Source organism: Variovorax defluvii (assembly GCF_039541515.1).
Taxonomy (GTDB): domain Bacteria; phylum Pseudomonadota; class Gammaproteobacteria; order Burkholderiales; family Burkholderiaceae_C; genus Variovorax; species Variovorax defluvii.
Window position 1 is genome coordinate 5,323 of the sequence record NZ_BAABGJ010000076.1, and the last position, 56,851, is coordinate 62,173.

The window sequence follows — 56,851 nt, forward strand, 5'->3', positions numbered from 1 at the left end:
TCAACCAGCAAGGCCAAAACAAAGCCCCGAACGCCAAGTCCAACCCACAACAAGAACAACGCCAAACCAAAGGCCGAGCGCCCCCTCCCAGAGGGAACAAGACACATGAAACACGCCCACCCATCTCCCTTCGGCGCCACCGTGCTCCCCTCCCCAGGTGGCGTCCACTTCGCCCTCTGGGCGCCCACCGCACCCCAGGTGGTGCTCGAGCATGGACCTACCCCCCACCCCATGCTGCGCAACGAAGAAGGCTGGCACCACCTCACCCTCCCCGAAGCGGCCCCCGGAGACCCCTACCGCTTCCGCCTCCCCGATGGTCTCCGGATCCCCGACCCCGCCTCCCGCTACAACCCCGACGACGTCCACGGCCCCAGCGTCGTCATCGACCCGCGCCAGTACGACTGGCAGCACGACACATGGCGCGGCCGCCCCTGGGAAGAAGCCGTCATCTACGAGCTGCACGTCGGCTGCTTCACCCCCGAAGGCACCTTCTCCGCCGCCGCAAAGCGACTCCAGGACCTCGCCAGCCTGGGCATCACGGCCATCGAACTCATGCCCCTCGCCGACTTCCCCGGCCAGCGCAACTGGGGCTACGACGGCGTCCTCCAATTCGCCCCCGACGCCAGCTACGGCACCCCCGACGACCTGAAGGCCCTGATCGACACCGCCCACGGCCTCGGCCTGATGGTGCTGATCGACGTCGTCTACAACCACTTCGGCCCGGAGGGCAACTACCTCCACGCCGCCTGCCCTCCCTTCTTCAATCCCGCTCACCAGACCCCCTGGGGCGCCGCCATCCACTACGACGGCGCCCAGGCACGCACCGTGCGCGACTTCTTCGTCCACAACGCGCTCTACTGGGTCGAGGAGTTCCGCTTCGACGGCCTGCGCATGGACGCCATCCACGCCATCCGCGACGACTCGCCCACACACATCGCCGTCGAGGTCTGCCACGCCCTGCGCGACGGCCCGGGCCGCGAGCGCCACGTCCACGTGGTGCTGGAGAACGACGCCAACCAGGCCTCCCTGCTCGCCCGCGACGCGCAGGGCCGGCCCGCCGCGGCCACGGCGCAGTGGAACGACGACCTGCACCACGCCGTCCACGTGCTGGCCACCGGCGAGACCGACGGCTACTACATCGACTACACCGACGACCCGGTCGCGCAGTTCGGCCGCGCACTGGCCCAGGGCTTCATCTACCAGGGCCAGCCCTCCCCCTTCCGCGCGGGCGAAGCGCGCGGCGAAGACGCCAGCCGGTTGCCGCTCGGCGCCTTCGTCTCCTACCTGCAGACCCACGACCAGGTCGGCAACCGCGCCTTCGGCGAGCGCATCCATGCGATCGGCGACATCGCCCTGGTGCGCGCCGCCTGGGCCTGCCTGCTGCTCTCGCCGCACGTGCCGATGCTCTTCATGGGCGACGAATTCGAGGCCTCCACGCCCTTCCTCTACTTCTGCGACTTCGGCCCCGAGCTCTCGCGCGCGGTCTCCGAAGGGCGGCGCGCCGAGTTCGGCCGCTTCAAGGCCTTTGCCGACGAGGCGGCGCGCGCACGCATTCCCGATCCCAATGCGGCATCCACCTTCGAAGCCTCGAAGCTGCGCTGGGACGAATGGGACGACCCGCTGCACGCGGCCTGGCGCGTCCAGGTCGGCGAGATGCTGGCGCTGCGCCAGCGCAGGCTGGCTCCGCTGCTGGCCGGCCAGCGTGGTGCCGGTCGCTTCGAGACCACTCGCGACGGCCTGCTGCGCGTCGAGTGGACACTCGCCGACACGACCCGCGGCGAGGACGGCGCGCGCCTGCACCTGCTGGCCCACTTCGGCGAGGGGCCGGTCGAAGGGATCGGCGCGCCGCCCGGCGAGGTGCTGTATGCCACCGCCGTCGATCGCGACGGCTCGCAGAACGGTCTGCTGCGGGCCGCCCGCGGCGGCGTGTTCGTGACGCTGCAGGAGCCCGGCCTTGCCTGACATCCTCTCCGACGCCGATGCCCAGACCATCGCCCGCCTGTGTGCCGACTACGGCATCGCGCTCGACTACCACGACATCTGGGGCCAGCACCAGCCGGTGCCGCGCGAAACCCTTTTGGCCCTGCTGGCCGAGTTCGGCCTGCCGGCGAAAGATGGGGCGCCCACCCCGCCTGCACTGCCGCCCGTGCTCGCCATCCGGGCCCTCGAGCCCGGCTGGGTGCTGCCGCTGCGCGTGCCGGCCGCGTGGCCCCGCCTGCACTGGCAGATCTGCGACGAGGCCGGCGCGCTGCAGCAGCAAGGCGAGATCGACGCCCACGCGCTGCCCGAGAACAGCCACTTCGAGCTTGCCGGCGAGCGCTGGTGCGAGCGCACGCCGCGCGTCGCGCTCCCCCTGGCAATGGGATACCACCGGCTGCGCATCGAGGGCCTGCCCGGCGAGACGCTGATCGTCAGCGCGCCCGAGCGCTGCTGGTGCCCCGCGGCCCTGGAAGACGGTGGCCGCGTCTGGGGCACGGCGGTGCAGCTCTATGCGCTGCGCTCGCGGCGCAACTGGGGCATGGGCGACTTCAGCGACCTGGTGCAGCTGGTGACGCAGATGGCCCGCCACGGCGCCGAGGTGATCGGGCTCAACCCGCTGCACGCCCTGTTCCCGCACAACCCGGCGCATGCGAGCCCGTACAGCCCCTCGTCGCGCCGCTGGCTCAACGTGCTCTACATCGACGTCGAGGCCGTGCCCGATTTCGCCGACTGCGAGGCCGCACAGCGGCTGGTGGGCTCGCCCGAGTTCCAGGGTCGGCTCGCCGCACTGCGCGAGTCGCCGCTGGTCGACCACGGCGGTGTGGCACAGGCCAAGTTCGAGGTGCTGGAACTGCTGTTCGCCCACTTCTGCGCGCAGCACCTGGAAGGCGAAGGCGGCGAAGGCAGCGCAAGGGTCCCCGACGATGCCGCCCGCGCCTTCCTGGGCTTCGTGGCCGAGGGCGGCGAGGCCCTGCGCGGCCATGCTCTCTTCGAGGCACTGCAGGCGCACTTCCATGCGGCCGATGCGCAGGTGTGGGGCTGGCCGGCCTGGCCCGAAGCCTACCGCGACCCCGCGAGCCCCGCCGTCGCGGCCTTCGCCCGCGAACACGCCGCGCGCGTGCGCTTCCACCAGTACCTGCAATGGCTGGCCCATGGGCAGCTCGCCCGCGCCGCCGCGCAGTGCAAGGCGCTGGGCCTGGGCATCGGCCTGTACCTGGACCTCGCGGTCTCCAGCGACCGCGGCGGCTCCGATGTCTGGACCGAGGGCGCGGGCTTCGCCGCCGACGCCAGCGTGGGCGCGCCGCCGGACGAGTTCAATCCCAGCGGCCAGGGCTGGGGCCTGCCGCCGTTGCGGCCGGACCGCCTGCGCAGCGCCGGCTACCGCTTCTTCATCGACACGCTGCGCGCCAACATGCGCCACGCCGGCGCGCTGCGCATCGACCACGTGATGGGGCTGATGCGGCTCTTCTGGATCCCCGCCGGCCGCACCGCGCGCGAGGGCGGCTACGTGCACTATCCGCTGCACGAGCTTCTGGCCATCGTTGCGCTGGAGAGCCAGCGCCATCGCTGCCTGGTGATCGGCGAGGACCTGGGCACCGTGGCGCCCGAAATGCGGGAGGCACTGGCCCGTGCGGGCGTTCTGTCCTACCGCCTGCTCTTTTTCGAGCGCGAGGGCGACGGGGGCTTCCGCCCCCCGGAGCACTATCCGGCCCAGGCACTGGCCGCCGTGGGCACGCACGACCTGCCGACCCTGGCCGGCTGGTGGCGCGGCGAAGACGTGGGACTGCGGCTGTCGCTCGGCCTCGTCGCCGACGCGGCGCAACTCGAGCGGCAGCTCATCGAGCGTTCGCGCCAGCGCCTGCAGCTGCTTTTTGCGCTGTACCACCAGGGGCTGCTCGACATGGACGAGATCGTCCGGGCGAACGCGGCGTCCCAGCTCTCGCCGGCCATCGTCGAGGCCGTGCATGCCTACCTCGCCGCCGGGCCCTCGGCGGTGATGATGGTCCAGCTGGAGGACGTGGCAGGCGCCGTGGAGCAGGTCAACATGCCCGGCACCACCCACGAGCAGCCCAACTGGCGCCGCAAGCTGCCGGTCGACCTGGAGGCGCTGGCCCAGGGCGAGGCCATGGCCGCACTCGGTCGCGCCCTCGCGCGACTGCGCCCGCATGCCCGCACCCGCCGCGCGCGCCGCGGCTCGTTGCAGGCGCGCGTGCCGCGCGCCACCTACCGGCTGCAGTTGCACCGCGACTTCACTTTCGACCATGCCATCCGCGTGCTGCCCTACCTGGCGCGCCTGGGCATCAGCCATGTGTACTGCTCGCCGATCCAGCGCGCCCGCGCCGGCAGCATGCACGGCTACGACGTGGTGGCGCACGACCAGTTCAATCCCGAGCTCGGCGGCCGCGAAGGCTACGAGCGCTTCGCGGCGGCGCTGCGCGCGCACGGCATGGGCCAGCTGCTGGACCTGGTGCCCAACCACATGGGCGTGATGGGCGATGACAACGCATGGTGGATGGACGTGCTGGAAAACGGGCCGGCCTCGCTCTTCGCCCAGCATTTCGACATCGACTGGCAGCCGCTCAATCCCGAGCTTGCCGGCAAGGTGCTGGTGCCGGTGCTGGGCGACCACTACGGCGACGCGCTCGAGCGCGGCGACCTGGCGCTGCACTTCGAGGCGGACCGCGGCAGCCTGGCCGTGCGTTACTTCGAGCACCGCTTTCCCATCGCACCGGAGAGCTACCCGCGCGTGCTCGCCGCGGCCAGCCTTCGGCTTGAAGACACGCAGCTCGCGGTGCAGCTCGCCGGGGCGGCCTCCGGCTTCGCGCGCCTGCAGGGCCGGGACGTGAGCGGAGAGGCCGAGCGTGCCGAACGCGCCCGCGACAAGGAACTGCTGAAGCACCAGCTGGCCCGGCTGGCCGGCCGCGAGCCTGCGGTGGCGCGCGTCATCGCCGCGCGCGTGGCGGAGCTCAACCTGCCGGGCGCCCGCGACGCGCTGCATGCACTGATCGAGGAGCAGTCCTGGCGCCTGGCCTACTGGCGCGTGGCGGCGGACGACATCAACTACCGCCGCTTCTTCGACATCAACACGCTGGCGGCGCTGCGCATGGAGCGCGAGGAGGTGTTCGAAGCCACCCAGTCCCTCGCGCTGGACCTGGCCGCGGCCGGGCTGGTGGACGGCCTGCGCATCGACCACCCCGACGGCCTGTACGACCCGGCGCAATACTTCCGCCGGCTGCAGGAAGGCTATGCCCGCCGCGCCGGCCTGCTGCTGGCGGATCACGACGAAGCCGAGCGGCCCGTGCGGCCGCTCTACGTGGTGGCCGAGAAAATCAAGGCCGAGGACGAGGAAGTACCGGAGGACTGGCACATCCACGGCACCACCGGCTACCGCTTCGCCAACGTGGCCAACGGCGTGCTCATCGACACCGGGGCCGGCGACAAGTTCGGCAAGATCTGGCGCAACTTCACCGGCGTGCGCGACAGCTTCCAGGCGCTGGCGCGGGCCGGCAAGCGCGACATCATGCGCAGCGCGCTGGCCTCGGAGCTCACCGTGCTGGCCACCGAGCTGCTGCGCATCGCGCGGGCCGACCGCCACACGCGCGACTACACCTTCAACGCCTTGCAGCGCGCGCTCGGCGAGGTGGCGGCCTGCCTGCCGGTGTACCGCACCTACATCCTCGAAGCGCCCTCGGCGCAGGACGAGCGCTTCATCGAATGGGCCGTGCGCGAAGCGCGGCGCGGCAGCCTGGAGGCCGACCGCACGATCTACGACTTCGTGCAGCAGACCCTGCTGGGCCGCGCCGTGCCCGGTGCCGGCGAGGCGCTGCAGCAGCGCGTGCTGCGCCTGGCGATCCGCTTCCAGCAGTTCAGCGCGCCGGTCACGGCCAAGGGCGTGGAGGACACCGCTTTCTACCGCTACTTCCCGCTCGCCTCGCTCAACGAAGTGGGCGGCGAGCCGGCCCACTTCGGCATGACGGTGGCGCAGTTCCACGAGGCCAGCGCCGACCGGGCGCTGCACTGGCCGCACACCATGCTCGCCACCTCCACGCATGACAACAAGCGCTCGGAGGACGTGCGCTGCCGCATCGACGTACTGTCCGAGATGCCCGCCACCTGGCGCCTGGCGCTGCGCCGCTGGCGCAACCTCTCGCGCGGCATCCGCCGCCGGCTCGAGGCGGAGGGCGGGCCGCCCGGCGCCCCCTCGAGCGCAGACGAATACCTGCTCTACCAGACCCTGCTGGGCACCCTGCCCGAGGGGCCCTTCGACGCCGCCGCGCGTGCACCCTATGCCGAACGCATCGTGCGCTACATGCAGAAGGCGGCACGCGAGGCCAAGGTCCACACCCGCTGGACCTACCCCGACGAGGCCTACGAGCAGGCACTCGAAGGTTTCGTGCGCGCCTTGCTGGGGCCGGGCGCCGACCCGCGCTTCCTCGACGACCTGCAGGCCCTGGGCCGCGCGCTCGCGTGGTACGGCGCGCTCAACAGCCTGTCGCTCACGATGCTCAAGTTCGCCTCGCCCGGCGTGCCCGACGTCTACCAGGGCAACGAGATGATGGACCTCAGCCTGGTGGACCCGGACAACCGCCGGCCGGTGGACTACGAGATGCGCGTGCGCCACCTGGACGAGCTGGAGGCGCTGGCCCGCGCGCCCGACCTGCCGGCGCGCCTGACCGACCTGCTGCGCACGGCCGGCGACGGGCGCATCAAGCTGTGGGTCGCCTGGCGCATGCTGTCGCTGCGGCGGGCGCAGGCCGACCTGTTCCGCGAAGGCGACTACCGCGGCCTGGCGGTGCAGGGCGCGAAGGCCGCGCACGTGGTGGCCTTCTCCCGCCGCCACCAGGGCCGTGTGCTGGTGCTGGCGGCCCCCAGGCTGCACAGCACACTGGCGCCGCAGCGCGAGCCGCCGGTGGGCGTGCATTGGGAGGACACGGTGCTGCGGGTGGACGGCGTGCCGGAGGGCACGCGCTTCGAGAACGCCCTCACGGGCGAGATCGTGGTGCTGCGCGAAGGCGTGATCCGCATAGCCGACGCCTTCGCGCACTTGCCCGGCGCCGCGCTGTGGGCGCTGGAGGCTGTGGCCGCCTGAGCCGTTGCGGCCCGGGCCGCGGGCGATCAGCGACCCTGGTTGAGGCGGCTCAGCCCCTGGTCGGTCAGCATGCAGCCACCGCGGCGGTCTTCCACCACCAGGCCGTTGGAGCGCAGGCGGCTGGAAACCTTGATCGTGTCGGTGGGGCGCTTCCTGGCGACAGCGTCCCGCAACGCTTCCAGCGTTCGCCACTGTTCATCGTTGAGCTGGATCTTCTTCATCGACGTTTCGTCCTCGCGGGCGTGAGTGTGTACCCGAAAAGGGCGAATCGCCTCCTTCATGAGTGCTCTTGTCAGCGACGGCGATTTAGGCTAGGAGAATTTGTCAGAATTTTCAGCATCGCCCGATGCGCATGAACGGGAGGCCGCCTACTCCGGCTGAAAGCTGATCGCCTTGAGGGGCCCCGCCTGTTCCTCGTACGCGGCTTTGGCATCGGCCACCCTCAGGGGATGGGGGTCCGTCTTCGTGGCGGACGCCTTTCGCGTCTTCGACTTGCCGCTTGACAACAGCGGGCGAGCAAGGACACACAAGCAAAAAAAAGCCGAGCATCGCCCGGCTTTTTCCTGGTGGCAGAGGCCGCCGATCAGATCGGCAGGCGATCGCCACGCGCGGCCGCCCTGGCCTGGATGCGCACGTTCGAGCGGTCGATACGCGAATCGACCCGGGTCACGCCCTGGCCGTAGCCTTCGGCATAGGGGTTCGCGCTGTGCGCCGCCGCCACGCCTTGCGAGCGAACGGCTGCACGATCCACCGAGTTCGCGACGCTGACCACGCCTTGTCCGGCGGCATCGCCGAACTGGTCGCCGCTGCGTGCGGCGATGGCGCCTTCGGAACGCACTTCCGCACGGCTCTGGATCGAGTGGACCTTGGCGACGCCGTCATAGGTTTCTGCATTCACGCCCGCCGCAGCGAGGATGGCGAGAGCGAAACCGGAGAGGAGCTTGGAGGTGGTGTTCATTTTGCGTTTCCTTCAGTGAGGTTGATCGGTGAGTGCGTGAGATGAAGTGTGCGCCGGCAGAGGGCGTTGCGGATGTGCGTTTTCGCACCTCGGCGTTCATCCGGTGGAAACAATGGAACGGCCTCCCCCTGGCGCGGCAAACGGGATCGCGCGCTTCGGCAGGAAGCGGTGATCAGCTGCGCGCGCCGCGCAACGCATCCGCCTCATTGACGAAAGCGTCCACGAGGCGCTGCGTCGGTACCGTCAGCGGCGAATCCGTGCGCAGGAAAAGATGGATCGTGGTGAGCGGCAAGGCATCGGCAATCGGCAACACCGCGAGGCCGGTGCGCGGGCCGTGGCTCTCGAAGAAGCGGCGCGGCATGAGCGCCACGGCATCCATCCGGGGCAGCACGGCCAGCAAGGTCGAAAAGGATGCGCACTCCAGCGTGATGCGCGGCGGCGGCAGACCGAGCCTCTCCATCTGAAGATGCGCGGGATCGCCCGGCCCTTGCACCGGCCCCGTGAGCACCCAGTTCGCGCCGGCGAGATCCGCGAGCTGCCGGCATTTCGCGAGCGGATGGCCCGCGCGGACCGCGATCACTTCGGGGCTGTCGATCAGCGCCCGTGCTTCGAGGTCACGGCCCAGCCCCGTCGCGGGCAGTGGCCCCAGTGCCAGGTCGAGTTCGCCCGAGCGCAGCTGCGCGAGCGCCGTCGGGTAGAGCGCATCGACCAGCCGCACGCGCACCTGCGGCCAGCGCGACTGGAATCGCGACACGGCCTGGGGCGCCAGCATCAGCGCCGCGGCGGGCGAGACGCCGACGGTGACGGTCGCCTGTGCGTGACGCGTGAGCCATTCGACTTCCTCGCGGGCGCGATCGATCTCGCGCACCACCGTGGCCGCGCGCGCGGCCAGCAGCTCGCCGGCGGGCGCCAACCGGACGCCCTTCGGACTCCGTATGACCAGCGTCGTGCCGAACTCTTCCTCCAGCTGCTTCAGCGCCTTGGTCAGCGCCGGCTGGGTCACGTTGAGCGTCTCCGCGCAGGCGCGCAAGCTGCCCGTGTGCGCGATGGTCAACAACAGGTGCAGATGCTGCAGGCGCATGGATGTTCACCGCGGGTCGAGTTGGCGGGGCGATAACCCATGGTAATCGACTTCACCCAAAACCATTGGATCGGGACGCTCGCGCTGCCTACCATGCCTCGAAGTTCCTGCCCCCCGAGGAGTGCCGCGTGAAGTCCCCCGTCAAGAACATCCTGTTCATCATGTGCGACCAGCTGAGAGCCGATCACCTTTCGTGCTTCGGCCATCCCAGGCTCCACACGCCGAACCTCGATGCGCTCGCCGCGCGGGGCGTGATCTTCGACCGCGCCTACGTCAACTCGCCGGTGTGCGGCCCGTCGCGCATGAGCTACTACACCGGCCGCTATGTCCACTCGCACGGCGCAAGCTGGAACTTCGTGCCGCTGAAGGCCGGCGAGATGACCCTCGGCGATCATCTGCGCCCGCTGGGCGTGCGTTCGGTGCTGGTCGGCAAGACGCACATGCGCGCGGATCTCGCGGGGATGTCGCGACTGGGCATCGACCCCCGGTCGCAGATCGGCGAGCGCATCGCGCAGTGCGGCTTCGATGCCTACGAGCGCGACGACGGCATCCATCCCTACTCCGGCCACGATCCCGACCCGGCCTACAACGACTACCTGCGCAGCCAGGGCTTCACCGGCGACAACCCCTGGGAGGCATGGGCCAACGCGACCGAGGACGAGGATGGCACGCTGCGCTCGGGGTGGTTCCTCAAGTACAGCAACCGCCCCGCGCGCATTCCGGACGAGCATTCCGAGACGCCCTACATCACCCGCCGCGCGATGGACTTCATCCGAGAGGCCGGGGAGCAGCCGTGGTGCCTGCACCTGTCGTACATCAAGCCGCACTGGCCCTACATCGTCCCCGAACCCTACGCGAGCATGTACGGGCCCGAGGACGCGTTGCCGATCGTGCGCAGCCAGGCCGAGCGCGAGAACGCACACCCGGTGTACCAGGCGATGATGGATCACCGGGTCTCGCGCACCTTCTCGCGCGACGGTGTGCGCGACGCCGTCATGCCCGGCTACATGGGCCTCATCAAGCAGATCGACGACCAGCTCGGCGTGCTGTTCGGCTTTCTCGAGGCGCGAGGGCTCATGTCGTCCACCATGATCGTCTTCACCTCGGACCATGGGGACTACCTCGGTGACCACTGGATGGGCGAGAAAGACCTGTTCCACGAGCCGGTCATCCGATGCCCGCTGATCGTCTACGACCCCGACCCGCGCGCCGACGCCACCCGCGGCACCCGCTGCGATGCGATGGTGGAAGCGGTCGACATCGCGCCGACCTTCCTCGACGTCTACGGCGGCGCGCCGGTGCCGCACGTGATGGACGGTCGCTCGCTGCGCCCGTTGCTGTTCGGCGAGACGCCGGCCGACTGGCGGTCGGCGGTGGTGTGCGAATACGACTTCTCGTTCCAGGAATCACGCATCGCGCTCGGCGCCCGGCCGCGCGAGGCGTGGATGCGCATGATCTTCGATGGCCGCTGGAAGTACGTGCTGTTCGAAAACTACCGTCCGATGCTGTTCGACCTCGCGGCCGATCCGCAGGAGTTCAGCGATCTCGGCGCGTCGGAACTGCCCGAGCATCGCGCGGCCATTGAACGCCTGCACGAGATGCTGTTCCGCTGGGCGCGCCAGCCGCGCCAGCGCGTCACCGTGCCCGATGGCGCGATCGAATCCATCGAGGTGCAGCCACGCATCACCGAGGGCGGCATCCTCATCGGCTATTGGGACGAGGACGACCTGGCGCAGGCGCGCCAGAAATTCAAACCCCGCTTCGCTTCCCACAACCCGCTGGTCGCATCGACGCTGGACCGGCTGACCACCCCCGAAGGAGTGCCCCACGATGCATGAAACGCCCGACATCACGCGCAAGAACGAGAGCCTCGACAGCGTGTCGTGGAACATCCTCGGCCAGGTCTACACCCCCAAGCAGATGAGCGACGACAGCTTCTCCTGGCACGCGATGTTCCCGGAAGAGAGCTTCGTGCCGCCGCACGTGCATCCGCACCAGGACGAATACATCTACGTGCTGGAAGGCCGCATCGACCTGATCCTCGACGGCAAGACCACGTGCGCCTCGGCGGGCGACCTGGTGCGCATGCCGCGCGGCATTCCGCATGCCTTCTTCAACAACTCCGGGGCGCCGGCCCATGCCTTGTTCTGGGCCGCGCCGGCAGGCAAACTGGTGGAGCTGTACCGCCGCATCCACAACATGTCGAGCCCCGCCGAAGTCGTCAAGGTCGCACGCGAATACGACGTGGTGTTCCTGCCGCCGGTGTCGTCGGCGGCACCCGTGCCGCTGCCGGCCACGGCCGCCGCATGAGGAACGGATCATGATCCGCCGCCGGCAATTGCTGCAATCGCTGGCCGCCGTCCCGGTGGCCGCCGCCCTGCCCTTTCCCGCAAGCGCGCAGAACTATCCCGACCGCGCGATCAGGATCATCGTGCCGCTGCCGCCCGGCAGCCCGCCGGACGTGCTCGCCCGGATCGTGGCCGATGGCCTGTCGCGTTCCTGGAAGCAGCCGGTCGTGGTCGAGAACCGCCCGGGCGCGACCGGGATGATCGGCCTGCAGGCGCTCGCGCGTTCAGCGCCCGACGGCTACACGATGGGCATCATCTTCCTCACGCACACCGTGCTGCCCCAATTGATGGGCCCGCTGCCCTACGACACTGCGAACGACCTTGCGCCTGTCGCCAATCTGGTGTGGCTCTACAACGTGCTGGTGGTGCCGGCCGATTCCCCGATTCAATCGCTCGGCGACTTCGTCCAGGGCGCCCGCGCGCAGCCGGACACGGTCAGCTTCGGATCGGGCGGCAACGGCTCGCCGGCCCACCTGGTCGGCGAATCCTTCGCGCGCGCCGCGAAGCTGCGCATGCTGCATGTGCCCTTCAAGGGGCCCGCGGAAGCGGTGACCGGCCTGCTGGGCCACCAGGTGTCCACCATGTTCGCGACGAGTTCGGTCGCGGCGCCGCTGGTGCGCGGCGGCAAGCTGCGCGCCCTGGCCGTTACCAGCCCACAGCGCCTGCCCGCGCTGCCCGACGTGCCGACGCTCGCGGAAGCCGGCATGCCGGGACTGGAACTGCGTGAGTGGGAAGGCCTGGTCGCGCCTGCAGGCACCCCCACGGCCATCGTTGAAAAATGGAACGCGGAGTTGTTCCGCCTCCTCGGAGCGCCCGAAGCGCGCGCCCGGCTCGCGGATCTGGGCATGACGGTCGCGGCACCGAACCCGCCCGAGGAGTTCGGCGGGCTGATCCGCAAGGAGCTGCAGTACTGGGGGCAGTTCGTCAGATCCGCCGGCATCCGGCCGGGCTAGTCACGGCTGCTTTCTCGACGGATGCACCTCGCTTCCACGCCGCCTGGATCACCAGCGGCTGTTGGTTCTCGGGAAGCAGCGAATCGTCTAGGAAATGCATCGATCACTCCTGAGTGGGTGGGGGGGCCGTCCTTCACGATGGATGACCCGGCGGCTCGGGTGAACCGCTGAAAGGAGCGACGATCGGGGAGGCGACGTTGTTCGCAGGAGCGCTGCAGCGTGGCAAATTCTCGCGCTGACGACAGGTACTGCTGCGCCTTGGATCGCATCGTGTGCCGGGCGACCCCACGGACTGCTCGGGCTGTGCCGTCTTTCCGCTGGCAGCGCCGGCGCGATGGCCTCCTCGCCTGCGGCGCGGAACAGGAGCAGGGGGGCTGTTACTCATTGCCAGCTTGGGCAGGTGGGCAGCCCGTTCCACCGAACCGAGACCGATCCACGCGAGGTCACCATGCAACCGCAGCACAGCCTGTCCAGAACGTTTGCTTCCCGATCCCTGACAACGTCGTACCGTCGTCAAGGCGGCGACGACAGCAAGCCGCCCGAGCTTCCAACCCATCCGGCGTTGCGTCGTCACGCCGAGATGCTCACCAGAAGCGTACCGGTGCACTTGACCGGCCGCGTCAACGACAAGGGACAGTTTGAGCTCGAACATCCCAAGGAGGGAATCGACCCGGCGCTCTGGTCAGCCGTGGGAATCTGCCTGGAAAAAGTAAGCAAGGGCGACACAGGGGCCGCGAAGCAATACCTGAAGGCCGTCAACGGCAGCATCAACCTGCTCATGCAACTGGGCTTGAACCCGCAAAAAGTAGCGCGGGTGCTGACAGAGTCCCCTGACATCGTGAGCGTCGTGCGGCTCAATGGCCCCAAGCGCTTCACGCTGACCGGCCTGCCCGGTGGCAAGCCGCAGATTGCATCGATCACCACCACGGTCATCGTCTACTTGGCGACAACGCTGGCCCAGGCGGATGAACCTGCGGCGTGCTGCAAACTCCTCGCGGCCTGTGGCACCAATGAGAAGCATCTGAAGGGCCTGGTGCTATCGGGGTACGCTGCGGCGCTCGAGTACTGGCCTGACTCGAAGAAGGACTCGCTATCCAAGAAGTTGGCGCAGGTCGGCCAGGACCTCCAGCGCACGCCCCCTGCCGCTTGGGGTCAACTGGTCAGCAGCCCTGCACTTACCCCGCCGATTCGGGCGCTTCTGTGGCCGCAGATGCCGGACGATGTGCATGCAAAGGGAGCGCGGGAGGCTGCCTTGAAGCTGCTGACCACGTGGGTGTCGGCATTGGATACAACCGAAGACGCAGCCAAGATCCTGTACGTCCACTTGAAGGAGGATGTCCATGCCATGTCGCGTTTGCTCGACATGGCACGTTTGCTCGCCGACGAATCCCTGGTGCTGGCCGACGAACACTTGAACGAGGCGTTCAGCGCCTCCAGAGAGCGCCTCGCAGCGGCATTGCCCCAGGTCGCACATGCCACTCTCTGGAGAGAGTGGAGTAACGACCCTCCAAGGGAGGATCTCCCCGGTTGGTGGACAGAGATTCCGAAAACCGGCGAAAAAGCCTTGCGCCCGCTTGCGCAATGCATGCGTATCGGCATCGTCCTGGGCAAGACCGAGTGGCTCGCGATGTGGATTCCCATGCTGGACGACATCGAGATGCACATGTGGAGCGAACCCATTGCTGAACTTGCAGCACTTTGCAATGACATCCAGGCCGGACTTTGGCAGGTGGGAGCGCATTTCCCCGATCTCGAAGTCGCAGCCATTCAGGTGACTTTGCACAGATTCAGCACCACACTGCGCGACGGTCTTGACGTATCTCGGCCGCCGGAAGCAATCCTCCCTCCGCGAAGCCTCGGCGTGCTGGACCGTCGCTGCAGATCTGCAGAAGCAACAAAAAAACTGGATGAACTCTACGAGGAACTCCAGACACTTTCTGTTGGGACACACAGCGAACTGGAGGCCCGGATACGGATACGCCTTCCAGGTCTGGGCAGTCTTCTTGGCGATGTCGAAGAGATAGACCAAGCCCGTCCTGTCGAAGAGATGGACCGAGCCCGGCAACGGCAGATTCTCAACTCGCTGCTGCGCAGCGTGGCCTGCCGCGACTTCCTGCGCTGGATGGCGAACGAAGCCGGCTACGACGTGGTGACGGACATGATGGTGTCGCTGCTGGGGCCCAACCTGCTCCTCGCGCCGGCCGAACTGCACACGATGCTGATGGCGCAACCCGACGACCTGCGGTTCGCCCTTTGCGTGGCACTGTGTCCTCTGGTGCCAACACTGGTGAGCGACAACTCGGCGCCGGCGCTTGCCGAGCTGCTGCTGAGGCAATGGTCATACCGTGCCGACGCACCCACACTGCTGTTCGAAGCTTGTACCGCTTCGACCATGTACACACTGCTGATGGCAGCCTCCGCCCGCGAGCATGTGCTGGATGGGTCGCCTCATCACCTGGAACGATGCATAGACCAATTTCTCGACGCTCACAAGGATGGCCCCAAGTCCAACCGCCGTTACCCCTTGGTCGTTCTCGCAGATTGCGCACTGAGGTGTCGCGCTTTGAATGCAAGTGTCTTCGAACATGCCATCGATGAACTTTCCAAGAAAGAGGACATTCCCTTTCGAGACGGCATCGAGAATGGCAACGCCGTTCTCGTATTCGAGACCCTGCACGGTCGCAAGACCGATCCATGGCTTCGCGTGAAATTCTCCATCCTCACGAACTCCTTCAAGGCAGATCAAGCGGTAGAGGCGGCGGCATACCTCCTCCGGACGTTTCAGGAGGAAGATCACAACGATCGCCTGCGAGCTGTGATCTTTCAGTCGAAGCTCAATCCCCTGCCAAGGACAAGCCTGGAGTACATGAGCAAAGACGACAGGGGTCAGTGGGAGACGGCGTTCGCCTCATGGTGCACGCTGCTGAGATTCGTCCTGAACGATGAGACTCACTTTCTGAAAGCCTGCAGGCTGATGCTTTCGGAACTCATCAATGCCCAGGCTTCCGCTTCGACAGTGTGTCAGGTATTGACGCTGCTCGAAAAGCAGATCGTGGTCGGCGGTTTGACTGGCTGGGCCGCAGCCACGGAGGACACGAGGGCCAAGTTCAATGTGGCCGTGAAGGATGCCAGGACACGCGAGATCAAGGGAAAGAAGAAGGCCGAGCTTCTACCGGAACTCGCTCATGCGCCCCTGCGCAGCAATGTGAAGTCGTTGACGGAAGTCGGTAACGACGAGGACGAACTTGTGAGTGCCATCAGTGATCTGGTTGATCACGGGCTACTCGCGAGTGATCTTCAGCTGGTGCTACTCAGAGGCGCCCGCCACGGTTTGCCGGCCGGCATTGCGCAGCCCAATCTGCTGAGGGCGCTAATGCTCAAAAAAGATCCGGGCGGCGCCCACCAGCGGCCTTTGCCTGAACTTCTGACTTGGCTGGGCCTGCAATGCTGCGCCTGGCCGGGCGCGGGCACGTTCGTCAGATTCCTTTCCACAACCTTTTCCAGCTGGACGCAGGAAGACCAGTGGTCGAACGTCGACGTGGAACAAGTGGCGGCCTTCATGTCGGGCGTGTTGCAATCGACTCTGGCCTACCTGGACGAAAAGCAGAAGAACATTCTCAAGATCGATGTGCCGGTCGCCACGCTCCTTCGCCTATCGAAGGAGCTGGTCTTCGAGCGCTTCGGGGAGAATCTCAGTTCTCCGCATGTCGAGCACTGCATGGCGTTACTGGAACTCTTGAGTCAGCGGGCTCGCGGTCAAGCTTGACTGGTTGAAGCCATGTCCGTATCTGCCATCTCCTCCTTCATCCACCAGTTCACCAGCACACGGGGCCTTGATCCCGCCAGCGAGGACGAGCAAGGGGTATGGACATTGCAGGTGGACGAAGACGTGCTGCTGAGCATGCGCGCCGGCCCGGACGAGGAGCAGATCACCGTCTTCTCCAGCCCAGGATATGTCGTCGGCAGGCCCTGCGGCGCTGAGGACTTCTTGCCCCTGCTCGGGCCAACACAAGATGCCCCGCAAGAGCGGAGCATTTCGCTTGTGGTCCCGGCAGACTGCAAATAGCCAGGTTTCCGGCAGAGGCCGCCGATCAGATCGGCAGGCGATCGCCACGCGCGGCCGCCCTGGCCTGGATGCGCACGTTCGAGCGGTCGATACGCGAATCGACCCGGGTCACGCCCTGGCCGTAGCCTTCGGCATAGGGGTTCGCGCTGTGCGCCGCCGCCACGCCTTGCGAGCGAACGGCTGCACGATCCACCGAGTTCGCGACGCTGACCACGCCTTGTCCGGCGGCATCGCCGAACTGGTCGCCGCTGCGTGCGGCGATGGCGCCTTCGGCACGCACTTCCGCACGGCTCTGGATCGAGTGGACCTTGGCGACGCCGTCATAGGTTTCTGCATTCACGCCCGCGGCAGCGAGGATGGCGAGAGCGAAACCGGAGAGAAGCTTGGAGGTGGTGTTCATTTTGCGTTTCCTTCAGTGAGGTTGATCGGTGAGTGCGTGAGATGAAGTGTGCGCCGGCAGAGGGCGTTGCGGATGTGCGTTTTCGCACTCCGGCGTTCATCTCGCGGAAACAATCCGGCCGCGCCGCGACGCCTCCGCCAACCGCTCCTCCCCCGCCTTGCGCTGCATGCCCTGCGCGGTTTGCACGACCACGGCCCGCAGGGACATGACCATCGGGTGCCCCTCCAGCTCCTTCAACGTGAAGAAGCTCACCGGCGGCAGGTTCCAGCTCAGGCGGTAGGGCAGCGCGGCCCAGTGCCCGGCCCGTTCCATCTCGGCCACCACGTCGCGCGCGAAGATGGTGATGGCGTTCGGCTCCGAGCGCAGCACCGTCTCCATGCTGCGGATCGAGGTCGTCTCCAGCATCGGGGTCGGCGGCTGCACGCCGGCACCGACGAAGACCGCGTTGTAGGTGCGGCGCATGGGCGTGTTGGGCGGCGGCAGGATCCAGTCGAGCTGCGCCAGGCGCGCCCAGTCCAGCGGCCCGCGCGAGAGGCGCCTGACGCTCTTGGCGGAAACGACCAGGCAGGGCTCCTGCTGGTAGATCGCCTCCTGCACCAGGCCCGTCGCATCGCCGTCGTAGGAACGTCCGATCGCGCAGTCGAGCTCTCGCGCCAACAGGGCGGCGACCAGCTCGTCGGTCGTGCCCTCGCGCGTCAGCACGGCCATGCGGGGGCGGCGGTCCAGCAGGTGGGCCAGCGCAGCCGACAGCAACTGTTGCGGCACCTGCTGCGTCAGCCCCACGCGCAGGCGCCCGCCGCGGCCCGCCTCCAGCGAGGTCAGCACGCGCGTGGTGGCCTCCAGTTCGGCGAGCCAGCGGCGCGCGTAGTGCAGCACCGCATCGCCCGCCGGCGTGGGCAGCAGGCCGCGGGGCGTGCGCTCGAAGAGAGTGCTGCCGAAGATGTCCTCCACCTCGCGCAGGGCCTTGGTGATGGCCGGCTGGCTCAAGCGCATTTCGGCGGCCACGCGGCCCAGCGTGCGGTGCCGGTCGATGGCCTGCACCAGCGAGAGCTGGCGCAGCTTGAGGCGGGTGAGCAGCGCGTGCTGCAGATCGGCGGCCGGGTCGCGTGCAGTCACCACGGTCATAACTCCTGGGTTATCGGGTCATCAAAATTTAACGCGTCGTGGTGAATCGCGCTGCCTAGACTTTCCCCATGCAAGAAGCCACCGCACCGGATTTCGCGCCGCTCATGGCCACGCTGCTGGACGCGCTCGCCGAGACGCGCAGCACGGAGGAAGCGCTGCACGAGGTGGACCGCCATCGGCGGCTGATCGTGCCCGACAGCATCTTCAGCATCCAGCAGAACGTGACGACCGCGAACGACCCGGAGGGGGAGATTCTTCTGCGCCGCTTCTATTCGTCCGAGGCGGCGCGCTACCCGGTCAACGGCATCAAGCGCAAGACGCCGGGCCCCTGGACCGCGTGCCTGTTCCTGCACGGCCGCGTCTTCGTCGGCGAGGGCGAGGAGGCGCTCGAGCGCCATTTCGACGACCACGCGCAGATGCGCCGGCAGGGGCTGCGCCGCGTGCTCAACGTGCCGATGCTGCAGGGCCCCCTGTGCTTCGCCACCTTCAACGTCTTCGGCACCCGCGCGCACTGGCTGCCGCAGGAAATCCTCGCCATCCGCTGGCTCGCGCTGGCCGCGGCGCGCTGGGTGCCCGTCCAACCCGGGCTGGCCTATCGCCTCGCCGGTGCGGACCGCGCCACTTCCATGGAGGCCTGAACATGCAAAGCAAAGTCCCGGTCGTGATCGTCGGCGGCGGCCCGGTGGGCCTGTCGATGGCGATCCTGCTGCAGCGCTTCGGCATCGACTTCGTGCTGCTCGAACGCAGCACGAGCACCACCGACCACCCGAAGGCGCGCGGCACCTACACGCGCACGATGGAGATCTTCCGCCAATGGGGGATCGACCAGCGCATGAAGCGCCATGCCCTGCCCGACGGCTCCGACTTCTTCGCCTTCTGCGAATCGATGACCGGCCACGAGTGGGGCCGCACCACGCCTGAGCCGAACCTGGGCCACTCGCCCTGCTGGAAGATCATCCAGTCGCAGGACACGGTGGAGATGGAGCTGCTGGACCATGCCCGCCGGAGCGAGGTCGGCCGCCTCCTCTTCGGCCACGAGTTCCTGCAGTACGACGAAGGGCCCGGCGGCATCGCGGTGACCGGCCGGCAGGTGGACAGCGGCGAAGCCATCACCTGGCACGCCCAGTACCTGATCGCCGCCGACGGCGCCACCAGCACGGTGCGCCGGCAGGCCGACATCGAGATGCGCGGGCCCGCCACCCTGGCCGTGATGGCCAACGAGTACTGGCAGGCCGACCTCTCGCACGTGCGCGATGCCGCCCTGTGCGCCGGTTGGCGCGTGTACGCGAAGGATTCGCCCTACCCCATCACCACGGTGCTCAACACCAACGGCAAGGACAAGTGGCTGAGCCTGCTCCCGGTGGGCCGCGAGGTGGACGAGCGCATCGGCGAGCGCACCGACGACGAGGTGGTGCGCCTGGCCCGCACGGTCGCGGGCGTGCCCGAGCTGGACGTGAAGGTGATCAACCGCTCCGTCTGGCGCATGAGCCGACAGGTGGCGGCCACCTTCCGCAAGGGGCGCGTGTTGCTGGTGGGCGACTCGGCGCACCGCTTCCCGCCCAACGGCGGCTACGGCATGAACTCCGGCATCCAGGACGCGCACAACCTGGCCTGGAAGCTGGCCTTCGTGCTCACCGGCCGCGCCGGCGCGCGCCTGCTCGACAGCTACGACCGCGAGCGTCGCCCGGTCGCCGAATCGAACGCCGACTTCAGCCTGCACAACGCGACCCGCTTCATCCAGTGCGACGAGGCGCTGCGCTCGGGCAACCGCGAGCGCATCGACTTCTGGATCCGTGACAGCGACAACCACATCCACAGCATCGGCCAGTCGCTGGGCTTCTGCTATGAAGACGGCGCGGTGATTCCCGACGGCACGGGCCGGCACATCCTGCGGCCGCGCTGGTACGAACCCACCGACCGGCCCGGCGCGCGCTTTCCGCACATCTGGCTGGACCTGGCGCGCCGCCACACCACGCTGGACTGGTTCGACCGCGAGTTCGTGCTGGTGGCGGGACCGAAGGCCGACGGCTGGATGGAGGCCGCACGCGCCGTCTCGGGCCGCCACGGTCGCGTGGTGCAGGCGCGCCAGCTGGAGGACTCGCACGAGAAGGACGGCCTGCTGCTCGGCCTGCGCGGCGCGGTGCTGGTGCGGCCGGACGGGCACGTGGCCTTCCGCATGCCGTGGACGCCGGCCGATCCGGCGGCCGAGCTGTCCGCGGTTCTTTCCACGTTGCTGGACGACTGATGCCATGCCCGTCGCCGCACTTCACCACTTCACGATTCGCTGCACGCCGCAGGAGCTGCCGCCGCTGGTCGACTTCTACACGCGCGTGCTGCGCCTCACCGTCGGTGCGCGCCCGCAGATCCCGGCGCCCGGCGCCTGGCTCTATGCCGAGGGCCAGCCCATCGTTCATCTCTATGCGCACCTCGACACGCCGGAGGCGGCGGTGCAGCCGGCCACGGGCCACGTCGACCATATCGCCTTCCGCTCACGCGGGCTGAAGGAGATGCGCGCGCACCTCCAGGCGCAGGGCGTGCCCTTCGCCGAGGCGCCGATTCCCGGTTGGGACATCCACCAGCTTTTTCTGAGCGACCCGCGCGGCCTGAAGATCGAGATGACGTTCTGGATGAACGAGGAAGAGGGAGGCATGCCATGACCGACTACGTCGAGGCCAACGGCCTGCGTATCGCTTTCGAGCGCGCAGGCCAGGGCCCGGCCCTCGTGCTGATGCACGGGGCGGAGGCCTCGCGCCAGATGTTCGCCGCGCTGGTGCCGCAGCTCGCCAGGCACTTCACCGTGATCGCCTACGACCAGCGCGACTGCGGCGAAACCGAGGGGCCGGAACGGCCTTCCACGCTGGCGGACCTGGCCAACGATGCGCACCTGCTGATCCGGGCGCTGGGCTTCAAGCGGGCGCACGTGTTCGGCTCCTCCTTCGGAGGCCGGGTCGCGCAAGCCCTGGCACTGCTGCATCCGCGGGTGATCGATCACCTGGTCCTGAGCAGCACCTGGCCGCTGCCGCGGCCCTACGAGGAGCTGTGCCCCGACGCGCGCTGCCTGGCCGCGCTGCGCGAGGGGCTGCCGGGGACGGCGGAGGAACTGGCCACCTGGTTCTTTCCCGAAGCGTTCCTGCAACAGCGGCCGGAGCTGCGGCGCGTGTTCGCCAACGCGCGACCGGCATCGGCCCGCGGGGCGCGCCGCGCCGCGACTGTGACGACCACGCTGGACAAGGGGGTGGCCGGCATCGTGGCACCGACCCTGGTGCTGGCCGGCGAGCTGGACCGCGTGGTGCCGCCCACGGTCACCCTGGCGATGGCGGGGCGCATCCGCGGCGCGGATGCGGTGCTGCTGCCCGCCATCGGCCACGCGACGGCGATGCAGGCGCCGGAGGTGCTGGCGCATCACATCGTCCGCTTTCTGAATCCTGCTGGAGGCAAGGCATGAACACGACACTCGCGGACCGGACGAGCGCCCGGCACGCCCACGCGAACACGCCTCCCGACGAGAAGGGAGCAAGGAGCGACTACATCCGCATCGAGGGGCTGTCCAAGACCTTCGGCGGCGGGCAGGACGGCGTGCTGGCACTCAGCGGCATCGACTGCAGCATCGCGCAGGGCAGCTTCGTCACCATCGTCGGGCCCAGCGGCTGCGGCAAGAGCACGCTGCTGCGCATCCTGGCCGGGCTGCTCGGCTACGAGACGGGCCGCGTGCTGCTCGACGGCCAGCCGATCCACGGCACGCGGCGCGACGTGGGCGTGGTGTTCCAGAGTTCGATCCTGCTGCCCTGGCGCACGATCCTCGACAACGTGATGCTGCCCGCCGAGGTCATCGGGCTGGACATGAAGAAGGCGCGCGAGCGCGCCATGCAACTGCTGCACATGGTCCGCCTCGACGGCTTCGAGCACAAGCTGCCGCGCCAGCTCAGCGGCGGCATGCAGCAGCGCGCCTCGATCGCGCGGGCCCTGCTGCACGACCCCAAGATCCTGCTGATGGACGAGCCCTTCGGCGCACTCGACGCGATGACGCGCGAACGCATGAACCTGGAGCTGCAGCGCATCTGGATGGAGAGCGGCAAGACCGTGGTGCTGATCACGCACTCCATCCCCGAGGCCGTGTTCCTGGGCGACCAGGTGTTCGTGATGACGCCCCGCCCGGGCACGCTGGAGCGCGTGCTGCCCATCGCGCTGCCGCGGCCGCGCACGATGGAGATGATGTCGCAGCCGGTCTTCGCCTCCGCCACCGCAGCGATCCGCGAGCGCTTCTCGCATGCCGCTTCGTTCGACTGAAAGGACCGCTGACATGACGACCGCCATGCTCAATACCGGCAACCGCGACACCACCGCGCCGCAGGACGACCACGCCCCGGTCACGAAGACACCGCGCAGGCGCCACGCCAACCCGCTGGCCTCCACCCGCGTGCAGTCCATCCTGCTGCTGGTCACGCTGCTCGGTTCATGGGAAGCCGCCGTGCGCCTCTTCAAGGTGCCCAGGCACCTGGTGCCGCCGGTCAGCGACATCGGCATCGCGCTCTGGCGCGGCCTGGCGACGGGGCCGATGGCGAAGGACGGCTTCTGGTACCACGGCGGCGTCACGCTGACGGAGATCGTGCTGGGCTTCGGCATCGGCAGCGCCATCGGCCTGGCCATCGGCATCGTGGTCTCGCAGATGCCGAAGCTGGAGGCGCTGCTCGAACCCTACGTCGCCGCGCTGCAAAGCGTGCCCAAGGTGGCGGTGGCGCCGATCATCGTGGTGTGGCTGGGATTCGGCATCGGCTCGAAGGTGATGATCATCTGCCTGCTCACCTTCTTCCCGGTGCTGGTGACCAGCATCGCCGGCTTCAAGGCGGTGGACCCGGACCGCATCGACCTGTTGCGCTCGCTCTCGGCCACGCCCTGGCAGATCTTCCGCAAGGCCAAGTTCCCGAGCGCCCTGCCCTACATCTTCGCCGGCCTGAACATGGCTGCCGCCTTCAGCGTGGTGGGCGCGGTGGTGGGCGAGTTCGTGGGCGCGCAGGCGGGGCTGGGCGTGCTGATCCTGCAGATGGAGGCGCAGGCCGACACCGGCGGCAGCTTCGCGGTGTGCGTGGTGCTGTCGGTCATCGGCATCCTGCTGACGGGCCTGCTGCGCCGCATACAGCGGCGGGTGCTGCACTGGATGCCGGCCGACAGCTCGCAGCGCACGGTGAACGTCTGAATCTCTTTCAACCAGGAGTGGACCATGTGGACTCGACGTGATTTCGGCCTGGGCCTCGGCGCCCTCGGCCTCGGCGGCGCCCTGCCGGCCCTGGCGCAGAAGCTGCGCGTGATGAAGGTGGCCAACACCGCGGCGGTGAACGACCCGCAGCAGTGCTTCGTCACCGCCGGGCAGCACCCCAGGCTCAACTTCTACAAGCCCGACGGCGTGGACGTGGAGTACGTCAACATGTCCAGCATGACCCAGGCCCTGCAGAGCCTGCGTGCGGGCCATGCGGACTTCGGGCCCGCCGTGCCGGGCATCCTGCTGCCGGCCATGGCCAAGGACCCGGCGCTGGACTTGGTGAGTGTCTACAAGTGGCTGCCGCGCAATGCCAACGTGATCGTGGTGAAGCCAGGCAGTGCCATCAAGTCCGCGGCAGACCTCGCGGGCAAGCGCATCGGCGTGCGCAGCCAGGGCGACAGCGGCATCGTGGTCACCAAGACCATGCTCGCCGAGCTGGGCCTGAAGGACGACAGGTGCGAGTACATCGCCATCGGCGACGGCGCGCCGGCCGGGGCAGCCATCGACAACGACCGCGTCGATGCCATGGTGACCTTCGACACCGCGGCGGCCCGCATCGAGCTGGTGGGCACGGCCCTGCGCTACGTGCCGATCACGCCGAAGTTCGCGCAGGTCGGCTCGGGCTGGATCTGCGTGCCGCGCAAGCTGCTGAAGGAGGAGCGCAAGGCCCTGGTGGCGTTGTTCCGCGGCATCGCCAAGTCCACTCTTTTCTCCCACGCCAACCTCGACGCCGGCATCGACCTGCACTGGGCCGTGTACCCCGAGAGCCGGCCCAAGGGCCGCAGCGAGGCGGAGGCGCGCAAGGAGCTGGCCTTCATCCTGAAGGACCGCCGCAACAGCTGGATGCGCCGGCCCGACGACCCGGACCAGCGCATCGGCGCCTCCTCGCTGGCCGAGTGGAAGGCGAACATCGACATGACGGCCGAGAGCACGAAGAACCCGAAGCTGGCCGACGAACTCGGGGACCCGAACCGCCTGTTCAGCAACGAGCTGATCGACGAGATCAACGCCTTCGACAAGCAGGCGGTGGTGGAGATGGCGAAGGGCTTCAGGCTGCAGGGCTGACTCCATGGCAACGCCTCAGCATGCCCCGCGGCGGCAGCTTCAGAGGACCGATCAGCATCGTGCTCCGCCGAGTGCTGACGCGCTGGACCCGGTAGAGGATGGTCGGCGACGGAAGCTGGTGCTCCGGTGCGTCTTCGAGGTCTTGCAACGTCATGGCGGGGATCAAAAGCCTTCTGATCCCGCCAGTTCGAGCACGCGCTCGGACCGGCCTTGCTCGATGGCCGCCCGCGGTGTCGTACCTCCAAGCGCGCCATGAGGCGTTTCCAGAAATGAGAGCAGTGCCCAGCCCTCGGTCGTGCCCAAGGCCTCGGCGAGCTTCGGCACCAGCGGCCAGAAGTCCGGTTCGAACTGCCAGCTCGGGACTCTGAAACCACGGACCGCTTGCGAGAGGCCAATGCAGCGCCCCTTCGCAATCCACGCATTGATGGTGACTCGGCTGGTGCCGGCAAGGGCCGCGGCTTCGTCCGTCGAGAGCATGTCGTCCGCCGCGAGGCGGGCGCTGCGCGCGGACCAACTGCTCTTGAGCAAGTCCCTGGTTTCTGCAGCACTGGCGAAGTCGGCATCTCGCTGTTGTTTCGCTTTCGGCGTTCGAACAGCGCGGGGCGTGGAGGCGGGATGCTTGGCGGCGGGTGTCATGGGAATACACGAGAAACCGGAAGCGGGTTCACGTCTGGAAGTTTCGTTAACTTCGATTATATGGATAACCTCGTTACCAGCATCCATTCACCCTGCCGCGCGATGCGCCTTGCCAGCATCGCGGCGGATACGGGATCATGCGTATCCCGCACCTCGCCCTTCTCAAGCCTCGTTCATGCTGCGCCTCTACGACAGCCGCTTCTCCGGCAACTGCTGGAAGATCCGCATCCTGCTCAGCCAGCTCGGCATTCCCTTCGAGCGCGTGACGCTCGATCTCACCCAGGGCGAGGCTGGGACGCCGGCGTTCCGGCAGAAGAGCCGCTTCGCGCGCGTGCCGGTGCTCGAGTTCGAAGACGGCCGCACGCTGGTGGAATCGGGGGCCATCCTGCTGCACCTGGCCGAGGGCACGCACCTGGTGCCCGAGGACCCTTTCCTGCGTGCCGAGATGATGGGATGGCTGTTCTTCGAGCAGGCGGATCTGCAAAAGCCCATCGCGACGCCGCGCGTCTACCACCTGCGCGGCATGGCGGCCGAGAAGGCGGGGGACATCGCGCGCTTTCACCAGGACGGCCACGCCGCGCTCGACAAGCTCGAGCAATGGCTCGCCCCGCGCACCTGGCTGGTGGGCGAGCGCTACACGCTCGCCGACCTCGCCGCCTCCTGCTATGTGTCGCTGGCCGGCCAAGGCGGCTACGACATGGCCCGCTACCCGGCCATCCGGGCCTGGACGCAGAGGGTGAGCGAGCAGCCGGGCTGGGTGCCGCTGCTCACCGACGCATAGCGCGCCTCACGCCGCGGCCGCCTCAGGCAGTCCGCCCCGCAGCGCCCGGGCCACGGTCGCGACCCGCCGTCCCTGGAAGCGCGCCACGTCCAGGTGGTCCGCATCCGGCTCGAGGGTGTCGAGCTTCGAGACATGCGTCGCACCGTAGGGCGTGCCGGCCTTGAACATCGCGGGATCGGCATAGCCCAGCGGCACGATGATCAGGCCCAGGTGCGCCATCGGCGTGTACATCGACAGCAAGGTCGATTCGTTGCCGCCGTGCAGCGAGGAGGTCGCGCCGAAGACCGAGCCCACCTTGCCGTTGAGCTTGCCCTGGAACCACAGCCCGCCAAGCCCGTCGATGTAGGCCTTGAGCTCCGAGGAGATGGCGCCGAAGCGCGTGGGCGTGCCCAGCACGATGGCGTCGGCCCAGTCGGCATCCGCCTCGGTCGGCGCCTCGTAGCGCGCGTTCATCTGTTCCGCGCGTTCGGTCCAGCCCGGCACCTGCGCCATGGCCGCGGGGCTGATGACTTCGCGTGCGCGGCGCAGCCGCACCTCGGCGCCCTCGCCGGTCGCACCCTCGGCGATCGCGCGGGCCAGCCGTTCGGTCGAGCTGTTGCGCGAGTAGAACGCAACGAGGACTTTGGGTTTGAAGTTCGTGTTCATACCGAGATGGGCTCCAGGCGGCCGAGCAGTTCGTCCTTGCGTTCCCTGAGCCACGGAGGCAGCTGGAACTCCTCTCCGAAGTGGCCAGGCTCCTCGTCGATGGCAAACCCGATGTCGGTGGTGGCGGCCTCGAACATCACGCCGCCCGGCATCTTGAAGTACATCGAGCGGAAGTAGTTGCGGTTGACCGACTCGGAGGTGTCGATGTAGCCCAGGGCGAAGAGCTTGTCCTTGATCTGCATCTGCTGCGCTTCGTTGTCGACCGCGAAGGCGACGTGGTGCACGGTGCCCTCGCCGTAGATCGAGGAGCCTTGCAGCCGGTCCGGCTCGTGCTGGAACTCGACGATGGTGCCGGGCGTGCCGTCGGCGGTCTCGAAGCGGTGGTACGGGCCCGATTCGCCCACGTAGCGGAAGCCGATCGCCTCCTGCATGAAGAGGATCGATTCCGCCACTTCGCGCAGCGAGAGCGTGATGCTGTGCACGCCGCGGATGGCGAACGCCTCGGGGATGTCCTCGGCCACGCAGGGCATGCGCGCATCACGGTCGGAGGCCACCAGGTCGAACTCGATGCCGCAGGGGTGATGGAAGCGCTGGCGCTGCTCGCCGAAGCGCTCCACGACCTCGTGGTCGAAGGCGACGCCGTGGGCCTCGAAGCGCGCACGCCAGAAGTCCAGCGAGCCCTGGGGCACCGAGTAGTTGATGACGCGGATCTGGCCGGAGCCGGGCCGCGCCTTCACGCCCTTCTGCCGGAACGGAAAGGAAGTGACCAGGGTGCCGGCATCGCCCTTCGGGTTGCCGTAGTAGAGGTGGTAGATCGGGTCCTCGCCGTCCAGCAGCACGGTCTTCTTGACCAGGCTCTGGCCGAGCAGCTTGACGTAGAAATCGACATCCTCCTGCGCGCCGCGGACGCCGGCGGTCAGGTGATGGAAGCCTTTGATGATCGACACGGGAACTCCTTGTTCAATGTAGGGATGGATGGGCGAAGGGGTGGGGTGCAACGCGGGATGGGGGATGCACGTCAGGCATTGACGAAGGTCGTGAAGTCCTCGACCTCCAGCTTGTGCAGCGCCATTCGGTTCTCCGGCATGCTGTTGTCGGCGTAGCCCAGCGACATGCCCGCGACGACCATCTCGCCTTCGGGGATGCCCAGCTCGGCGCGCAGCACCGGGTACTGCAGCGACCAGATCTGCTGCGGGCAGGTGTCGAGGTCGCGCGCCTTGGCGGCCAGCATGATGTTCTGCAGGAAGCAGCCGTAGCAGATGAAGCTGGCCCACTCCAGGCGCCGGTCCATCGTGAAGATGATCCCGACCGGCGCGTCGAAGAAGAGGAACTGCCGCTCCACGTCGCGCCGGCGGCCCGCCTTGTCGCTGCGGTGCACGCCCTGCGCATCGCCGAGCTGGCCGCGGAAGGTGTTGAAGCGGGTCGAAAAGGGATCGGGCAGGGTCTGCGGGAAGAAGGGGTACTCGGGCATGAGCGTCTCGGGCTCGGCGCGGTAGGCCGCCACGGCCGCGCTCGTCACGCGCCGGCGCGCCTCTCCCGTGACCACGTAGCAGCGCCAGGGCTGCGTGTTGCTCGAACTGGGGGCGTACTTGGCGACGGCGAGGATGTCCCTCACGGTCTCGATGGGCACGGGGCGGTCGAGAAAGCCGCGCTTCGTGCGGCGCTCGCAGATCAATTCATCGATGAGCGAATTCATGGTGTGGGTCTCCATCCATTGGGTGGTGCGGGGTCGGCTCGGGGTGGTGGTCTCGCAGTGGACCGGACGAGGAAATCGTAGGAAGGCCCCACGTGCTTGAGAAGCCGGCGCGGCTTGCACGCAGAGTTCCCGATTTCTGGACGATGGCGGCACGCGCGTTCGCGTGGGTTCGCGCGTATGCTCGGCGCGATCCTCTCCACAGGCCCCCGCAGAGGGCCATGCACAGGCCCACGATGCTCGACCTCAAGGACGTCTACTACTTCGTGCAGGTCGTCGACCGCGGCGGCTTCACCTCGGCCGGCCAGGCCCTGCGCCTGCCCAAGTCGACCCTGAGCCACCGCGTGCAGGAGCTCGAAGCTTCGCTCGGCGTGCGCCTGCTCAACCGCACCTCGCGGCAGTTCGGCACGACCGACATCGGCAAGGAGTTCTACCAGTACGCGGTCGCCATGCTGCACAGCGCCGACATCGCCGAGGAGGCGATCCGCCAGCGCCTGGCGGAGCCGAGCGGCGTGATCCGCATCACGACCGCGGTGGAGATCGCGCAGTTCGCGCTGCGCGACTTGCTGCCGGTCTTCCTCGCCCGCCACCCCAAGGTGCAGATCGTCGAGATCGCGACCGACCGCTACGTCGACATCGTCGGCGAGGGCTTCGACCTCGCGATCCGCGGCCACACCACGCCGCTGCAGAACTCGACGCTGGTGCAGCGGGCGATCTCGAACGCACCGTGGTTCCTGTTCGCCAGCCCGTCCTACCTGGCGAAGGCGAAGGAGCCGCAGCATCCGGAAGAGTTGTTGCACCACGCGAGCATCTCGATGGTGCGCAACGGCCCGGTGCAATGGCAGCTCAAGGACGCGGCCGGCAAGGAGTTCGTGGTGGCGATGGCGCCGCGCTTCCAGAGCAACAACATGGTGTCGCTCAAGGAAGCGGCCTGCGCCGGCCTGGGCATCGCGGCGCTGCCGGGCTACATCTGCCGCAGCGAACTGGCGTCGGGTTCGCTGCGGCAGATCCTGCCCGGCTGGATCGCCGCCGATGCGCGCATCTCGGCACTCATCCCTTACCGCACCGGACTGCTGCCGGCGGTGCGGTCGCTGGTGGACTTCCTGGCCACGGAGATTCCGAAGCTCACGGACTTCGGCGGGCAGTGAGCACACAAAAGCCGCGCGCCGGCATCGTTCAGAAACCTGGACGCTGAGTCCCGGCGCAGGCAGCCTCAGACAGGCGGCATCGGACTTATCGTCGCGGTCCTCCGAACTCCATCGGATCAGGACCATCACCATGAACCATCTGAACTGCCTGCCGCAGGATGCGGTGCTGTGGGGCGAGAACATCCTGGCGGGTGCGCTCCCGCAGCTGGCGCAACAGGGCATCGATCGGCCGATGCTCTTCAGCGTCGCCCCGCTCGAAGCGCTCGCACGCCAGCATGTCGAGCCCCACCTCGCCGCCATCGCCGGCCGCGTTCTGGACCTGCCCGCGCACGTGCCCGACGTGGCGGTGAACGCGGCGCTCGAAGCCTGCCTGCGCGCGGACGCCCGCGCCATCGTGGGACTGGGCGGCGGCTCGGTGCTCGACGCGGCCAAGGCGGTGTCCCACCTGCACCACCAGCGCACCGGCCGCCACCTGCCGATCGTGGCGCTGCCGACCACGCTCTCGGGCTCGGAGTTCTCGCACTACTTCGGCATCACCGAGACCACCGGCGCGCAGAAGTTCAAGCGCAGCTACGCGGTGCGCGAGACCACGCCGAAGCGGGTGCTGATCGATCCGGTGCTGGTGCGCGACACGCCGCGCGCGCTGCTGCTGTCTTCGGCCATCAAGGGCATCGATCACGCGGTGGAGGGCATGCGCAAGGTGACGCCCAGCCACCCCCACGCGATCATGGCGGCCAGCGGCGTCGAGCGCTTTTTCCGCGTGCTGCAGAAGTGGCCGGCGAAGGTGGAGACACGCCAGGCGCTCGAGGCGGGCCTGGTGAGCGACGCCGACCTGCTGCAACTGCAGCTCGGCGCCTGGCAGTGCTACTTCTCGCCGGCCTCGGTGATCTATGGGCTGAGCCATCGCATCGGCCACATCCTGGGCGGGAGCTTCGGCCTGCCGCACAGCGCGACATCCTGCATCACGCTGGCACCGGTCATCCGGGCCTGCGCGGCCTTCTACGGCGACAAGCTGGAGGCGCTGTCGCCGGGCGGCGCCGGTGCGGCCGAGCGGCTGGCCGACCGTATCGAGGGCGTGGTGCAGGCCCTCGGCCTGCCGAGCCGCGTGGGCGACTTCGACCTGGACCGCGCGAAACTGCCCGAGGTCTCCGCACTGCTCACGCACAACTATCCGGAGGAAGTGGCCGACCTCGGCGCCGACGCGTCCGCACGCCTCGACGCCCTCCTGGAGCGCCTGTGGTGAACCCTCCGCCGCGCCGCGCCGCATCGCTGCGTCAATCGCTCGAAGCCCTGACCGGTGGCCGGGTCAGCGCGAGCGAACTCGTGCAGGAAACGCTGTACCGCGCCGAGGACACCCAGCGCAGGCTGCGTGCCTTCGCGGCCATCCCGCACGCGCAAGCGAGCGCGGCTGCGGCCGAGAGCGATCGCCGCTATGCCGCAGGCCGCCCGCGCCCGCTCGAAGGGCTGCCCATCGGCGTGAAGGACTTGATCGACACACGCGGCATCGAGACGCGCTACGGCTCGCCGGCCTTCGTCGGCCACATTCCCGACGCCGACGCCGCCGTCGTGCGCCGGCTCGTGGAACAGGGCGCGATCGTCGTCGGCAAGACGACCACGCATGAATTCGCCTGGGGCGTCACGACGGCGAGCGAGGCCTTCGGCGACACCCTGCATCCGTCGGACCCGCAGCGCAGTCCCGGCGGTTCGAGCGGCGGCGCGGCGGTGGCCATCGCCGACGGCGTGGTCGCCGCCGGCCTCGGCACGGACACCGGCGGTTCGGTGCGCATACCCGCGGCACTGTGCGGCGTCACCGGCTTCAAGCCGAGCTACGGCGCGCTGCCCACGCAGGGCATCTTTCCGCTGGCGGCGAGCCTCGATCATCCCGGCCTGCTCGGCGCGGGCGTCGACGACGTCGCGCTGCTGGCCGAAGCACTCGGCATCGGCACGTCGGCGTGCGGCGAGCGCATGAACGGCGAGCTGCGCGTGGGCGTGATCTGCGGCATCGCACCGGTGCGGCCCGCCACCGAGATCGCCAGCGCCTTCGCGGTGGCGGCGGACCGCCTCGCCTCGGTCTTCCGCATGGAGGAGCTGGCGGAGCCGAAGGCCGCCGAGGTCTTCGACGGCGCCTTCGATGCCTTCGCGCGCATCGTCCTGGCGGAAGGCGCACTGGTCCATTTCAGCCGTCACGACCCGGACTGGATCGCTTCGCACTACGGCGCGGAGACGATCGGCCGGCTGGAACGCGCGAAGGCACTGCGCATGGACGACTACGCGCAGGCGCAGCAGGTGCGGCGCGCGTTCGCCACCGGCCTCGGGCGCCTGATGGCCGGGCATCGCTTCATCGTGCTGCCCACCACGCCCTGCACCGCGCCGCGCATCGGCGAAGAGGACATGGCCATCGGCGACTGGTCCGGCAGCATGCGCGAAGCCTTGATGCGCTACACCGCCCCGTTCAACCTCGCGGGCTGCCCTTCGATCTCGATCCCGCTGCGCCGCAGTGCCGGCGCGTTGCCGGCCGGCCTCCAGGTGGTCGGCCGGCCCGGCGACGACGCGGCACTGCTGCACGTCGCGCGGCAGATGGAGCAGCACCTGCATGCCACCCCATCCCCAAGCCCACCCGTTCACAGAGGAATGCAATGACCACCCATGCCCCCCTGACGAAGATGGCCGCCGATGCCCGCGCGGCCATGCAGGACCCCAGCCGCAGCGCGATCGTCGGCGACCGGGACGCGCCGCGCTTCGAGCTGTTCCACGCCGCGAGCTCGCTGTGCTCGCAGAAGGTGCGCACCGTACTGGCAGAGAAGCGCCTGCCCTACCGCTCCAACGACATGCTGATCCTCAGTTCGATGGGGCCGGCGGGCGTGATCCCGGCCGAGCACTACAGCCCCGCCTACGTGCGCCTGCGGATGATCGCGGGCCGCGCCACGGGCCGTGACTACGTGAGCGGCTACAGCGGACGGACTTCGGTGGAGACCGAAGGCTTCGACCCCTGCGTGGTGCCCCTGCTGGTGGACCACGAGGCCGGCCTCGTGCTCGCCGATTCGCGCCAGATCTGCGCCTACCTCGACGCCGTCTCGCGCCAGCCGCTGCAACTGGTGCCCGACGAGCCGGCGGCGCGGGCCGAGGTGATGCGCCAGGTCGGCATCGTCGACAGGATTCCGAACGGCGCGCTGCTGTATGGCTTCCATCCCGATGCCGACCTGCGGCCCGGCGAGCTCAAGCGGGTGATGGCGAGCGTCTACGAGCACAAGATCATGTCGCTCGAACAATTGATCGCAGCCAACGCGGACGCGCCGGACCTGGTGGAGGCCTATCGCGCCAAGATCGCGAAGGAGAGCGGCGGCCGGCGCGTGCGCCATGACGCGGCCTTCCAGCGGGCCGCACGCGAGGAGGTCGGCGGCTTGCTCCAGGAACTCGAGCGCGACCTGGCGGCAAAAGCCTTCTCCTGCCTGCACGGCCATCCCTTCTCGCTGGCCGATGTGCTCTGGGGCGTCAACCTGGTTCGCCTCAACTACCTCGGCTTGTCTTCGATGTGGCGCGGGCTGGCGCTGGTCGGGCGCTACTTCGAGACGCTGGTGCAGCGCCCCTCGCTGTGCCGGGAAGCGATCCAGGCCTCGGTGAACTCGATGCCCCCTTCGAAGTACATGGCCGGCATCAGCGAATGCGCGGCCGCGGCGGCGTGACGACCATGACCATCCCCACCACGAGGAGACCACGATGAGCGAGACGATCCACACCCACGAGCACACGTCATCCGGCAAGACGCCCTACAGCCAATGGCTGCAGACGGATGTGCTCCACACCTTGCAGCGCCCGGTCAGCGACCATCCCGGCGAGCATGCCTGGATCGTGCACGCCCAGGTGTCCGAGCTGTACTGGATGCTCATCATCAAGGAGATCCAGACAGCCCAGGCCTGCCTGCGCGCGAACGACCTGCTGCAGGCGCAGCGCACCCTGCTGCGCGTCGTTGCCCACCATGCGCCGCTGGACGCGATCTGGCGCTCGCTCGCGTGGATGACGCCGAACGACCTGCTGGCCATGCTCTCGCGCGTGGGGCCCACCTACGGCAAGGACACCGCCCTGCAAGGATGGACCTATCGCCACATGGTCTATCTGCTGGGCATCAAGCAGGCCGAGCACTTGCAGCACTTCGAGCCGCAGCCGCAGCGCTGGGCGCAGCTCGACAAGGCGCTGGGCGAGCCCAGCCTCTACGACGATGTGCTGGCCTACCTCGCGCGCATCGGCATGGAGGTCCCGCCTGCCGTGCTCGAACGCGATCTGCGCGCGCCCTACACCCCCAGCGGGGCCGTGGAGCAGGTCTGGCGCGGGATCTACGCCGGCCCGGACACCCACCCCGAGCTGCAGCGCCTGGGCGAGACGCTGGCCGACATCGCGGAAGGCTTCATGCAATGGAAGCACCGCCACCTGATGGCCACGCGCCGCACCTTCGGCGCGCGGCCGGCCTACTTCGGCACCGAAGGTGTCGCCTGGCTCAGGCCGACGATGGAAGAGATTCCCTTCCCCGAGCTCTGGTCGGCGCGGACCTTCATCGGCGATCCGCAGTCGTCGCCGGTCGCCGCCGTCTGCCCGCACCTGGCCAGGCAGGCAGCGGAAGGTGCCGCCACGCGGGTGGCATAGCCAGGCTCACAGGCGCGGCGCGCCGAGCGCCCAAGCCGCGGTTCAGCGGGTCCGTCGTGGCCCGCTGCGGCTGGCAGCCCGGCCTTGGCCTTTCAGCCGCTTCACCGGGCCTTCGGGCGAGCATCAGGTCATGGATCGCATCCTGCGTGGCAAGCGGGTGGTCGGCGCGGCACACCAGGTGGAAATCGTCACGGCAGAGCGCTTCGGACGCCAGGTCCGCATCCTTGTCGCCCGCGCTGGCCAGGGCGAAATCCGCCTGGCCCGAGCGCACGTGCGCCAGGCACTGCTCCGACAGCGAGTCGATCATCATCGACGACCGCGATGACGGCCCTCAGGTCACGCGCCGAGAGATTCACCGGAAGCCTGGATGGCTGGAGTGGAGGTTTCCATGATGCGGATGTGCGCGCCGCTCAGGCCGGCCCGGTGCTCGCGCGCACGATCAGCTCGACCTTCAATACCGGCAGCTCGAAGGGCTGGCCGCCGAGGCGCGCCAGCAGCAGCCGGCCCGCCGCCTCGCCGATCTCGCGAATCGGCAGGCGCACGGTGGTGAGCGGCGGATGCAGGTAGGCCGCGAAGTCGTTGTCGTTGAAGCTCGCCACCGACAGCGCCCGCGGCACCGCGACGCCGCCCTGGTCGAGCGCGGCCAGCGCGCCGGCCGCCAGGTAGTCGGTGCCGAAGACCATCGCCGTCACCGGCACGCGGCGCGCGAGGATGGTCTGCATGGCGGCGAAGCCTTCCGCGAAGCCGTACTCGGTCTCGATGAAGGCCCGCTCGTCGAGCGCCATGTCGTACCGCGCGAGCGCCCATGCCACGCCCTCGAAGCGAAGCCGGGCACGCTCGCTGTCGCGGCTGTGGCCGCCGACGAAGCCGATGCGCCTGTGACCGAGCGCGGCGAGGTGCGCCACGACCTGCGCACCGGCCGCATGCTCGTCGAAGCCCACGGCATCGCTGCCTGAACCAGGCGGCGCCCACATCTGCACGAAGGGCGTGCGGTTGGCGGCCAGCATGGCGAGCACGGCCGGCGGCTGGTCGGTGCCCAGCAGCGCCACGGCATCGACGCCCCGCTCCAGCATCGCGCGCAGGATGTCCGGCTGCTGCGCGCGCCGGCCTTCGGGCGCCGACAGCAGCAGCGTGTAGCCCTCTTCGGCCAGCGTGGACTCCAGCGCCTGGATCATCGCGGGGAAGGAAGAACTGCCGAAGCGCGGCACGACCGCGCCGATGGTCTTGGTGCGCCGCATCGCCAGGGCCCGCGCCGCGCCGTTCACCACGTAGCCCAACCGGTCGGCCGCTTCCATCACGCGGGTCCGGGTGGCCTCGCTGATCATGCCGGGCCTGGACAGTGCGCGGGAGACGGTGCCCGTGGACACGCCCGCCAGCGCGGCCACGTCGGCCAGGGAGGCCGAGCGCGCGCTCGCTGCGGCGGTGCGGAGAGATGGGCGGGATGCGGTGGGCATGGCGTGCGGTGGTGGCCGGCCATGATACGGGTTCGCAAGCGCTTGCACGAACGACTTCAGGCCGGCACCCTCCCCGACGTCGAAATCGAGGGATTTCCCCTAGGTCGCCCCGGTGGACAGCGCCGGCATGCTCGCCGTAAGCTCAATGCAAGCGCTTGCATTCAGCCCTGGCTACCAGTCCGGCAGCCCACAACCCTGAGACACCCGATGAAAAAAACCACCGCTCCTTCCCCACGTCGCCTGCTGCTGCGAGGCGCCCTCGCTGCCGGTGCCGCGCTCGCATTGCCGGCGCTGGCCCAGCCGGCCTGGCCCATCGCCGGCAAGCCGATCCGCATCGTCGTGCCCTTCCCGGCCGGCTCCGGCTCGGACACCACCGCGCGCGCGATCGCCAAGCTGATGGGGGACGAACTCGGCGGGCACCCGGTGATCGTGGACAACAAGCCCGGCGCCGGCACCTTCATCGGCGCGCAAGAAGTGGCGCGCGCTCCGGCCGACGGCCACACGCTGCTCTACACCATCGTCATCACGCACACGCAGAATCCGCACCTGTACGCGAAGCTCCCCTACGACCCGGTGCGCGACTTCACGCCGCTGGCGCAGATGGTGAAGTCGGCCACGGTGCTGATCGCGAACCCCTCCGCGCCGGTCAACAACGTGCAGGAACTGGTGGCCTATGCGCGCGCCAACCCGGGCAAGCTGAACTACGCTTCCTACTCCGCCGGTTCCACCTCGCACCTCAACGGCGAACTGCTGCAGATGCGCACCGGGACCCGCATGGTCCACGTGCCCTACAAGGGCACGGCCGATGCCTCGCGGGCGCTGATCGCCGGCGATGTGCAGCTTTACTTCGACGGCACGGCCAGCGCCGTGGCATTGATCAAGGCCGGCAAGGCCAAGGGCATCGGCGCCGCGACGCCGTCGCGCGTGTCGGTGCTGCCCGACCTGCCGACCATCTCCGAGCAGGGCGTGAAGGGCCTGGACATCGTGGGCTGGCAAGCGATCTTCGGTCCCGGCCAGATGGACCCGGCGCTCGCCAAGCAGGTGTCGTCGCTGCTGGCCAAGGTGGCGCGGATGCCGGAGATGCTCAAGCTGATCGAGACCCAGGGCAACGAGCCTTCCGGCGTGAGCGGCCCCGAGTTCGCCGCCATCGTGAAGAGCGACAGCGAGCGCTGGGGCGAAGTCATTCGAAGCGCCAACATCAAACTGGATTGACGCTCTCCCCCAGGCTCCCCCACTTCGTGTGGTCCGAGGATGTTGCTCTCCCCCAGGCTACCCCACTTCGTGTGGTCCGCCACCCCCCTCACCGGGGGCGCACCCAGCGGCCCGGCAAAGCCGGTTCCGCGGGTGCTCCCGAACGGGCCGGCTTCGCGGCCGGCGTGCTGCATGCGTCTCGGGTCTCGAGATCGCCGTTGCCGATAACCGATTTAGATAGAAGGAGACCTCTCCCATGTTCGACACCCTCATCCGCGGCGGCACCCTGGTCGACGGCAGCGGCGCGCCGCGGCGCCGGGCCGACATCGGCATCGCCGACGGCCGCATCGCCGAGATCGGCGACAAGCTGGGCCCGGCCCGGCGCACCATCGATGCGGACGGCGCCCTCGTCACCCCCGGCTGGGTCGACGTGCACACGCACTACGACGGCCAGGCCACCTGGGACCCCTACCTCAGCCCCTCCACCGACCACGGCGTGACCAGCGTGGTGATGGGCAACTGCGGCGTCGGCTTCGCACCCGTCAAGCCCGACCGGCGCGAGTGGCTGATCAGCGTCATGGAAGGCGTGGAGGACATCCCCGGCACGGTGCTGGCCGAGGGCATCCGCTGGGACTGGGAGAGCTTTCCCGAGTACCTCGACACGCTGGCGCGCATGCCGCGCGCGCTCGACGTGGGCGCGCAGATCCCCCATTCGGCACTGCGCACCTACGTGATGGGCGAACGCGGCGTCACGCACGACGAGGCGACGCAGGACGACATCCGTGCCATGGTGGAGCTCGCACGCGAAGGCCTGCGCGCCGGTGCGCTGGGCCTGTCCACCAGCCGCACGATCATCCACAAGTACGACGGCCGCAAGTACCCGCCGGGCACCTTCGCGTCGCCCGACGAGATCCTCGGGCTCGCGCGCACGCTGGGCGACGTCGGGCATGGCGTGTTCCAGATGACCTCCAACCACTACCAGATGGAGACGGAGGTGCCCTGGCTCACCCAGGTGGCGCGTGAGAACAGGCTGCCCGTGGCCTTCGCGCTGGTGCAGACCGACCAGACGCCCGACACCTGGGCGCGGCTGCTGGCCACCCTCGACGAAACGCACAAGGCGGGCATCCCCTTGTACGGCGCGGTCGCGGGCCGGCCGGCCGGCATCCTGATGGCGTGGCTGGGGTCCACCCATCCTTTCATGTCGCATCCGCTCTGGCAGCAGATCGCGCCGCTGCCCTGGCCCGAGAAGCTGGCCCGCCTGCGCGACCCGCAGGTGCGCGCGCAGCTCACCGACATGGACACGCTGATGAGCGCGGCCAAGTACGACACGCGCCTGGCCTACCTGACGCAGAGCTTCCAGAAGATGTATGCCCTCGGCAGCGAGCCCGACTACGAACCGCCGCCGGAGCGCAGCATCGCCGCGATCGCGCAGCGCGAGGGCCGCGTGCCGCTGGAGGTGGCGTACGACATGCTCATGGCCGACGAGGGCCGCGGGATCGTCTACTTCCCCAGTTTCAATTACGCCTACAACGACCTGAGCCAGTTGCACACGCAGCTGCAGCATCCGCGCACGATGATGAGCCTGGCCGATGGCGGCGCGCACTGCGGCTACATCTGCGACGTGAGCATGCCCACCTACATGCTCACGCACTGGGCGCGCGACCGCCGCCGCGGCCCGACCCTTCCGCTCCAACTGATGGTGCAGCGCCAGACCCGCGACACGGCGGCCATCTACGGCCTGCGCGACCGCGGCCTGCTCGCGCCGGGCTACCTGGCGGACATCAACATCATCGATTTCGACCGCCTCCGCCTGCCGCCGCCCTACGTGGCCTTCGACCTGCCGGCCGGCGGGCGGCGCCTCGTGCAGACGGCGGAAGGTTACGTCGCCACGCTGAAGCGCGGCATGACGATCATGGAGAACGGCCACGCGACCGGCGCGCTGCCGGGCGGGCTGATCCGCGGGCCGCAGGCGCTGGCTTAGCGCGGGCAAGCGGTGCCCGCCGCCGCGCAGCCTCCGCCGGGATTCAGTGCCCGGAGGCACCGGCCGCCCCCAGCCCCGTCTCCGAACGCACCTGCTGCGCCGCGAAGGCTTCGCGCTCCTGCGCCGCCTGCCGGCTGCGGTCGAGCAGCGAGAAAAGCCAGATGCCGACGAAGGCGATGGTCATCGAGAACAGCGCCGGCGAGGTGTAGGGGAACAGCGCCGAGCCCTTGGGATGGCCGAGCGTGGCTTCCCACACCGAGGGCGACACCACGGTCAGCGCGACCGAGGACAACAGGCCCAGGAAGCCGCCGATCACCGCACCGCGGGTGGTGCAGTCCTTCCACAGGACCGACATGAACAGCACCGGGAAGTTGGCCGACGCAGCGATGGCAAAGGCCAGCGACACCATGAAGGCGATGTTCTGCCGCTCGAACGCGATGCCCAGCAGCACCGCCACCACGCCCAGACCGATCGTCGTGATGCGCGAGACGCGCAGTTCGTCCGCGCTGTTGGCGCGCCCCTTCTTCACGAGGGTGGCGTAGATGTCGTGCGACACCGCCGAGGCGCCCGAGAGCGTCAGGCCCGCCACCACCGCCAGGATGGTGGCGAAGGCCACCGCCGAGATGAAGCCGTAGAAGACATTGCCGCCCACCGCCTTGGCCACCAGCACCGCCGCCATGTTGGCTGCGCCGCCACCGCCCTTGATGGTCCCGGTGGCGGTGTCGGCGTACTCGGGGTTGGTCAGCACCAGCGTGATCGCGCCGAAGCCAATGATGAAGATCAGCAGGTAGAAGTAGCCGATCCAGGTGGTGGCCCAGAAGACCGACTTGCGCGCCTGCTTGGCATCGGGCACGGTGAAAAAGCGCATCAGGATGTGCGGCAGCCCGGCGGTGCCGAACATCAGCGCCATGCCGAAGGAGATGGCGGAGATCGGGTCCTTCACGAAGCCGCCCGGGCCCATGATGCTCAGGCCCGCGGCCGCCGCCTCTTCCGGGGTCTTGCCGCTGGCGGCGGCGATGTGCGTTCGCACGTCCACCGACCTGGCAAACAGCGCCTCCGGGCTGAAGCCGAACTGCGCCAGCACCATGAGGGCCATGAAGGTGACGCCGGCCAGCAGCATCACTGCCTTGATGATCTGCACCCAGGTGGTGGCCGTCATGCCGCCGAAGAGCACGTACACCATCATCAGCACGCCGACGATGACCACGGCCAGGATGTAGTCCAGGCCGAACAGCAGCTTGATGAGCTGGCCCGCGCCCACCATCTGGGCGATGAGGTAGAAGGCCACCACCACCAGCGTGCCGGAGGCCGCGAAGGCGCGGATGGGCCCGGGCCGGAAGCGGTAGCCCGCCACGTCGGCAAAGGTGAACTTGCCCAGGTTGCGCAAGCGCTCGGCCATGAGGAAGGTGATCACCGGCCAGCCCACGAGAAAGCCGATCGAATAGATCAGCCCGTCGTAGCCGGTGGCCATGACCGCGGCGGAGATGCCCAGGAAGGAGGCGGCCGACATGTAGTCTCCCGCGATCGCCAGGCCGTTCTGGAAGCCCGTGATGCCGCCGCCCGCGGTGTAGAAGTCGGCGGCCGAGCGGGTTCTCGCAGCGGCCCACTTGGTGATGAAGAGCGTCGCCACCACGAAGACGGTGAACATCCCGATGGCGATCCAGTTGGTAGGCTGCTTGTCCGCCTGCCCCAGATCGCCGCCGGCGGCCAGGGCGGCGCCAGCCAGCAGAAACAGGGCCATGCCTGCGCCCGAGCGAATCGAGAGGCGGCTCATCGCTGGGACTCCTTCAGGATCTCTGCGGTCAGCCGGTCGAACTCGCCGTTGGCGCGACGGATGTAGATGGCCGTGATGACGATGGTGAAGACGATCACGCCCAGGCCGATCGGAATGCCGATGGAACTCACGCCGGTCCCGATGGGCTGGGCGAGAAAGGGCTTGTTGAAGGCGATGAGGGCGATGTAGCCGTAGTACACGGCCATCATCAGGAGGGTGAGCAGCCAGCCGAAGCTGTTTCGCTTTCGCCTCAACTCACGGTACTTGGGGTGGGACTGGATCTTCTCGACAAGCGGGTCGCGCATGGGGCCTCCTGGGTGGTCGCGGCGATTCTGGGTGCCGGACCGGACCCGCGGGTGGCCATGCAAATATTCGTCACACTGCGGTGCAATCGGTGCGCAATGCGCCGCGCGCCTCAGCTCCAGCTGACGTCCGCGGCCAGCAGGTAACCGGCGCCGTACACGGTCTTGATGATCGAGGGCGCATGCGGGTCGGGCTCGATCTTCCGGCGCAGGCGCGAGATGCGCACGTCGATGCTGCGGTCGCTGGGCAGCAGGTCGCGCGCGCCCACCAGCTGCTCGCGCGTGAGGATCTGGTGCGGCCGCTCGACGAAGCAGCGCAGCACCTGCGTCTCGGCCGTGCCCAGGAGGTGCTCGCTGCCGTCGGGCGCGCGCAGGATGTTGGCCGCGCAATCGATGCGCCAGCCCAGAAAGCTGGCATAGCGGCGCTGCCGGCCACCGGCCGAGCCCGGCACGAACCTGCGCCGGCGCAGGATGCTGCGAACCCTCGCCACCAGCTCGCGCGGCTCGAAAGGCTTGATGACGTAGTCGTCGCCGCCCAGCTCCAGCCCCATGACGCGATCGGCCGCGTGGCCGCGTCCCGTGAGGATCAGCACACCCGCGGTGGATTGCGAGCTGATGCGCCGCAGCAGGTCCAGGCCGTCCATGTCCGGCAGGCCGAGGTCGACGATGCACAGGTCCGGCGTCTCGGTCTGCATGCGCCGCAAGGCGCTCACACCGGTCTGGAAGCCTTCGCAGCTGAAGCCGAAGTCCTTCAGTGTGGCGAGCACGATGCGGGCCACCTCGGGGTCGTCTTCGATCACGAAGATCAGCGAAGGCGGGGCGCCGTCTTCGTCCGCTGGAGGGATGAAAGGGGTGCTCATCGCTTCGAAGCCTCGATGGCTTTGTCCAGTTGCGCGCGCGTGAAGGGCTTGGCCAGCAACGGCACACCGGGCACGCGCAGGTCGCCGGGGGCGTAGCCGCTCATCAGGACCACGGCGTGCGCGCGGCGGCCCTCACGGGCCGCGCGCGCAACCTCGCGCCCGTCCACGCCACCGGGCATGCTCACGTCCGACAGCAGCAGGACGATCCCGTCGGTGCGGGCCAGCAGGCTCAGCGCCTCGGCACCGTTGCCGGCTTCGAGCACCGAATAGCCCAGGGCCAGCAGATCGCGCCGGACCACGCGGCGGACCTCGTCGTCGTCGTCCACCAGCAGCGCCAGGCCGCGCTCGGCGCTGGGCACAGCCTCGGATGGCGCGGGCGCGGGCGCGGGCGCGGCCGCCTGGGCCTCCTCGGGCACGCCGGCCGGCAGCCACAGCGAGACGGTGGTCCCTTGCCCCGGCGCGCTGCGCACCTCGATGGCCCCGCCCGACTGCTTGATGAAACCGTAGACCATGGCCATGCCCAGCCCGCTGCCGCGGCCAGCTTGCTTGGTGGTGAAGAAGGGTTCGAAGATGTGGGCCAGCGTGTGCGCGTCCATGCCGGCGCCGTCGTCCCGCACCTGGACGTGCGCGTACGGCCCGGGCGCGACGTGCAGCGCCTGCGCGGCCGGCGCGTCCAGCACGGCCTGCGTGGCGCCGATCTGGATGCGTCCGCCGGGGCGTGCGGCATCGCGGGCATTGAGCAGCAGGTTGAGCAGGGCCTGCTCCAGCAGGCCCGCGTCGATCCAGGCACGCACCGGGGCCCGGGTCCCCAGGATGTCCAGGATGTCGAGGGACAAGCTCTCCGGCAGCGAACGCCGCACCAGCTTCGCGGTGCTCTCGAGCAGAGCGCAGACATCCAGGTTCACGGCCTTGAGCGGCTGCCGCCGCGCGAAGCTGAGAAGGCCCTTGACCAGGTCCGCGCCACGCCGTGAAGCGTCCAGGGCGGGCTGCACGAATTCCGGCACGAGCGGGTCGTCCCCGCGTACACGGGCCAACGCGGCCAGGTTGCCGATCACCACGGTCAGGATGTTGTTGAAGTCGTGCGCCAACCCGCCCGTCAGCTGCCCCAGCGCCTCGAGCTTCTGCGCCCGGGCGATCAGTTCCTGCGAACGCTTCTGCTCCCGCAGCAGCTCGCCGGTGCGCGCCGCCACGCGGCTCTCGAGTTCCGCGTTCTGCTCGAGGATGGTGCGCTCGGCCGCGCGCTGGGCGGTGACGTCGGAATAGAGCGTGACGAAGCCGTGGCCGGGCAGCGGCATGCCGCGAATCCGCAGCACGCGGCCGTCGGGGCGCGTGCGCTCGATCTCGTGCGACTCGAAGCCGCGCGCGGCCTCCACCCGCTCGGCCACCAGGGCTTCCGGATCGCCGGGGCCGTACTCCCCGCGCTTGGCGTTGTAGCGAATGAAGCTCTCGAAGGGCGCGCCCAGATAGGCCATGTCCTCCGGAAAGTCCAGCAGGCGGACATAGGCGGTGTTCCAGGCCACCAGTCGCAGGTCGCCGTCGAAGATCGACAGACCCTGGTCCAGCAGGTCCAGTCCGGCCTGCAAGGTCTGGTAGCGGCCCAGGGCTTCGGCCGGCAACGAAGGCGCGTCGTGCATGGTGGCCTCCGGAGTGTCTCGCCCCGTGCGGGCGGCCGGCGCCGTCATCGGGACCATGCAAACATTCGTCATCTTTGAGCGGGGCTGGTGAAAACTTTGTCCGCGATGCTACGGGTCCCACCAGGAGGTCCCTATGACGCAGATCAAACCCTCGCCGTAGGGCGTGGACCAGAATGCGGCGAATTTCGTCGCCCTGTCGCCGCCGAGTTCGAACCAGCGCCGCCGCCATCGCCTTCATGCCGGCGCCATCGACCCATGAGTCTCACAGCAGGAAGCCCCATGACCCACACCGACACCCGCCGCTACCTTCCGCCCGAAGACCTGGTGCGCAACGCCCATGTCTCCGGCCGCGCCGCCTACGACGCCCTGGTGGCGGAAGCCGAGGCCGATCCCCAGGGCTACTGGGGGCGGCTCGCGCGCGAATTCGTGAGCTGGAAGAAGCCCTTCACGCGCGTGCTCGACGACAGCGAGGCGCCCTTCTTCAAGTGGTTCGACGACGGCACGCTCAATGCGTCCTACAACTGCCTGGACCGCAACATCGAGCGCGGCCTGGGCCGCAAGACGGCGATCATCTTCGAAGCCGATGACGGCCGCGTCACCCGCGTCACCTACGCCGAGTTGCTGGAGCGCGTGTGCCGCACGGCCAACGCGCTGAAGTCGCTCGGCGTGGCAAAGGGAGACCGCGTGGTGATCTACCTGCCGATGTCGATCGAGGGCGTGGTCGCCATGCAGGCCTGTGCCCGCATCGGCGCCATCCACTCGGTGGTGTTCGGCGGCTTTTCTGCGCAGGCCTTGCGCGACCGCATCGCCGATACGGGCGCCGTGCTGGTGATGACGGCCGACCAGCAGGTGCGCGGCGGCAAGGTGCTGCCGCTGAAGACCATCGTCGACGAGGCGCTGGCCCTGGGCGGCTGCGAGCGCGTGCGGCACGTGCTGGTCGCCCGGCGTACCGGCGCGCCGGTGCCTTTCCAGGCGCCCCGCGACATCTGGGCGCCCGCACTGGTGGATGCGCAACCGGCGACCTGCGAGCCCGAGTGGGTGGAAGCCGAGCATCCCCTCTTCCTGCTCTACACCTCCGGCTCCACCGGCAAGCCCAAGGGCGTGCAGCACGCCACCGGCGGCTACCTGCTGCATGCGGCCCTGACCTGCCAATGGACCTTCGACCTGAAGCCCGAGGACGTGTTCTGGTGCACCGCGGACATCGGCTGGGTGACCGGCCACACCTACATCGCCTACGGGCCGCTGGCGCTGGGCGCCACGCAAGTGGTCTTCGAGGGCGTGCCCACCTACCCCGACGCGGGCCGCTTCTGGAAGATGATCGAGGACCACCTGGTCACGGTGTTCTACACCGCGCCGACCGCGATCCGTTCCCTCATCAAGGCAGCGGAGGCCACGCCCTCGGTGCACCCGCGCCGCTACGACCTGTCGTCCCTTCGCATCCTGGGTTCGGTGGGCGAGCCCATCAACCCGGCCGCGTGGACCTGGTACCACGAACAGGTGGGCGGCGGGCGCTGCCCCATCGTCGACACCTTCTGGCAGACCGAAACCGGTGGGCACATGATCACGCCGCTGCCCGGCGTGACCGAGCTGGTGCCGGGTTCCTGCACGCTTCCCTTCCCGGGCATCAGTGCCGCGGTGGTGGACGAAACCGGCCAGGAGCTGCCCTGGGGCCAGGGCGGCATCCTGGTGGTGAAGAAGCCCTGGCCGTCGATGATCCGCACCATCTGGGGCGACCCCGGCCGCTTCAAGTCCAGCTACTTTCCGGAGGATTTCAAGGGGCGCTACTACCTCGCCGGCGACGGAGCCGTGCGCGACGCCCGAACGGGCTACTTCACCATCACCGGGCGCATCGACGACGTGCTCAACGTGAGCGGCCACCGCATGGGCACGATGGAGATCGAGTCCGCGCTGGTCGCCTGCACCGAGCTGGTGGCCGAGGCGGCGGTGGTGGGCCGCGCCGACGAGACCACCGGCGAGGCGATCTGCGCCTTCGTCGTGCTCAAGCGCCCGCGCCCCACGGGCGAGGAAGCCAGGAAGATCGCGGCCGAACTGCGCGAGTGGGTGGCCCGGGAGATCGGCCCCATCGCGAAGCCCAAGGACATCCGCTTCGGCGACAACCTGCCCAAGACGCGCAGCGGCAAGATCATGCGCCGGCTGCTGCGCTCGGTCGCGCAGGGCGAAGCGATCACGCAGGACACGTCCACGCTCGAGAACCCGGCCATCCTGGCGCAGCTGGCCGAGCGCAGCTGAGGGCGCGGCGCCGGCGGATGGACGTTCGGCGACGCACCGAGCGTCACCGGAGTTCTATCGGTGCTGACCCGTCGGCAAGCGCGCCCTGCAATCCCTTGCCGAATGCGACGGATGCAGCGCCAGCAGGGCCGCCGCCACGCCGTTGGTCCATCCGAAACCATCCTGCAGCGGATATTCGCCGCCGAGGCCGCCGCGCGTCGCTTCATTGTCCACCGCGCGCAATGCGTACTTCTCGATCAGCTTCCCCTCGCGTTCGTAGATGGCCGCGACGGTGCACAACCAGCGGTGCGCGATGGTGTCCGCCAGTTCGTTGTGGCCGTGGCGACGCAGGCCCTGCACCGCCATCCACTGCAGCGGCGCCCAGCCATTGGGACGGTCCCACTGCTGGTCGCTGGCGCGCTCGGTGGTGGCGAGGCCGCCGGGCGCGACGAGACGCCTGCGCACGGTGTCGGCCAGCGCCGCCGCGCGGCGGTCATCGGCCAGGCCGGCAAACAGTGGCACCACGCATGCGGCGGTCAGGCAGGTACGCCGCGCGGCACGCTTCCAGTCGTGGTCGAAGTAGGCCCCCGATGCCTCGTCCCACATCAGGGCGTGAATCGCGTCGCGACGGGCCTGGGCGAGTCTGCCGAACCGGTCGGCCGTGGCCGCATCGCCGGCCTGGGCCGCCAGTGCGGCAATGTCACGCTCCAGCCGATACAGGAATGAATTGAGGTCCACCGGCAGGATGTCGGTGGTGCAGATGCTCGCCAGCGAGGGCGCCGTCTCCGCCTTGCGTCTGCCCCCGTCCTCACGCGCCGGCGCCGATGCGGGCGCAGCCCCCTGCAACCAGCGCGTCGAGAAGTCCCAGCCGGACTCGCAGGCCGCACGCAGGTCGCGGTAGACCTCCTGCGGCTCACGGCCCGCGTGGCGTGCCGTCGTGACGTCCTCCAGCCACGATTCTTCGCGCGGCGTGTCGCGCTCGTCCCAGAAGCGGTTGAGCAGGCGGCCGTCGGCGAGTCTCACGACACGCCGGCTGGCCTGGCCGGGCGCGAGGCCATCGGCATCGCGCATCCACCAGGCATGCTCCTGGCGCAGCTGCGGTAAGTGGTCGACGGCTCGGGCGAGGCCGTGCGCCTCGGCCAGCTCGACCATGAAGGCGAACAGGGGCGGCTGCGAACGCCCGAGGTAGTAGCTGCGGGTGCCGTTGGGCACATGCCCATAGGTGTCGATCAGGTAGGCGAAGTTCTCGAGCATGTCGCCGACAAGGCGGTCCTGCCCGTCGGCGGCCAGGCCGAGCATCGTGAAGTAGGAATCCCAGTAGTAGAGCTCGCCGAAACGCCCTCCCGGCACCACATAAGGATGCGGCAACTGCAGCAGGGAAGACGCCGGCGGGTGCGCATCGGGATGCCTGGTCAGCACTGGCCAGAGCCTGGCGATGTGCTCGCGGATGGGCTGGCCCGGCACGGACTCGTAGTCGGTCGGCGCCGGCTGCAGGGAACGGAAATGGGCGCGCACGAAGTGCGCCAGATCGAAATCCGCCGCCTCGCACTGAGCGCGATAGGCCGACAGGATGTCCGACGGCTCGCCCACCGGCGCGCAGTCGACGAAGGTCTTGCTGTCCTCGAAGACACGGCTCTGCTGGACCGCGACGAAGAGTTCCTGGTAACGGTCCGCAGGGCTCAGCACGTCGGGCGCCGGCGCGCGCTGGGCGCGAACGCGCCGCTCGCCGGGTGAATGCGCCGGCATCTCCTTCTCGCGCTGTGCATGGCCGCTCATTGTTCGTCGTAGCTCCACAGCAGGCCGCCATCCACCACGATCGTCGTGCCGGTGATGTAGCGCGCACCGTCCGCGGCCAGGAAGGCAGCCACACCGGCCACGTCACCCGGCTCGCCCAGGCGATTCAGCGGAATCCTGGCCAGCAAGGGTGCCATCAGCCGAGGGTTGCTCAGGAGCCGGGCATTGATGGGCGTCTCGATCGCGCCCGGGGCGATGTTGTTGACGGTGATCCCGAGTGGCGCCAGCTCGATCGCGAGGTTGCGCATCAGCATTTTGAGCCCTCCCTTGCTCGTGCAATAGGGCGTGAAGTTCGGAAAAGGCAGCTCTTCGTGAACCGAGCTGATGTTGATGATCGCGCCTGTGCGCTGCGCGCGGCGGCACAGCCGGGCGAAGGTCTGGCAGAGGAAAAGGGGGCCTTTCAGGTTGACTGCCATCACGCGGTCATAGTCTTCCTCCGTCACATCGAGCAGGGCGGCGCGGCGCTCGATGCCGGCATTGTTGACGAGGATGTCGACCGGTCCCAACTCATCGACGGCGCGCTCCAGAGCGCTGCGTATCACCGCCGGCTGCGACACGTCGCCGATGGCGCTCGCGCAGCGCCGCCCGAGCGCGCGGATCTGCTCGCGCGTGGCCTCGGCGCGATCGTCATCGCGAAGCGCGTTGATCACGATGTCGGCACCTTCCCGCGCCAGCTTCAGCGCGATCGCCTGGCCGATGCCTTGGGTGCAGCCGGTGACCAGGGCGATCCTGTTGTGCAGTGTCATGTCGGGGTCCAGGAACGAATGGGATTTCGAGAAGCATGCAGTGCATCGGCCTGCACGTCTTCGGCTCACCGAGATAGATGCGCTTCAGCGCGCCGGGTTTGTCGGAATCTCGTTCTTCCGCTGTAGGACCAGGCCGCAAGCGCGCGGACGGGGCCGGATGCCGGTGGGCATGGCGCCGTGGCGGGCCGGGTCTCGCCTCGGGTTGAACACCGCACGACTTTCCCGGTCGGGCATCACCTGCAACGACTTTCGATACGGCTGGCCCGGTGGAACTCGTCGAGGCGATCGAGGAAAGCTTGAAGATCGGCCGCGTTCGCGATCGTCCGTCTGGCATCCGCCGCAATCGCCTCGGCATGCCGCCGCAAGGTTTCGATTCGTGGAGGGCGTTGCTCGCAGAAGGCCACAGCCGCGAGCACGTCGATCATCCGCGTCAGCACCGAAACGCTTCCGCTGCTTGCAGCCTCCTGCCGGATGGTGTGGAACATCACGTCGGCCAGGCCGTCGTAGTCGATCGCGGGGACCACGAGGTGGATATGGCCGGCAACGCGGTAGGTGCCCTGGACGAGTTCGTGCTGGCTGATCTCGCACAGGCTCGCGCCGAGCCGGTCAAGCACGCCGATCGCAGTGTTGGGGTCGTTGATGCCGCGCGACAACGCTCGAACCGCGACCTCCACCAGTTGGCGGATCGCATGCGCGGGATCGTGCGCCGTCGTGCGCTCGGTTCCCAGCGAGGTAGCGGTCCGGATCGCCTGGTCCGCTCCCTCGCATCGGGGGCGGACCAAAGCAATGGGTGTGTGGGGAAAAACGTAATCGCCGGGGCGCACGAGCATCCGGATGACAAGCTCGCGATCGGCGGCCCACTGGGCCAGCATGGCGGTGTCCAGGTGCTGCACATATCCGCGGCGCGGGTCGCACACCGTCTCGGCATCCGCCCAGAAGGATTCTGGCACCGCCTCTTGCCGCGCGGCCTCGGAGCAAAGTGCATCGAGCGCGCTGCGAAGATCCTGGCTGACCAGTTCGACCACCGTGTCGACGTTGATCCGCCCGGCCATGTGGCCGATGAAATAGACCAGCATCCCCACGCACACGCCTGCCATCAGGAGGTCGACGGTCATCGCCAGGTGTGGAACGAAATCTCCTTCCTCCACGCTGCGGACGCTGCGCAGAACCAGCAGCGAATAGGCGAAGGTTGCCAGGAACGCACCCAGCGTCAATTGGCTGCCCCTGTCGGCCGTGAAGTTGCGCAGCAACCGTGGCCCCATCTGCCCGGCGGTCAGCGACAGGGCCGCGATGGTGATCGAGAACAGGGTGCCGGCCACGGCGATGGACGAGGAGGCCACGGCGCCGAGCAGCGTCCGGGCGCCGGTCATGCCGCCGTCGTAAAGGTACTCGGGACTGATCCATCGGGTCGACCAGCCATGGCGATCCAGCCAGACGAGCGCGATTGCGGCAACCGCGCCCGCCAGAACCATCGCACCCGGCACGATCCAGAAGGTGGAGCGCAAAAAGGTCAGGCTTTTGAACAAGAGCTTGCGAAGCATGCTGCAGACCCCTTGCGCGCCTCTGTCGGATGCAGGCGCTCAGTGTGGAACAACCGGCCGGGCGTCAGGGCCACTTCACGATCCCGAGGAATCAGGCGAGGGCTTGCGCAACACGCCGTTGATCTCCGCGCCGAAGATCAGGGTCGTGGCGCTGAGGTAGAGAAAGATCAGCGTCGCGACGGTACCGGCGAACCCGCCGTAGATCAGCGCCAGCTTGCCTGCCGTTCGCAAGGTGTACGACAGCACGTAGGCCGCCCCGACCCACATCGCCGCGCCGACCAGCGCACCCGGGATGACGGTCACGGCGCGCTGCCGGATGTCCGGCAGGAAGGCGTACATCAGGATGTACAGCACCACCAGGGCCGCGAAAGCCAGGAGGTAGCGCACCGCCGCGTGCAGCCAGATCTCGCCGCCGGCGCCATGCGCGTTGAGCAGTTGCCACGCGTACGGCAGGATGACCACGGAACTGAAGGCGACGAGCACACCGCTGCCGACCACGATCGTGAAAAGAGTGACCTTGATCCGCGCCTGCCAGAACGCCGCGCCGCGTTCGACGCCATAGGCGCGATTCAAGGCCGTGCGCACGGCTTGCATGCCCGACGACGCCGTCCAGAGCGTGACAAGCGCCCCCACCGCCACCAACGTCCGGCTGCGTTGCGCGAGAACCTGATCGATCACGGGCTGGAGGGCCGTGCGCACGACACCGGGCGTGTATTCCAGCGCCCGCGTCGCCAGCGCGGCGGCGTCGCCGGGTTCGCCGATGAAGGCCGCTGCCGCCGACAGGAGAATCAGCAGCGGAAACAGGGACAGGAGCAGCGAGAAGGACATGCTTCCCGCCTGGTTCGCGCTCTGGTGAAGGATGTAGTTGCGGATCGCCTGGACCACCACGCGCAACCCGCGCGTCTGCGTTGCGATCCGGATGAGGGCTGCGACAACGGGATGTGAATCGTGCGAGGAGCGCTGTGCCGGCATTGCCGGGTCATTCTAGGTCGGGTGCGGATTGCACGGCCGTGCGCACCGGCACGTAGGCCAGCCGCAGATCACGCATGACCAGGAGCAGGCGGTGTCGCCGGGCCTACCAGCCCCAGACAAGTCTGCGCGCCACCCACCCCGTCGTGCCGCGTTCGTGTCGCACTTTGATCCAGGCCCCGCGGCGGTCGAGGGTACGCAGCACGTCGCCATACTTGGCCCGTCCGACAATCCGGCTGTTTGTGCCGGGCGAGCGGCGCATGTTGGCCACGTTGGAGACGACGATGTGGTGAGGCGTCCGGTTCACCATGGAGCGCAGCACCCAGCCGCGGTCGTTCTCGAAGTCGCGCACCTTGAGCCAACTGCCCTTGCGGCCCAGCACCGAGAGCGGATAGCCGCGGCTCACGACCCAATCGGCGTCGTGACGGAGACCAGGCCCCGAACGCATGTTGACATGCCGCCACCGTCGTCATGCGCTGCACTTGCGCCATGGGGAGGGGGGCCGTCGGCAAATCCCTCATAGCATGATGTCTGTACCCTGATGGGACAACAACGCCTACTCGACCGTCACCGACTTCGCCAGATTCCGAGGCTTGTCCACATCCGTCCCCCGCGCACACGCCGTGTGATAGGCCAGCAATTGCAGAGGCACCACATGCAGCAGCGGTGACAGCGCACCGTAGTGCTCGGGCATGCGAATCACGTGAAGGCCTTCGCCGCTTTCGATGTGCGTATCGCCGTCTGCGAGCACATAGAGCACGCCGCCGCGCGCGCGCACTTCCTGCAGATTGCTCTTGAGCTTTTCCAGCAGCGCGTCGTTGGGCGCCACCGCCACGACAGGCATCTCGCTGGTCACCAGCGCCAGCGGCCCGTGCTTGAGTTCGCCGGCAGCGTAGGCTTCGGCGTGGATGTAGGTCACTTCCTTGAGCTTGAGCGCACCTTCCAGCGCGATCGGGTAGTGCAAACCGCGGCCGAGGAAGAGCGCGTTCTCCTTGCGTGCGAAGTCCTCGGCCCAGCTGATGATCTGCGGCTCCAGCGCCAGCACGGACTGCAGCGCGACGGGCAGATGGCGCATCTCTTTCAGGTACCGCCCCTCCTCCGCCTCGCTCAACCGGCCCTTGGCCTGGGCCAGCGTCAGCGTCAGGAGGAACAGGCCCGCCAGCTGGGTGGTGAAGGCCTTGGTCGATGCGACACCGATCTCGACGCCCGCGCGCGTGATGTAGGCCAACTTGCACTCGCGCACCATCGCGCTGGTGGCGACGTTGCACACGGTCAGCGTCTGCTCCATGCCCAGCGAGCGCGCATGGCGCAGCGCCGCGAGCGTGTCGGCCGTTTCGCCGGACTGGCTGATGGTCACGACCAGGGTCTTGGGGTCGGGCACGGAATCGCGGTAGCGGTATTCGCTGGCGATCTCGACCTGGGTGGGCAGCTTCGCGATGCTCTCCAGCCAGTACTTGGCGGTGCAGCCGCTGTAGTAGCTGGTGCCGCAGGCGAGGATGAGGATCTTGTCGATCTCCTTGAACACGCGCCAGGCCGCGGCACCGGGGGTTCCATCCTGCGCCATGCCGTCGAAGAGCTCGGGCACGATGCCCTCGATGCCTTCCAGCGTGTCGCCGATGGCGCGCGGCTGCTCGAAGATCTCTTTCTGCATGAAGTGGCGGTAGGGCCCCAGCTCGGCGGCCCCGCTGTGGGCGAGCACGGTGCGCACCGGGCGGTCCACAGGCTTGTGGGCCCGGTCGGCGATCCAGTAGCGGCCGGGCTGGATGTCGACCACGTCGCCCTCCTCCAGGTAGACGATCTGGTCGGTCACGCCGGCGAGGGCCATGGCGTCGCTGGCCAGGAAGTTCTCGCCGCCTTCCTTGCCGACGCCGAGGATCAGCGGCGAGCCGGCGCGCGCACCCACCACGCGGTGCGGCTCGTCGCGGCAGATCGCGGCGATGGCATAGGCGCCCTGCAGCTGCTGCACGCTGGTCTTCAGGGCCTCGAAGAGATCGCCGTCGTAGTGGCTGTCGATCAGGTGCGCGATGACCTCGGTGTCGGTCTGGCTCTCGAAGACGTAGCCCTTGGCCTGCAGCCTGGCGCGCAGGCTTTCGTGGTTTTCGATGATGCCGTTGTGCACGAGTGCAATTCGGCCCGGGCGCGTGGTGCCTGCGCCGGCGCCGGGGCCGTGGCTGAAGTGGGGGTGGGCGTTGTGCACGGCCGGCGCGCCGTGCGTGGCCCAGCGGGTGTGGGCAATGCCGGTGTGGCCGTCGATCCGGTCCTCCGCCACCTGGGTCAGCAGGTCAGCAACGCGAGCGGTGGTGCGGGCACGCTGCAATCCCCCGGCATGCACGGCGACGCCGCAGGAGTCGTAACCGCGGTATTCCAGGCGCTGCAGGCCCTGGACGAGGATGGGAACGATGTTGCGTGCGGAGACGGCGCCGACGATGCCACACATGAAGAGGCTCCTGTGGATGAAAGGTAGGGATGGTAGGAGACCGAAGTGAAATTTGTGATCAATGAATTAACAAATCAGAATGGATATTTCACATTTCACGCCATCTGCAGTAATATTTCATCTCATCATCGACTGAGAAACGTGATTGCATGGACGCGACCGACTTGCAGCTTTTGGACGCCCTCCAGCACGACGCCTCCCACAGCAATCAGGCCTTGGCCGAACGCTTCAACCTGTCCCCTGCGACCTGTCTGCGCCGCGTCCGGCGGCTGCATGAAGGGGGCTGGATCGCGCGCGAGGTGGCCCTGCTCGATCCGCAACGCGTCGGCGCGGTGCTCACGGCAGTGATCGAGGTGTCGCTGGACCGGCAGGACGCCGCGTCCCTGGACGCGTTCGAGGCCAGGGTCGTGGCCGACGAGGCCGTGCAGCAGTGCTATCGGGTCTCGCCCGGTCCCGATTTCGTGCTGATCGCGACGGTGCGCGACATGCCCGGCTACCAGGCCTTGGCACAGCGCCTGTTCACCACGGATGCCAACGTGCGCAACGTGAAGGCCTTCTTCAGCATCAAGCGGGCGAAGTTCGACACGCGCATGCCGCTGCCGCCGGCGACGCCTTCGGGCCCGCCGCCCGCCGCCGGGCCGTCGCAAGGCGGCCGCGGCTCCCCCTCGGGCGGTGGAGAAGCACACGCAGCGCCGTGACGTGAGAAGTCCAGGGGGCCTTATTTTTTCGGGCGCTTCCAGTTCGGGTAGCTGACCTGTCGGCTGCGCGAGATGGTGAGCCCGCCCGGCTCGGTGCTCTTGGTCACGGTGGAGCCGCCGCCGATGGTGCCGCCCGCGCCGATGGTGATCGGCGCCACCAGCACGCAGTTGCTGCCGATGTGCACGTCGTCCCCGATGACCGTGCGATGCTTGTGAGCGCCGTCGTAGTTGGCCGTGATGCTGCCGGCGCCGTAGTTGACACGCTCGCCGACGGTGGCGTCACCCAGGTAGGCCAGGTGGTTGGCCTTGGCGCCGGCCGCCAGCGTGGAATTCTTGATCTCGACGAAGTTGCCGATGTGGACCTCCGGCCCCAGGCGCGCGCCAGGCCGCAGCCGGGCGAAGGGCCCGACCAGCGCGCCCACGCCCACCGTCGCGCCGGCCTTCTCGCCGTCGATGTGGGTGAAGGGATGGATGATGGCTCCCGTGTCGATACGTGCATTGGCGATCACGCAGTTGGCCCCCACGCGCACGCCCGCACCCAGCGAGACGGCCCCCTCGAAGACGCAGTTGACGTCGATCTCCACGTCCGCTTCGCAGACCAGCGAGCCGCGCACGTCGATGCGCGCCGGATCGGCCAGCCGCACGCCCTGTTCCAGCAGCGCGTCGGCCTGACGCCGCTGGTAGGCACGCTCGAGTGCCGCCAGCTGGGCCGGCGTGTTGATGCCCGCCACTTCCAGCGGGTCTTCGACACGGTGCGCCACCACCGGCACGCCGTCGATGGTGGCGAAGCCGACCACGTCGGTCAGGTAGTACTCGCCCTGGGCGTTCCTGTTGTCCAGCCGCGCGAGCCAGGGCCGGAGCAGCTGCGTCGGCACCGCCATCACGCCGGTGTAGATCTCGCGGATGGCGCGCTGCGTCTCGCTCGCGTCCTTTTCCTCGACGATGGCTTGCACCTCGCCCTCGGTGTCCGGGTCGGCGGCGGGGGCGCGAACGATGCGGCCGTAGCCTGTCGGGTTCTCGGCCTCGATGGTGAGCAGCGCGAGCCGGCGTCCGGCACTCTGGGCGATCAGGTCGCGCAGGGTGGCCTCGCCGATGAGGGGCACGTCGCCCGAGAGCACCACCACCGTGCCGTCGTCGGGCAGGAGCGGCACGGCCTGCTGCATCGCATGGCCGGTGCCCAGCTGCGGCACCTGGCGCGCAAACTGCGGCACCACGCCGGCCACGCCCTCGCCGAGTGCGGCTTCGACATCGGTCGCGCCATGGCCGGTGACCACCACCACGTGCCGGGCGCCGACGCGCGCGGCGGTGTCGACCACGTGCGCCACCAGGGCACGGCCACCCAAACGATGCAACACTTTGGGCAGGCTGCTTTTCATGCGCGTGCCCTTGCCGGCCGCCATGATGACGACATCGACCGGTTCCCGGTGTTCCTGTGGAGTCCTGTTCATGCTTTCTCGATTGCGTTGCTTCTGGCTGGCGCGAATTATCGGCGCGCTGCTCGTGGCCGCCGTGCTGGCTTCCTGCAGCGCGGTCAAGCTGGCCTACAACAACCTGCCGGAACTGAGCTACTGGTGGCTCGACAGCTACCTCGATTTCGATGGCGCTCAGATGCCGCGCGTGCGCGACGAACTGGCCAGTCTGCTGGCCTGGCACCGCCGCAGCGAACTGCCGAAGATCACCGCCCTGCTGCGCGAGGCCCAGGCCCTGGCGCCCGGCGACATCACGCCACGGCAGGTGTGCGACTTCGTCGACCGCATCCGCGAGCGCCTGCTCGTCGTGGCGGTGCAGGCCGAAGGCCCGGGCACCGAGCTGGCGCTGAGCCTGAGCCCGGCGCAGGTGGACCAGCTCGACCACAAGTACGCGAAGAACAACGCCGAGTACCGCAAGGAATGGCTGGAGCGCGCGCCGGCACGCTGGAAGGAGAGACGGTACGAGCGCTTCCTCGACCGCCACGAGGACTTCTACGGCCCCCTCGATGCGGCCCAGCGCGAGTTGCTCAAGCGGCAGGTGGCGCAGTCGGTGTTCGACCCGCGCGCCCTGGACCGCGAGCGCCGCGCGCGTCAGCAGGAGGCACTGGCCTTGCTGCGCGGCTTCCAGTCCCGCCGCCCGCCGCCGGCCGAAGCCCGCGCCGCCATCCATGCCTACGTGCAGCGTGTCGCCGACCCGCCGCCCGGCCCCTGGCGCGAGCAGCAGCAGGCGCTGCAGGAGGAAGGCTGCCGCCACCTGGCGGCACTGCACAACAGCACCACCCCCCGGCAGCGCGAACAGGCGGTGCGCCGGCTGCAGGCCTACGAACGCGACTTGGGCGATCTGGCGGCGGCCCTTTGAGGCATCCGTCACGCGCCCATGTAGAACATTTGTTTACACTCTGCCGCAACGACGCAGCAACGACGGAAACCCCAGCATCCATGAACATCACCCTTTGCACGCTCTTCGAGAAGAACTACCACTACGGCGTGGCCGCCCTGGCGAATTCGCTGATCGCCGCCGGCTACCAGGGCGAACTCTGGGTGGGCTACCGCGGCGTTCTGCCGGGCTGGATCGTCGATTCGCCCGCGTACGACCGCGCCAGCGGACGGATGCCCGTGGGGTCGGGCCTGGTGCTGCGCATGCAGGAGCTGGACACGCCCCTGCACTTCACCTACTACAAGCCCACCTTCATCCGCGAGATGCTGGAGAAGCATTCGCCGCAGGCCGACATCGTGGCCTACATCGACCCGGACATCGTGGTGAAGTGCGACTGGCCGTCCCTGTGCGGCTGGTTCAGCGAAGACGGCATCTCGCTGGCCGAGGACGTCAACTGGTGCTTCCCGGCGCGCCACCCCAAGCGTCTGTTGTGGGCCCGCTTTTTCGCGCCGCACGGCATCACGCCGCGGCGGGACCTGGACCGCTACTACAACGCCGGCTTCATCGCGGTCTCGCGCGCCCACCTCGACTTCCTGGACTTGTGGCGGCGGCTGTGCGACCTGGTGGTGGAATACAACGAGGGCGCCAAGCAGCTCAAGGCCGGCGGCTCGGCCGCGTTGTTCCACTCGACCGACCAGGACGCGCTGAACTTCGCGCTGACCGTCTGCGAGGCCCCGCTGAACACCGCCGGTCCGGAGGCCATGGACTTCGCGCCGGGCGGCTACTACCTCTCGCACGCGATCGGCTCGCTCAAACCCTGGCATGGCGGCTTCGTCGGCCATGCCCTGCGCGGACGGCCACCGTCGGCGGCGAGCAAGTGGTACTGGAAATACGCCAATGCGCCGATCCGGGTGTACTCGGACGGCGAGCTGCGCAAGAACGAGCTGGCCCTGAATATCGCGGCCGCGATCGGCCGCGTCTACAGGCGCGCCTGAGCGTCCTCGGGCGCCGGTTCGCGGCGCCAGCCCGTCC

Annotated in this window: 49 protein-coding genes (1 of these 49 cut by a window edge); 26 read left to right on the plus strand and 23 right to left on the minus strand. The window is 68.6% G+C overall.

The genetic code is table 11. The features are described 5' to 3' along the window. The first annotated feature begins 105 nt into the window (after positions 1-105). A complete protein-coding gene (gene treZ, locus ABEA07_RS20480; RefSeq protein ID WP_345540141.1) occupies positions 106-1,962 on the plus strand; it encodes a malto-oligosyltrehalose trehalohydrolase in 1,857 nt (618 codons plus the stop codon). Beyond that, positions 1,955-7,069 carry a malto-oligosyltrehalose synthase gene (locus tag ABEA07_RS20485; RefSeq protein ID WP_345540142.1) on the plus strand — a complete coding sequence of 1,705 codons (5,115 nt, stop codon included), beginning with the start codon at positions 1,955-1,957 and terminating at the stop codon, positions 7,067-7,069. Before treZ ends, ABEA07_RS20485 begins: the two co-directional genes overlap by 8 nt. A 26-nt stretch (positions 7,070-7,095) precedes the next feature. Here ABEA07_RS20485 and ABEA07_RS20490 read toward each other — a convergent pair whose 3' ends face one another. The 3 genes from ABEA07_RS20490 to ABEA07_RS20500 form a co-directional block, all read right to left on the minus strand. Next, positions 7,096-7,350, minus strand: coding sequence for a hypothetical protein (locus ABEA07_RS20490; protein WP_345540144.1), 255 nt, complete (start codon positions 7,348-7,350; stop codon positions 7,096-7,098). 302 nt (positions 7,351-7,652) lie between these two features. Next, positions 7,653-8,027, minus strand: a complete 375-nt coding sequence (locus ABEA07_RS20495; protein ID WP_345540146.1) for a helicase SNF2 — start codon at positions 8,025-8,027, stop codon at positions 7,653-7,655. Between the two features lie 172 nt (positions 8,028-8,199). Next, positions 8,200-9,108, minus strand: a complete 909-nt coding sequence (locus tag ABEA07_RS20500; RefSeq protein WP_345540147.1) for a LysR family transcriptional regulator — start codon at positions 9,106-9,108, stop codon at positions 8,200-8,202. A gap of 128 nt (positions 9,109-9,236) precedes the next feature. On the opposite strand from ABEA07_RS20500, the gene ABEA07_RS20505 reads away from it, so the two are divergent. The 5 genes from ABEA07_RS20505 to ABEA07_RS20525 all read left to right on the plus strand — a co-directional run bounded on the left by ABEA07_RS20505 (position 9,237) and on the right by ABEA07_RS20525 (position 16,475). Further along, a complete protein-coding gene (locus tag ABEA07_RS20505) occupies positions 9,237-10,946 on the plus strand; it encodes an alkaline phosphatase family protein (RefSeq protein WP_345540149.1) in 1,710 nt (569 codons plus the stop codon). Beyond that, positions 10,939-11,418 (plus strand): cupin domain-containing protein, encoded by a 480-nt coding sequence (locus tag ABEA07_RS20510; protein WP_345540150.1) that lies wholly within the window; start codon positions 10,939-10,941, stop codon positions 11,416-11,418. Before ABEA07_RS20505 ends, ABEA07_RS20510 begins: the two co-directional genes overlap by 8 nt. Before the next feature lie 10 nt (positions 11,419-11,428). Beyond that, positions 11,429-12,409, plus strand: coding sequence for a Bug family tripartite tricarboxylate transporter substrate binding protein (locus tag ABEA07_RS20515; protein ID WP_345540151.1), 981 nt, complete (start codon positions 11,429-11,431; stop codon positions 12,407-12,409). Between the two features lie 448 nt (positions 12,410-12,857). Further along, entirely contained in the window at positions 12,858-16,175 is a 3,318-nt protein-coding gene (locus ABEA07_RS20520) for a hypothetical protein (protein WP_345540152.1), read from the plus strand. A 12-nt stretch (positions 16,176-16,187) separates the two neighbouring features. Continuing rightward, a complete protein-coding gene (locus ABEA07_RS20525) occupies positions 16,188-16,475 on the plus strand; it encodes a hypothetical protein (RefSeq protein WP_345540153.1) in 288 nt (95 codons plus the stop codon). Between the two features lie 25 nt (positions 16,476-16,500). Here ABEA07_RS20525 and ABEA07_RS20530 read toward each other — a convergent pair whose 3' ends face one another. Both ABEA07_RS20530 and ABEA07_RS20535 read right to left on the minus strand, forming a co-directional pair. After that, positions 16,501-16,875: a helicase SNF2 gene (locus ABEA07_RS20530; protein WP_345540154.1), complete on the minus strand. Its 375-nt coding sequence runs from the start codon at positions 16,873-16,875 to the stop codon at positions 16,501-16,503. Positions 16,876-16,971: 96 nt separating this feature from the next. Continuing rightward, positions 16,972-17,994: a LysR family transcriptional regulator gene (locus ABEA07_RS20535; RefSeq protein WP_345540155.1), complete on the minus strand. Its 1,023-nt coding sequence runs from the start codon at positions 17,992-17,994 to the stop codon at positions 16,972-16,974. Positions 17,995-18,068: 74 nt separating this feature from the next. Between ABEA07_RS20535 and ABEA07_RS20540 the strand changes: the two genes are divergently transcribed. Genes ABEA07_RS20540 through ABEA07_RS20570 form a run of 7 tightly spaced genes read left to right on the plus strand, consistent with a single transcriptional unit; the run spans position 18,069 to position 24,322 of the window. After that, the gene (locus tag ABEA07_RS20540; RefSeq protein ID WP_345540157.1) at positions 18,069-18,638 is read left to right on the plus strand and encodes a GAF domain-containing protein; all 570 of its coding nucleotides are present in this window, start codon (positions 18,069-18,071) and stop codon (positions 18,636-18,638) included. A 2-nt stretch (positions 18,639-18,640) separates the two neighbouring features. Further along, on the plus strand, positions 18,641-20,245 hold the full coding sequence (locus tag ABEA07_RS20545; protein WP_345540158.1) for an FAD-dependent monooxygenase: 1,605 nt from the start codon (positions 18,641-18,643) through the stop codon (positions 20,243-20,245). A gap of 4 nt (positions 20,246-20,249) precedes the next feature. Beyond that, a complete protein-coding gene (locus ABEA07_RS20550) occupies positions 20,250-20,657 on the plus strand; it encodes a VOC family protein (protein ID WP_345540159.1) in 408 nt (135 codons plus the stop codon). Continuing rightward, positions 20,654-21,445, plus strand: coding sequence for an alpha/beta fold hydrolase (locus ABEA07_RS20555; protein ID WP_345540161.1), 792 nt, complete (start codon positions 20,654-20,656; stop codon positions 21,443-21,445). Before ABEA07_RS20550 ends, ABEA07_RS20555 begins: the two co-directional genes overlap by 4 nt. Beyond that, positions 21,442-22,287: an ABC transporter ATP-binding protein gene (locus ABEA07_RS20560; RefSeq protein WP_345540163.1), complete on the plus strand. Its 846-nt coding sequence runs from the start codon at positions 21,442-21,444 to the stop codon at positions 22,285-22,287. Before ABEA07_RS20555 ends, ABEA07_RS20560 begins: the two co-directional genes overlap by 4 nt. Positions 22,288-22,300: 13 nt before the next feature. Next, a complete protein-coding gene (locus ABEA07_RS20565; RefSeq protein WP_345540165.1) occupies positions 22,301-23,194 on the plus strand; it encodes an ABC transporter permease in 894 nt (297 codons plus the stop codon). Positions 23,195-23,218: 24 nt separating this feature from the next. Continuing rightward, positions 23,219-24,322, plus strand: a complete 1,104-nt coding sequence (locus ABEA07_RS20570) for an ABC transporter substrate-binding protein (protein ID WP_345540166.1) — start codon at positions 23,219-23,221, stop codon at positions 24,320-24,322. Positions 24,323-24,484: 162 nt separating this feature from the next. On the opposite strand, the gene ABEA07_RS20575 is transcribed toward ABEA07_RS20570, so the two are convergent. Beyond that, the gene (locus ABEA07_RS20575; RefSeq protein WP_345540168.1) at positions 24,485-24,958 is read right to left on the minus strand and encodes a hypothetical protein; all 474 of its coding nucleotides are present in this window, start codon (positions 24,956-24,958) and stop codon (positions 24,485-24,487) included. A 175-nt stretch (positions 24,959-25,133) separates the two neighbouring features. Between ABEA07_RS20575 and ABEA07_RS20580 the strand changes: the two genes are divergently transcribed. Then, positions 25,134-25,739, plus strand: coding sequence for a glutathione S-transferase family protein (locus tag ABEA07_RS20580; protein WP_345540169.1), 606 nt, complete (start codon positions 25,134-25,136; stop codon positions 25,737-25,739). A gap of 6 nt (positions 25,740-25,745) precedes the next feature. On the opposite strand, the gene wrbA is transcribed toward ABEA07_RS20580, so the two are convergent. From wrbA to ABEA07_RS20595, 3 genes are all read right to left on the minus strand, one after another. Further along, complete coding sequence (wrbA, locus tag ABEA07_RS20585; RefSeq protein ID WP_345540171.1) at positions 25,746-26,384, minus strand: NAD(P)H:quinone oxidoreductase; 639 nt, start codon at positions 26,382-26,384, stop codon at positions 25,746-25,748. After that, positions 26,381-27,331 (minus strand): ring-cleaving dioxygenase, encoded by a 951-nt coding sequence (locus ABEA07_RS20590; protein ID WP_345540172.1) that lies wholly within the window; start codon positions 27,329-27,331, stop codon positions 26,381-26,383. The genes wrbA and ABEA07_RS20590 overlap by 4 nt, the downstream gene beginning before the upstream one ends. A gap of 71 nt (positions 27,332-27,402) precedes the next feature. Further along, positions 27,403-28,080, minus strand: a complete 678-nt coding sequence (locus tag ABEA07_RS20595; protein ID WP_345540173.1) for a nitroreductase — start codon at positions 28,078-28,080, stop codon at positions 27,403-27,405. Positions 28,081-28,313: 233 nt separating this feature from the next. Here ABEA07_RS20595 and ABEA07_RS20600 point away from each other — a divergent pair, with 233 nt between their 5' ends. The 5 genes from ABEA07_RS20600 (at position 28,314) to ABEA07_RS20620 (ending at position 33,863) form a co-directional block, all read left to right on the plus strand. Next, a complete protein-coding gene (locus ABEA07_RS20600; RefSeq protein ID WP_345540531.1) occupies positions 28,314-29,225 on the plus strand; it encodes a LysR substrate-binding domain-containing protein in 912 nt (303 codons plus the stop codon). 130 nt (positions 29,226-29,355) lie between these two features. Then, a complete protein-coding gene (locus tag ABEA07_RS20605) occupies positions 29,356-30,468 on the plus strand; it encodes an iron-containing alcohol dehydrogenase (RefSeq protein WP_345540175.1) in 1,113 nt (370 codons plus the stop codon). Continuing rightward, positions 30,465-31,865 (plus strand): amidase, encoded by a 1,401-nt coding sequence (locus tag ABEA07_RS20610; RefSeq protein WP_345540176.1) that lies wholly within the window; start codon positions 30,465-30,467, stop codon positions 31,863-31,865. The genes ABEA07_RS20605 and ABEA07_RS20610 overlap by 4 nt, the downstream gene beginning before the upstream one ends. Next, complete coding sequence (locus ABEA07_RS20615; RefSeq protein WP_345540178.1) at positions 31,862-32,908, plus strand: glutathione S-transferase family protein; 1,047 nt, start codon at positions 31,862-31,864, stop codon at positions 32,906-32,908. The genes ABEA07_RS20610 and ABEA07_RS20615 overlap by 4 nt, the downstream gene beginning before the upstream one ends. Before the next feature lie 34 nt (positions 32,909-32,942). Next, complete coding sequence (locus ABEA07_RS20620; RefSeq protein WP_345540179.1) at positions 32,943-33,863, plus strand: tryptophan 2,3-dioxygenase; 921 nt, start codon at positions 32,943-32,945, stop codon at positions 33,861-33,863. Here the strand turns inward: ABEA07_RS20620 and ABEA07_RS20625 are convergent. Then, positions 33,772-34,173: a LysR substrate-binding domain-containing protein gene (locus ABEA07_RS20625; protein WP_345540180.1), complete on the minus strand. Its 402-nt coding sequence runs from the start codon at positions 34,171-34,173 to the stop codon at positions 33,772-33,774. The genes ABEA07_RS20620 and ABEA07_RS20625 overlap by 92 nt on opposite strands. 100 nt (positions 34,174-34,273) lie before the next feature. Next, positions 34,274-35,317 carry a LacI family DNA-binding transcriptional regulator gene (locus tag ABEA07_RS20630; RefSeq protein WP_345540182.1) on the minus strand — a complete coding sequence of 348 codons (1,044 nt, stop codon included), beginning with the start codon at positions 35,315-35,317 and terminating at the stop codon, positions 34,274-34,276. 207 nt (positions 35,318-35,524) lie between these two features. Here ABEA07_RS20630 and ABEA07_RS20635 point away from each other — a divergent pair, with 207 nt between their 5' ends. Beyond that, entirely contained in the window at positions 35,525-36,529 is a 1,005-nt protein-coding gene (locus ABEA07_RS20635) for a Bug family tripartite tricarboxylate transporter substrate binding protein (protein ID WP_345540183.1), read from the plus strand. A 235-nt stretch (positions 36,530-36,764) separates the two neighbouring features. Beyond that, the gene (locus ABEA07_RS20640; protein ID WP_345540185.1) at positions 36,765-38,489 is read left to right on the plus strand and encodes an N-acyl-D-amino-acid deacylase family protein; all 1,725 of its coding nucleotides are present in this window, start codon (positions 36,765-36,767) and stop codon (positions 38,487-38,489) included. A 43-nt stretch (positions 38,490-38,532) separates the two neighbouring features. Here the strand turns inward: ABEA07_RS20640 and ABEA07_RS20645 are convergent, their stop codons facing one another. The 4 genes from ABEA07_RS20645 to ABEA07_RS20660 all read right to left on the minus strand — a co-directional run bounded on the left by ABEA07_RS20645 (position 38,533) and on the right by ABEA07_RS20660 (position 43,059). Further along, a complete protein-coding gene (locus ABEA07_RS20645) occupies positions 38,533-40,263 on the minus strand; it encodes a cation acetate symporter (protein WP_345540186.1) in 1,731 nt (576 codons plus the stop codon). Next, positions 40,260-40,568 (minus strand): DUF485 domain-containing protein, encoded by a 309-nt coding sequence (locus ABEA07_RS20650; RefSeq protein ID WP_345540187.1) that lies wholly within the window; start codon positions 40,566-40,568, stop codon positions 40,260-40,262. The genes ABEA07_RS20645 and ABEA07_RS20650 overlap by 4 nt, the downstream gene beginning before the upstream one ends. Positions 40,569-40,678: 110 nt before the next feature. Next, complete coding sequence (locus ABEA07_RS20655; RefSeq protein WP_345540189.1) at positions 40,679-41,425, minus strand: response regulator transcription factor; 747 nt, start codon at positions 41,423-41,425, stop codon at positions 40,679-40,681. Next, entirely contained in the window at positions 41,422-43,059 is a 1,638-nt protein-coding gene (locus ABEA07_RS20660; protein ID WP_345540190.1) for a PAS-domain containing protein, read from the minus strand. The genes ABEA07_RS20655 and ABEA07_RS20660 overlap by 4 nt, the downstream gene beginning before the upstream one ends. 279 nt (positions 43,060-43,338) lie before the next feature. On the opposite strand from ABEA07_RS20660, the gene acs reads away from it, so the two are divergent. Further along, entirely contained in the window at positions 43,339-45,309 is a 1,971-nt protein-coding gene (gene acs / locus ABEA07_RS20665; protein ID WP_345540192.1) for an acetate--CoA ligase, read from the plus strand. A 54-nt stretch (positions 45,310-45,363) separates the two neighbouring features. On the opposite strand, the gene treF is transcribed toward acs, so the two are convergent. The 6 genes from treF to glmS all read right to left on the minus strand — a co-directional run bounded on the left by treF (position 45,364) and on the right by glmS (position 52,775). Beyond that, on the minus strand, positions 45,364-47,064 hold the full coding sequence (gene treF, locus ABEA07_RS20670) for an alpha,alpha-trehalase TreF (protein ID WP_345540193.1): 1,701 nt from the start codon (positions 47,062-47,064) through the stop codon (positions 45,364-45,366). Further along, on the minus strand, positions 47,061-47,828 hold the full coding sequence (locus ABEA07_RS20675; RefSeq protein WP_345540194.1) for an SDR family NAD(P)-dependent oxidoreductase: 768 nt from the start codon (positions 47,826-47,828) through the stop codon (positions 47,061-47,063). The genes treF and ABEA07_RS20675 overlap by 4 nt, the downstream gene beginning before the upstream one ends. Before the next feature lie 233 nt (positions 47,829-48,061). Beyond that, positions 48,062-49,369: a DUF2254 domain-containing protein gene (locus ABEA07_RS20680; RefSeq protein WP_345540195.1), complete on the minus strand. Its 1,308-nt coding sequence runs from the start codon at positions 49,367-49,369 to the stop codon at positions 48,062-48,064. Positions 49,370-49,444: 75 nt separating this feature from the next. Then, a complete protein-coding gene (locus tag ABEA07_RS20685) occupies positions 49,445-50,341 on the minus strand; it encodes a YihY/virulence factor BrkB family protein (protein ID WP_345540196.1) in 897 nt (298 codons plus the stop codon). A gap of 103 nt (positions 50,342-50,444) precedes the next feature. Further along, entirely contained in the window at positions 50,445-50,786 is a 342-nt protein-coding gene (locus tag ABEA07_RS20690) for an SH3 domain-containing protein (RefSeq protein ID WP_345540198.1), read from the minus strand. A 108-nt stretch (positions 50,787-50,894) separates the two neighbouring features. Beyond that, positions 50,895-52,775: a glutamine--fructose-6-phosphate transaminase (isomerizing) gene (gene glmS / locus ABEA07_RS20695; protein WP_345540199.1), complete on the minus strand. Its 1,881-nt coding sequence runs from the start codon at positions 52,773-52,775 to the stop codon at positions 50,895-50,897. A gap of 149 nt (positions 52,776-52,924) precedes the next feature. Here glmS and ABEA07_RS20700 point away from each other — a divergent pair, with 149 nt between their 5' ends. After that, entirely contained in the window at positions 52,925-53,473 is a 549-nt protein-coding gene (locus ABEA07_RS20700; RefSeq protein WP_345540201.1) for an Lrp/AsnC family transcriptional regulator, read from the plus strand. 20 nt (positions 53,474-53,493) lie between these two features. On the opposite strand, the gene glmU is transcribed toward ABEA07_RS20700, so the two are convergent. Further along, complete coding sequence (glmU, locus tag ABEA07_RS20705) at positions 53,494-54,921, minus strand: bifunctional UDP-N-acetylglucosamine diphosphorylase/glucosamine-1-phosphate N-acetyltransferase GlmU (RefSeq protein ID WP_345540202.1); 1,428 nt, start codon at positions 54,919-54,921, stop codon at positions 53,494-53,496. Here glmU and ABEA07_RS20710 point away from each other — a divergent pair. Both ABEA07_RS20710 and ABEA07_RS20715 read left to right on the plus strand, forming a co-directional pair. Next, positions 54,920-55,801 carry a DUF6279 family lipoprotein gene (locus ABEA07_RS20710; RefSeq protein ID WP_345540204.1) on the plus strand — a complete coding sequence of 294 codons (882 nt, stop codon included), beginning with the start codon at positions 54,920-54,922 and terminating at the stop codon, positions 55,799-55,801. The genes glmU and ABEA07_RS20710 overlap by 2 nt on opposite strands. Before the next feature lie 80 nt (positions 55,802-55,881). Then, positions 55,882-56,814 carry a hypothetical protein gene (locus ABEA07_RS20715; RefSeq protein WP_345540206.1) on the plus strand — a complete coding sequence of 311 codons (933 nt, stop codon included), beginning with the start codon at positions 55,882-55,884 and terminating at the stop codon, positions 56,812-56,814. Here the strand turns inward: ABEA07_RS20715 and ABEA07_RS20720 are convergent. Next, positions 56,799-56,851: the 3' portion of a polysaccharide biosynthesis protein gene (locus tag ABEA07_RS20720; RefSeq protein ID WP_345540207.1), read on the minus strand. 1,240 nt of this gene lie beyond the right edge of the window; the window shows 53 of its 1,293 coding nt (coding positions 1,241-1,293); its start codon lies off the right edge, out of view — the gene reads right to left on this strand; the stop codon is at positions 56,799-56,801. The two genes, ABEA07_RS20715 and ABEA07_RS20720, sit on opposite strands and share 16 nt — an antisense overlap.

Coding starts and splice junctions, on each gene's coding strand:
- ABEA07_RS20605 (WP_345540175.1), top strand. CDS start 29,356: ATGAACCATCTGAACTGCCTGCCGCAGGATGCGGTGCTGTGGGGCGAG.
- ABEA07_RS20500 (WP_345540147.1), bottom strand. CDS start 9,108: ATGCGCCTGCAGCATCTGCACCTGTTGTTGACCATCGCGCACACGGGC.
- ABEA07_RS20635 (WP_345540183.1), top strand. CDS start 35,525: ATGAAAAAAACCACCGCTCCTTCCCCACGTCGCCTGCTGCTGCGAGGC.
- ABEA07_RS20490 (WP_345540144.1), bottom strand. CDS start 7,350: ATGAAGGAGGCGATTCGCCCTTTTCGGGTACACACTCACGCCCGCGAG.
- ABEA07_RS20600 (WP_345540531.1), top strand. CDS start 28,314: ATGCTCGACCTCAAGGACGTCTACTACTTCGTGCAGGTCGTCGACCGC.
- ABEA07_RS20620 (WP_345540179.1), top strand. CDS start 32,943: ATGAGCGAGACGATCCACACCCACGAGCACACGTCATCCGGCAAGACG.
- ABEA07_RS20700 (WP_345540201.1), top strand. CDS start 52,925: ATGGACGCGACCGACTTGCAGCTTTTGGACGCCCTCCAGCACGACGCC.
- ABEA07_RS20630 (WP_345540182.1), bottom strand. CDS start 35,317: ATGCCCACCGCATCCCGCCCATCTCTCCGCACCGCCGCAGCGAGCGCG.
- ABEA07_RS20495 (WP_345540146.1), bottom strand. CDS start 8,027: ATGAACACCACCTCCAAGCTCCTCTCCGGTTTCGCTCTCGCCATCCTC.
- ABEA07_RS20595 (WP_345540173.1), bottom strand. CDS start 28,080: ATGAATTCGCTCATCGATGAATTGATCTGCGAGCGCCGCACGAAGCGC.
- ABEA07_RS20690 (WP_345540198.1), bottom strand. CDS start 50,786: ATGCGTTCGGGGCCTGGTCTCCGTCACGACGCCGATTGGGTCGTGAGC.
- ABEA07_RS20565 (WP_345540165.1), top strand. CDS start 22,301: ATGACGACCGCCATGCTCAATACCGGCAACCGCGACACCACCGCGCCG.
- ABEA07_RS20510 (WP_345540150.1), top strand. CDS start 10,939: ATGCATGAAACGCCCGACATCACGCGCAAGAACGAGAGCCTCGACAGC.
- ABEA07_RS20545 (WP_345540158.1), top strand. CDS start 18,641: ATGCAAAGCAAAGTCCCGGTCGTGATCGTCGGCGGCGGCCCGGTGGGC.
- ABEA07_RS20580 (WP_345540169.1), top strand. CDS start 25,134: ATGCTGCGCCTCTACGACAGCCGCTTCTCCGGCAACTGCTGGAAGATC.
- ABEA07_RS20640 (WP_345540185.1), top strand. CDS start 36,765: ATGTTCGACACCCTCATCCGCGGCGGCACCCTGGTCGACGGCAGCGGC.
- ABEA07_RS20675 (WP_345540194.1), bottom strand. CDS start 47,828: ATGACACTGCACAACAGGATCGCCCTGGTCACCGGCTGCACCCAAGGC.
- acs (WP_345540192.1), top strand. CDS start 43,339: ATGACCCACACCGACACCCGCCGCTACCTTCCGCCCGAAGACCTGGTG.
- glmS (WP_345540199.1), bottom strand. CDS start 52,775: ATGTGTGGCATCGTCGGCGCCGTCTCCGCACGCAACATCGTTCCCATC.
- ABEA07_RS20575 (WP_345540168.1), bottom strand. CDS start 24,958: ATGACACCCGCCGCCAAGCATCCCGCCTCCACGCCCCGCGCTGTTCGA.
- ABEA07_RS20615 (WP_345540178.1), top strand. CDS start 31,862: ATGACCACCCATGCCCCCCTGACGAAGATGGCCGCCGATGCCCGCGCG.
- ABEA07_RS20710 (WP_345540204.1), top strand. CDS start 54,920: ATGCTTTCTCGATTGCGTTGCTTCTGGCTGGCGCGAATTATCGGCGCG.
- ABEA07_RS20525 (WP_345540153.1), top strand. CDS start 16,188: ATGTCCGTATCTGCCATCTCCTCCTTCATCCACCAGTTCACCAGCACA.
- ABEA07_RS20520 (WP_345540152.1), top strand. CDS start 12,858: ATGCAACCGCAGCACAGCCTGTCCAGAACGTTTGCTTCCCGATCCCTG.
- ABEA07_RS20715 (WP_345540206.1), top strand. CDS start 55,882: ATGAACATCACCCTTTGCACGCTCTTCGAGAAGAACTACCACTACGGC.
- ABEA07_RS20560 (WP_345540163.1), top strand. CDS start 21,442: ATGAACACGACACTCGCGGACCGGACGAGCGCCCGGCACGCCCACGCG.
- wrbA (WP_345540171.1), bottom strand. CDS start 26,384: ATGAACACGAACTTCAAACCCAAAGTCCTCGTTGCGTTCTACTCGCGC.
- ABEA07_RS20645 (WP_345540186.1), bottom strand. CDS start 40,263: ATGAGCCGCCTCTCGATTCGCTCGGGCGCAGGCATGGCCCTGTTTCTG.
- glmU (WP_345540202.1), bottom strand. CDS start 54,921: ATGAACAGGACTCCACAGGAACACCGGGAACCGGTCGATGTCGTCATC.
- treZ (WP_345540141.1), top strand. CDS start 106: ATGAAACACGCCCACCCATCTCCCTTCGGCGCCACCGTGCTCCCCTCC.
- ABEA07_RS20530 (WP_345540154.1), bottom strand. CDS start 16,875: ATGAACACCACCTCCAAGCTTCTCTCCGGTTTCGCTCTCGCCATCCTC.
- ABEA07_RS20555 (WP_345540161.1), top strand. CDS start 20,654: ATGACCGACTACGTCGAGGCCAACGGCCTGCGTATCGCTTTCGAGCGC.
- ABEA07_RS20660 (WP_345540190.1), bottom strand. CDS start 43,059: ATGCACGACGCGCCTTCGTTGCCGGCCGAAGCCCTGGGCCGCTACCAG.
- ABEA07_RS20515 (WP_345540151.1), top strand. CDS start 11,429: ATGATCCGCCGCCGGCAATTGCTGCAATCGCTGGCCGCCGTCCCGGTG.
- ABEA07_RS20650 (WP_345540187.1), bottom strand. CDS start 40,568: ATGCGCGACCCGCTTGTCGAGAAGATCCAGTCCCACCCCAAGTACCGT.
- ABEA07_RS20570 (WP_345540166.1), top strand. CDS start 23,219: ATGTGGACTCGACGTGATTTCGGCCTGGGCCTCGGCGCCCTCGGCCTC.
- ABEA07_RS20685 (WP_345540196.1), bottom strand. CDS start 50,341: ATGCCGGCACAGCGCTCCTCGCACGATTCACATCCCGTTGTCGCAGCC.
- ABEA07_RS20680 (WP_345540195.1), bottom strand. CDS start 49,369: ATGCTTCGCAAGCTCTTGTTCAAAAGCCTGACCTTTTTGCGCTCCACC.
- ABEA07_RS20550 (WP_345540159.1), top strand. CDS start 20,250: ATGCCCGTCGCCGCACTTCACCACTTCACGATTCGCTGCACGCCGCAG.
- treF (WP_345540193.1), bottom strand. CDS start 47,064: ATGAGCGGCCATGCACAGCGCGAGAAGGAGATGCCGGCGCATTCACCC.
- ABEA07_RS20655 (WP_345540189.1), bottom strand. CDS start 41,425: ATGAGCACCCCTTTCATCCCTCCAGCGGACGAAGACGGCGCCCCGCCT.
- ABEA07_RS20540 (WP_345540157.1), top strand. CDS start 18,069: ATGCAAGAAGCCACCGCACCGGATTTCGCGCCGCTCATGGCCACGCTG.
- ABEA07_RS20625 (WP_345540180.1), bottom strand. CDS start 34,173: ATGATGATCGACTCGCTGTCGGAGCAGTGCCTGGCGCACGTGCGCTCG.